The organism is Photobacterium sp. S4TG1, from assembly GCF_036040035.1.
In the GTDB taxonomy this organism is placed as follows: Bacteria; Pseudomonadota; Gammaproteobacteria; order Enterobacterales; family Vibrionaceae; genus Photobacterium.
On record NZ_JAYXUH010000023.1, the window covers coordinates 1 to 54924 of the forward strand.

The 54924-nt window shown below is 39.6% G+C and carries 41 protein-coding genes, 5 tRNA genes and 1 pseudogene; 28 read left to right on the plus strand and 19 right to left on the minus strand.

What is annotated here, in order from left to right; genetic code table 11:
- Nucleotides 1–496: 496 nt before the first annotated feature.
- Nucleotides 497–1702, minus strand: a complete 1206-nt coding sequence (locus tag VXS03_RS18605) for an NAD(P)-binding domain-containing protein (RefSeq protein WP_327765340.1) — start codon at nucleotides 1700–1702, stop codon at nucleotides 497–499.
- A 56-nt stretch (nucleotides 1703–1758) separates the two neighbouring features.
- Entirely contained in the window at nucleotides 1759–2628 is an 870-nt protein-coding gene (gene ilvY / locus VXS03_RS18610) for an HTH-type transcriptional activator IlvY (RefSeq protein ID WP_327765341.1), read from the minus strand.
- A gap of 136 nt (nucleotides 2629–2764) precedes the next feature.
- Between ilvY and ilvC the strand changes: the two genes are divergently transcribed.
- Nucleotides 2765–4249, plus strand: coding sequence for a ketol-acid reductoisomerase (gene ilvC / locus VXS03_RS18615; protein ID WP_327765342.1), 1485 nt, complete (start codon nucleotides 2765–2767; stop codon nucleotides 4247–4249).
- Between the two features lie 79 nt (nucleotides 4250–4328).
- Here ilvC and ubiK read toward each other — a convergent pair whose 3' ends face one another.
- The 6 genes from ubiK to VXS03_RS18645 all read right to left on the minus strand — a co-directional run bounded on the left by ubiK (nucleotide 4329) and on the right by VXS03_RS18645 (nucleotide 14029).
- A complete protein-coding gene (ubiK, locus tag VXS03_RS18620; RefSeq protein ID WP_080159293.1) occupies nucleotides 4329–4598 on the minus strand; it encodes a ubiquinone biosynthesis accessory factor UbiK in 270 nt (89 codons plus the stop codon).
- A gap of 105 nt (nucleotides 4599–4703) precedes the next feature.
- Complete coding sequence (locus VXS03_RS18625; RefSeq protein ID WP_327765343.1) at nucleotides 4704–7781, minus strand: multidrug efflux RND transporter permease subunit; 3078 nt, start codon at nucleotides 7779–7781, stop codon at nucleotides 4704–4706.
- A gap of 16 nt (nucleotides 7782–7797) precedes the next feature.
- Nucleotides 7798–8901 carry an efflux RND transporter periplasmic adaptor subunit gene (locus VXS03_RS18630; protein ID WP_327765344.1) on the minus strand — a complete coding sequence of 368 codons (1104 nt, stop codon included), beginning with the start codon at nucleotides 8899–8901 and terminating at the stop codon, nucleotides 7798–7800.
- Between the two features lie 28 nt (nucleotides 8902–8929).
- On the minus strand, nucleotides 8930–9496 hold the full coding sequence (locus VXS03_RS18635; RefSeq protein WP_327765345.1) for a TetR/AcrR family transcriptional regulator: 567 nt from the start codon (nucleotides 9494–9496) through the stop codon (nucleotides 8930–8932).
- 232 nt (nucleotides 9497–9728) lie between these two features.
- Nucleotides 9729–12869, minus strand: a complete 3141-nt coding sequence (locus tag VXS03_RS18640; protein ID WP_327765346.1) for an efflux RND transporter permease subunit — start codon at nucleotides 12867–12869, stop codon at nucleotides 9729–9731.
- Nucleotides 12870–12883: 14 nt separating this feature from the next.
- A complete protein-coding gene (locus VXS03_RS18645; protein WP_327765347.1) occupies nucleotides 12884–14029 on the minus strand; it encodes an efflux RND transporter periplasmic adaptor subunit in 1146 nt (381 codons plus the stop codon).
- A 309-nt stretch (nucleotides 14030–14338) separates the two neighbouring features.
- Between VXS03_RS18645 and rep the strand changes: the two genes are divergently transcribed.
- Nucleotides 14339–16354: a DNA helicase Rep gene (gene rep, locus VXS03_RS18650; RefSeq protein ID WP_327765348.1), complete on the plus strand. Its 2016-nt coding sequence runs from the start codon at nucleotides 14339–14341 to the stop codon at nucleotides 16352–16354.
- A 116-nt stretch (nucleotides 16355–16470) separates the two neighbouring features.
- On the opposite strand, the gene VXS03_RS18655 is transcribed toward rep, so the two are convergent.
- Nucleotides 16471–16881 (minus strand): c-type cytochrome, encoded by a 411-nt coding sequence (locus VXS03_RS18655; protein ID WP_327765349.1) that lies wholly within the window; start codon nucleotides 16879–16881, stop codon nucleotides 16471–16473.
- A gap of 270 nt (nucleotides 16882–17151) precedes the next feature.
- On the opposite strand from VXS03_RS18655, the gene VXS03_RS18660 reads away from it, so the two are divergent.
- The 9 genes from VXS03_RS18660 to VXS03_RS18700 all read left to right on the plus strand — a co-directional run bounded on the left by VXS03_RS18660 (nucleotide 17152) and on the right by VXS03_RS18700 (nucleotide 24154).
- Nucleotides 17152–17228: transfer RNA gene (locus tag VXS03_RS18660), tRNA-Arg, on the plus strand.
- Between the two features lie 35 nt (nucleotides 17229–17263).
- A tRNA-His gene (locus VXS03_RS18665) sits at nucleotides 17264–17339 on the plus strand.
- Nucleotides 17340–17500: 161 nt separating this feature from the next.
- A tRNA-Pro gene (locus tag VXS03_RS18670) sits at nucleotides 17501–17577 on the plus strand.
- Nucleotides 17578–17586: 9 nt separating this feature from the next.
- Nucleotides 17587–17662: transfer RNA gene (locus tag VXS03_RS18675), tRNA-His, on the plus strand.
- A gap of 52 nt (nucleotides 17663–17714) precedes the next feature.
- Nucleotides 17715–17791 (plus strand) — tRNA-Pro (locus VXS03_RS18680).
- A 1010-nt stretch (nucleotides 17792–18801) separates the two neighbouring features.
- On the plus strand, nucleotides 18802–20520 hold the full coding sequence (locus tag VXS03_RS18685) for an ABC transporter ATP-binding protein (RefSeq protein WP_327765350.1): 1719 nt from the start codon (nucleotides 18802–18804) through the stop codon (nucleotides 20518–20520).
- Between the two features lie 68 nt (nucleotides 20521–20588).
- The gene (locus tag VXS03_RS18690; protein WP_327765351.1) at nucleotides 20589–22148 is read left to right on the plus strand and encodes an ABC transporter substrate-binding protein; all 1560 of its coding nucleotides are present in this window, start codon (nucleotides 20589–20591) and stop codon (nucleotides 22146–22148) included.
- An 83-nt stretch (nucleotides 22149–22231) separates the two neighbouring features.
- The gene (locus VXS03_RS18695) at nucleotides 22232–23209 is read left to right on the plus strand and encodes an ABC transporter permease (protein ID WP_080159284.1); all 978 of its coding nucleotides are present in this window, start codon (nucleotides 22232–22234) and stop codon (nucleotides 23207–23209) included.
- Nucleotides 23210–23212: 3 nt separating this feature from the next.
- Entirely contained in the window at nucleotides 23213–24154 is a 942-nt protein-coding gene (locus VXS03_RS18700) for an ABC transporter permease (protein ID WP_327765352.1), read from the plus strand.
- A 60-nt stretch (nucleotides 24155–24214) separates the two neighbouring features.
- Here the strand turns inward: VXS03_RS18700 and VXS03_RS18705 are convergent, their stop codons facing one another.
- The gene (locus VXS03_RS18705; RefSeq protein ID WP_327765353.1) at nucleotides 24215–26149 is read right to left on the minus strand and encodes a hypothetical protein; all 1935 of its coding nucleotides are present in this window, start codon (nucleotides 26147–26149) and stop codon (nucleotides 24215–24217) included.
- A gap of 309 nt (nucleotides 26150–26458) precedes the next feature.
- Here VXS03_RS18705 and VXS03_RS18710 point away from each other — a divergent pair.
- Nucleotides 26459–26626 (plus strand): annotated as a pseudogene (locus VXS03_RS18710) (ABC transporter permease); the annotation flags it as partial.
- Nucleotides 26627–26692: 66 nt separating this feature from the next.
- On the opposite strand, the gene VXS03_RS18715 reads toward VXS03_RS18710, so the two are convergent.
- Together VXS03_RS18715 and VXS03_RS18720 are read right to left on the minus strand one after the other, a co-directional pair.
- The gene (locus VXS03_RS18715) at nucleotides 26693–28798 is read right to left on the minus strand and encodes a hypothetical protein (RefSeq protein ID WP_327765354.1); all 2106 of its coding nucleotides are present in this window, start codon (nucleotides 28796–28798) and stop codon (nucleotides 26693–26695) included.
- Nucleotides 28799–29035: 237 nt separating this feature from the next.
- Nucleotides 29036–30400 (minus strand): YjiH family protein, encoded by a 1365-nt coding sequence (locus VXS03_RS18720; protein WP_327765355.1) that lies wholly within the window; start codon nucleotides 30398–30400, stop codon nucleotides 29036–29038.
- Nucleotides 30401–30932: 532 nt separating this feature from the next.
- Here VXS03_RS18720 and VXS03_RS18725 point away from each other — a divergent pair.
- From VXS03_RS18725 to VXS03_RS18735, 3 genes are all read left to right on the plus strand, one after another.
- Nucleotides 30933–31325: a cupin domain-containing protein gene (locus VXS03_RS18725; protein ID WP_327765356.1), complete on the plus strand. Its 393-nt coding sequence runs from the start codon at nucleotides 30933–30935 to the stop codon at nucleotides 31323–31325.
- A gap of 205 nt (nucleotides 31326–31530) precedes the next feature.
- A complete protein-coding gene (locus tag VXS03_RS18730; protein WP_327765357.1) occupies nucleotides 31531–32121 on the plus strand; it encodes a hypothetical protein in 591 nt (196 codons plus the stop codon).
- 312 nt (nucleotides 32122–32433) lie between these two features.
- Complete coding sequence (locus tag VXS03_RS18735) at nucleotides 32434–33378, plus strand: GGDEF domain-containing protein (protein WP_327765358.1); 945 nt, start codon at nucleotides 32434–32436, stop codon at nucleotides 33376–33378.
- A gap of 71 nt (nucleotides 33379–33449) precedes the next feature.
- Here VXS03_RS18735 and VXS03_RS18740 read toward each other — a convergent pair whose 3' ends face one another.
- The 3 genes from VXS03_RS18740 to VXS03_RS18750 all read right to left on the minus strand — a co-directional run bounded on the left by VXS03_RS18740 (nucleotide 33450) and on the right by VXS03_RS18750 (nucleotide 37591).
- Entirely contained in the window at nucleotides 33450–34904 is a 1455-nt protein-coding gene (locus tag VXS03_RS18740; RefSeq protein WP_327765359.1) for an EAL domain-containing protein, read from the minus strand.
- Nucleotides 34905–35195: 291 nt separating this feature from the next.
- Nucleotides 35196–36554, minus strand: coding sequence for a glutathione-disulfide reductase (gene gorA, locus VXS03_RS18745; RefSeq protein WP_327765360.1), 1359 nt, complete (start codon nucleotides 36552–36554; stop codon nucleotides 35196–35198).
- Nucleotides 36555–36751: 197 nt separating this feature from the next.
- Nucleotides 36752–37591, minus strand: coding sequence for a 23S rRNA (adenine(2030)-N(6))-methyltransferase RlmJ (locus VXS03_RS18750; protein ID WP_327765361.1), 840 nt, complete (start codon nucleotides 37589–37591; stop codon nucleotides 36752–36754).
- Between the two features lie 213 nt (nucleotides 37592–37804).
- On the opposite strand from VXS03_RS18750, the gene prlC reads away from it, so the two are divergent.
- Nucleotides 37805–39847, plus strand: a complete 2043-nt coding sequence (prlC, locus tag VXS03_RS18755) for an oligopeptidase A (RefSeq protein WP_327765362.1) — start codon at nucleotides 37805–37807, stop codon at nucleotides 39845–39847.
- Between the two features lie 106 nt (nucleotides 39848–39953).
- On the opposite strand, the gene gppA is transcribed toward prlC, so the two are convergent.
- Both gppA and rhlB read right to left on the minus strand, forming a co-directional pair.
- On the minus strand, nucleotides 39954–41444 hold the full coding sequence (gppA, locus tag VXS03_RS18760) for a guanosine-5'-triphosphate,3'-diphosphate diphosphatase (protein WP_327765363.1): 1491 nt from the start codon (nucleotides 41442–41444) through the stop codon (nucleotides 39954–39956).
- Between the two features lie 19 nt (nucleotides 41445–41463).
- The gene (gene rhlB, locus VXS03_RS18765) at nucleotides 41464–42774 is read right to left on the minus strand and encodes an ATP-dependent RNA helicase RhlB (protein WP_327765364.1); all 1311 of its coding nucleotides are present in this window, start codon (nucleotides 42772–42774) and stop codon (nucleotides 41464–41466) included.
- 112 nt (nucleotides 42775–42886) lie between these two features.
- Between rhlB and trxA the strand changes: the two genes are divergently transcribed.
- The 5 genes from trxA to fre all read left to right on the plus strand — a co-directional run bounded on the left by trxA (nucleotide 42887) and on the right by fre (nucleotide 47850).
- A complete protein-coding gene (gene trxA, locus VXS03_RS18770; protein WP_036789189.1) occupies nucleotides 42887–43213 on the plus strand; it encodes a thioredoxin TrxA in 327 nt (108 codons plus the stop codon).
- A 198-nt stretch (nucleotides 43214–43411) separates the two neighbouring features.
- Entirely contained in the window at nucleotides 43412–44677 is a 1266-nt protein-coding gene (gene rho, locus VXS03_RS18775; RefSeq protein WP_080159272.1) for a transcription termination factor Rho, read from the plus strand.
- A gap of 237 nt (nucleotides 44678–44914) precedes the next feature.
- Nucleotides 44915–46780: a 4-hydroxy-3-polyprenylbenzoate decarboxylase gene (gene ubiD / locus VXS03_RS18780; protein ID WP_327765365.1), complete on the plus strand. Its 1866-nt coding sequence runs from the start codon at nucleotides 44915–44917 to the stop codon at nucleotides 46778–46780.
- 86 nt (nucleotides 46781–46866) lie between these two features.
- Nucleotides 46867–47130, plus strand: a complete 264-nt coding sequence (locus tag VXS03_RS18785) for a 2Fe-2S iron-sulfur cluster-binding protein (protein WP_327765366.1) — start codon at nucleotides 46867–46869, stop codon at nucleotides 47128–47130.
- A gap of 9 nt (nucleotides 47131–47139) precedes the next feature.
- Nucleotides 47140–47850 (plus strand): NAD(P)H-flavin reductase, encoded by a 711-nt coding sequence (fre, locus tag VXS03_RS18790; protein WP_327765367.1) that lies wholly within the window; start codon nucleotides 47140–47142, stop codon nucleotides 47848–47850.
- A gap of 47 nt (nucleotides 47851–47897) precedes the next feature.
- On the opposite strand, the gene VXS03_RS18795 is transcribed toward fre, so the two are convergent.
- Entirely contained in the window at nucleotides 47898–48785 is an 888-nt protein-coding gene (locus tag VXS03_RS18795; RefSeq protein ID WP_327765368.1) for a carboxylate/amino acid/amine transporter, read from the minus strand.
- 139 nt (nucleotides 48786–48924) lie between these two features.
- Nucleotides 48925–49347 (minus strand): universal stress protein, encoded by a 423-nt coding sequence (locus tag VXS03_RS18800; protein ID WP_327765373.1) that lies wholly within the window; start codon nucleotides 49345–49347, stop codon nucleotides 48925–48927.
- Nucleotides 49348–49601: 254 nt separating this feature from the next.
- Between VXS03_RS18800 and ftnA the strand changes: the two genes are divergently transcribed.
- The 7 genes from ftnA (at nucleotide 49602) to cspE (VXS03_RS18835) (ending at nucleotide 54699) form a co-directional block, all read left to right on the plus strand.
- A complete protein-coding gene (ftnA, locus tag VXS03_RS18805) occupies nucleotides 49602–50132 on the plus strand; it encodes a non-heme ferritin (protein WP_080159266.1) in 531 nt (176 codons plus the stop codon).
- 69 nt (nucleotides 50133–50201) lie between these two features.
- Nucleotides 50202–50540 carry a universal stress protein UspB gene (gene uspB / locus VXS03_RS18810; RefSeq protein ID WP_199190817.1) on the plus strand — a complete coding sequence of 113 codons (339 nt, stop codon included), beginning with the start codon at nucleotides 50202–50204 and terminating at the stop codon, nucleotides 50538–50540.
- Between the two features lie 145 nt (nucleotides 50541–50685).
- A complete protein-coding gene (locus tag VXS03_RS18815) occupies nucleotides 50686–51795 on the plus strand; it encodes a mechanosensitive ion channel family protein (protein WP_327765369.1) in 1110 nt (369 codons plus the stop codon).
- Nucleotides 51796–51941: 146 nt separating this feature from the next.
- Nucleotides 51942–53129 carry an NAD(P)/FAD-dependent oxidoreductase gene (locus tag VXS03_RS18820; protein ID WP_327765370.1) on the plus strand — a complete coding sequence of 396 codons (1188 nt, stop codon included), beginning with the start codon at nucleotides 51942–51944 and terminating at the stop codon, nucleotides 53127–53129.
- Between the two features lie 381 nt (nucleotides 53130–53510).
- Nucleotides 53511–53714 (plus strand): transcription antiterminator/RNA stability regulator CspE, encoded by a 204-nt coding sequence (cspE, locus tag VXS03_RS18825; protein WP_005372118.1) that lies wholly within the window; start codon nucleotides 53511–53513, stop codon nucleotides 53712–53714.
- A gap of 348 nt (nucleotides 53715–54062) precedes the next feature.
- Nucleotides 54063–54272 carry a hypothetical protein gene (locus VXS03_RS18830; protein ID WP_327765371.1) on the plus strand — a complete coding sequence of 70 codons (210 nt, stop codon included), beginning with the start codon at nucleotides 54063–54065 and terminating at the stop codon, nucleotides 54270–54272.
- A gap of 211 nt (nucleotides 54273–54483) precedes the next feature.
- Complete coding sequence (gene cspE, locus VXS03_RS18835; RefSeq protein ID WP_327765372.1) at nucleotides 54484–54699, plus strand: transcription antiterminator/RNA stability regulator CspE; 216 nt, start codon at nucleotides 54484–54486, stop codon at nucleotides 54697–54699.
- Nucleotides 54700–54924 lie beyond the last annotated feature (225 nt).

Here is a 54924-nt window from a genome sequence, read left to right on the forward strand (position 1 = left end):
TCGTCAATATAATTTAGGTGTAGCTCCAACTGGCAGAGCAGCGGATTCCGCTATGCCGAAAATCAGCGCGTGTTGTGAAGTTTGAATATCGTAACCCCCGCCATCTTCAAGAAAGCCTCGACAGTAATGTCGGGGCTTTTTTACGTTTGTAATATTATGCTCAAGTGGGTGTAGTGTTAACTGGTAGATCAACGGATTCGCTATGCCGAAAATCAGCGCGTGTTAGGCGTTTGAATCTTGTAACCACTACCATATTAAAGAGGGTTCATACCGAAAGATATGAGCCTTTCTACTATCTGTAATTTACGCTTGTAGAGTTAATTGGCAGAGCTGCAGATTTACCATATCAAAAATCAGCGCGTGTTGAGCGTCTGAACCTAATAATCCCTGTCATCTTCAAGAAAGCCTCGACAGTAATATCGGGGCTTTGTACGTTAAGCTTTACTATATGAAAGGTTTTAACCTGAGGTGTGAGGTGGTGGGATTGTTTGTTATCTTATTGGTAATTATAAAAATGGGTTAACCATTGTTGGGCAATCATTCTTTCATCATCATCTGGCAGTGCTTGAATTCCATCTGTAAACAGTTGTGGCTGATTTAATAACCGTAATCCTGCCAACATGTGTGCAGCCTCAAATAAATACAGTGTTGGGTCTCCCATCCCTGTTTTGAAAGGAGTATTCGCTGATTCACCACCGGCAAGCAGGTAAACACTAATACCATGACGAGTTTGATATTCTTTTATTAGTTGATTGCTATTTACTTGAGTTAATACTCCTTGAGTAATGAGATCTGGAAGTCTGAGCTCATCATCGGCGGATGTTACTGTTGTAATGAAAATTGGTTGAGTTAGGTGATCAAATATTTCGGCCGTTAATGCCCCATTTCCCGTACAACAAAAGATCATATTACATTGTTGTATTAGATGTTTAAGTGTACAGACTTGTACGCCATCGCGTGGAAACTGGGTGAGTCGACGAGGATCTTGATCAAAAACGTGAATATTATAAATATCTTTATTTTGTAAGTGTTTTATTATTCCTCTACCGAGATTACCAGCCCCGATGACTCCCATTCTTAAAAATCCGGCATTATTTATTTTCAGCCCAAATTCTTCTCGTAATATTTGATCAGAGTAATGAACGATACATTCCGAGGCTTCCGTATCTGCAGGTGTTTTTATACTTAAATGAGAAACGGTAACTAATGGCTTTTTTATGTTTTTATTACAATATTTATATAAACCATTTGCGGTTAACTCTGTAATACCAATTAATTGTTGTTGAAATACATGACATAAATGTTCACTGGCATTAGCAAAGTAGCCACCATGATCAAGAATCAAAAAAGGGCTATCTTGAGTAATATATTGGCGAATGAGGGCCTCACAATGCAGAGGATCTCGCAGTGATTCCTTATTGTAATCTGGGTTTACTATTTTACAGTTAGCGATTTGGTTTATGGTTTGTAATAACTCAGGATTAGCATCTACGGTTGCATTTTTGGGAATAAAAACCAGAGGGTGAGCTAATTGTGCTAATACATTAATGTACGGCAGAGAGCCTTCATAGCAATGCATGACAGAAAATATAACAAGGTTTGATGGAACGGCAGAATCTTGCGCAACGCTTTTTAAAAATTGGTAACCACGTTTAGCATAAAAATCAGAACAATATGAATGCGTTAAAATTGCGTTAGTCATAAGGATATCCTTTCAATACAATTGATTAGTGAAAGCAAGGCATAGACATAATAATGTTAAAATAATTGCAGTAGTGCTTTTAATACGTTTTCTTGGTGGCGAGATTGTTTACAGCACAACCCTAAACTTAATGGTGCAATAAACTCCGTGGGAAAACGCTGCACTTTATCACTCATTGGACTGTTATTGATAACAACATCAGGTGCTATTCCAATTCCACAGCCTAACGCGACCATGCTAACAATAGCTTCATGACCTGAAATTTGAGCATAAATAGGAGGAGTTATCTTCTTATCTTTAAACCACGTATTCGCTCGTGATCTTGCTGGCCCTGACTCCGCGAGAATGAAAGGTAGAGCTTGCCAATTGGGGCCATCATTGAGTTGATGTTGCATTGCCGAAGGGGGAATAGTGGGAGCGATCACTGACATTGGAATATGATCTAATTCAATATAGCTTAATTTCGCTGAAAGTTGTTCTGGTTTGGCGGTAATAGCGACATCGACTTCATCGTTAAGTACTTTATCAATCGCAAGAGCTGAGTCTCCGGTTAATAATTGAATTTCTATTTGTGGGTAACGTTGGCGAAATGCGGTTAATATTGACGGTAGGTGGCTATAACTTGCGGTGACGGAACAAAATATTTTCAACTTCCCTTGTAGTAATGAACTATCACTGTTTAATTCTGTTTTGAGTGATAACCAATTGGAAATAATAGCAGAAGCGACAGGAATGAGTTTTTTTCCTGCCATTGTTATTTCAACGCTACGATTATCACGACAAAATAAACTCTGCCCTAATTCTTGTTCAAGGCGCTGAATGACACGGCTCAAGGCTGAGGGACTAATGTGCATCGCCTGCGCGGTTTGATGAAAACTCAGCGAATCACTTAAGTGAAGAAAAAGTTGCAAGTTTTTAATGTTCATTGGCTTATGTTGCATGATTTGCAATTGATTGTTGTGAATATATCACTTTGCGCAACAATTTTCCTGATCTACTATCAATCTATTCGATAAATAAATATCGAACCAAGGATAAATATATTTCACGGAGTTTGTTGTTATGGCTAATTATTTCAATACCTTAAATTTGCGTCAGCAGTTAGATCAATTGGGCCGTTGTCGATTTATGGATCGTGCAGAGTTTGTTTCTGAAGCTGATTACCTCAAAGGTAAAAAAGTGGTTATCGTTGGATGTGGTGCGCAAGGTCTAAACCAGGGTCTTAATATGAGAGATTCTGGATTAAATGTTGCGTACGCTCTTCGTCAAGCGGCGATTGATGAGCAACGAGCGTCATTTAAAAATGCACGTGATAACGGTTTTGAAGTGGGAAGCTATGAACAACTGATTCCTGAAGCTGATTTAGTCGTTAACCTAACACCGGACAAACAACACACTAACGTTGTTGAAACGGTGATGCCATTAATGAAGCATGGTGCAGCACTGGGGTATTCTCACGGTTTTAATATTGTTGAAGAAGGGATGCAAATCCGTAAAGATTTAACCGTTGTTATGGTTGCACCTAAATGTCCAGGCACGGAAGTGCGTGAAGAATACAAACGTGGCTTTGGTGTACCAACGTTAATTGCGGTGCATCCTGAAAATGACCCCCAAGCTGATGGTCTTGAAATTGCTAAAGCATGGGCTGCTGCAACGGGAGGGCATCGTGCTGGAGTGCTGGAGTCATCATTTGTTGCTGAAGTGAAATCAGACTTGATGGGTGAGCAAACTATTCTTTGTGGTATGTTGCAAGCAGGTTCAATTGTCTGTTATGAAAAAATGCTGGCTGATGGTATTGCTCCTGATTATGCCGGTAAGTTATTACAATTTGGTTGGGAAACGATCACTGAAGCACTGAAGTTTGGTGGTGTGACACATATGATGGATCGTCTTTCAAATCCAGCAAAAGTAAAAGCTTTTGATCTCTCTGAGCAATTAAAAGAATTGATGCGTCCGCTATATAACAAACATATGGATGATATTATCTCAGGTCACTTCTCTAGTACGATGATGGCGGATTGGGCTAATGATGACGCTGAGCTATTAGGTTGGCGTGGTGAGACCGCTGAAACACAATTTGAAAACTACCCCGTGTCAAACCTTCATATTTCAGAGCAAGAATACTTTGATAACGGTATTTTGATGGTTGCAATGGTGCGTGCAGGGGTTGAGCTTGCTTTTGAGGCGATGACAGCCTCGGGTATTATTGATGAATCAGCTTATTATGAGTCATTGCATGAGTTACCACTGATTGCCAATACGGTTGCACGTAAGCGTTTGTATGAGATGAATGTGGTGATTTCTGATACTGCTGAATATGGTAACTATTTGTTTGCTAATGTTGCGACACCATTATTGCGTGATCATTTTATGGCAACAGTAACCACGGATGTTATCGGTAAAGGTTTGGCGGCAACAACAAATTTTGTTGATAATCAAAAGCTGATTGAAGTAAATGAAGCATTACGTAATCACCCTGTAGAAGTGATTGGTAAACAGTTACGAGGCTACATGAAAGACATGAAGCATATTGCTGTTGGTGGTTAATCTTCATTTAAAATAGTAATTAAAAAAGAAAGCCCAGTTCATGATAAGAACTGGGCTTTTTTATTGGGGTCAGCGCTAATTAAGCGTCAGTACTGCTATTTTCGGCATTAAGCTTTGCTTCAAATGTTGCCATCTTTTGCTCAAGCTCTGTCAATTTTTGGCGAGTGCGTAATAGCACTTGTGTTTGCACATCAAATTCTTCACGAGTGACAACATCAAGCTTTCCTAATTGTGATTGGATTACCTGACGTACTTTTTGTTCAACGTCGTTACCTAGATCTTTAACTGGTTTAGGCATTGCGTCTTGAATTTGTTTAGCTACTTGCTCAAGTTTCTTTGAATCGAACATGATCCGCTTACTCCGTTGCGAAAATCGTTATTAACTATTGTAATTGCGGTTGCGGTGAAAAGAAAAGGGCGCTGATGATTCAGCGCCCTTTTTTATTTCGGTGAATTAGAAGTGGTTGTCTAAACCATCGTCTTCTTCAACAAACACCGGTAGCGGTTTGTGCTCACTTGCCAAGAACGTATAAATAACGGGTAATACGAACAAGGTAAATAAGGTACCGATAGATAAACCGGCAACGATAACAATACCAATACTGAAACGCGATGCTGCACCAGCACCCGATGCATATAGTAGTGGAACTAAACCTGCAATCATTGCACATGTTGTCATTAAGATAGGGCGAAGACGGATCTTTGCGGCTTCCATAACGGCATCCATGCGGTTTTTACCATGGTAAAGCTGTTCTTCTTTGGCGACTTCACAAATCAATATACCGTGTTTGGTTATCAAGCCTATGAGGGTTATCAAACCTATTTGCGAGTAGATATTCAGAGTTGTCGCCCCCCACGCGAGGGCAATCAGTGCACCACAAATGGCTAATGGTACAGAAACTAGGATCACTAATGGATCGCGTAGTGATTCAAATTGAATCGCAAGAACCAAGAAAATAATCGCTAGTGCTAAACCAAAGGTCGCATATAGTGCATTACCTTCAGTAACATACTGACGGCTTTCGCCTAAGTAGTCATGGCCATAGCCTTTAGGTAATACTTTTGCTGACTCGGTATTTAACCAGTTTACCGCTTCACCAATTGAGGTACCAGGGGCTAATACCGCACCAATGGTTGCCGCATTTTGTTGGTTAAAGCTTGGTAAGGTTGGTGGCGCTGGTGTCACTGTAATGGTGACTAAGCTACCTAATGGAATCAAATCACCACTGCTGGTCTTAACGTAATAATTATTTAAATCTTTCGGATTGAAACGATTTTTACGCTCAACTTGTGGAATAACCTTATAAGAACGACCCAGAATATCTACACGGTTAATATCACCGCCGGCTAACATTGTGCTTAATGTATTACCAATGGCTTGCATGGTAACGCCATAAGCACCTGCTTTATCTTTGTCGATATTAATGTTCATCGTTGCAGAGTCATACTTTAAGTCTAAATCTGAGTAAACGAACATTGGGTTATTTTTCACCTTAGTCAACATTTCAGCAGCCACTTGGTAGAGGCTCTTAAAGTTGTTCGGTGTGGTAATTACAAATTGTACTGGCAAACCAGAACCTGCACCTGGAAGGCTTGGCATTTGGAAAGCAGTAATCGCCATTTGGGGAATATTTTTGATCTTTTCAGTTACGTCATTTGCCACTTCAGTTTGGCTTTGATCGCGCTGACTCCATGGTTTTAATGTTGCCAGACCAAACGCTTGGTTAGCTGATGGAATGCCTGAGAAAATCTGTGCATATTCAACACTTTTTTCTGCTGTTAATACTTTATTAACTTGATCCATGGTGTCTTGAATGAAATCAAGGTTGGCGTTTGCAGGTGCTGTACCCATAAATACCACTACACCATTATCTTCAGCAGGTGCTAATTCACTTGGAATAAATTTAAATAAGAATGGCAAGCTTGCACAAGCACATAGAGCAAATACGATCACAACTGAACGCATGTGCATGATGCCACTTAGCATTTTTTCATAACGTAACGTTAGTCGGTCAAGAAAGCCATGTACCATTAACTCAAATTTATTTGGCGCTTCATTTTCTTTAAGGAAGGTTGCACACATTACTGGTGATAATGTTAAGGCAATAATACCTGAAATAAATACAGCACCCGCTAGCGTTAATGCAAACTCTTTAAATAATGAACCTGTAAGGCCACCCATTAATGCTATTGGCGCGTATACCGCACCTAAAGCAATGGTCATTGAAATTACGGGAATTGCGATTTCACGAGTACCAATAATGGCAGCTCTAAATGGCGTTTGGCCCAGTTTGATATGGCGTTCAACGTTTTCCAAGACCACGATAGCATCATCGACCACCAAGCCGATTGCCAGTACCAGAGCCAGCAGTGTCATTAGGTTCCATGAGAAACCAAATAATTGCATGACTAACGCAACACCAATCAGTGATAGTGGAATGGTGATGATCGGAATAATTACTGAGCGTAGAGAACCGATAAACAGGGCAATAACCACTAATACAATTAATGCTGCTTCAAGAATGGTTTTAATAACTTCATGAATCGAGTCATTAATTGCAATCGTTGAGTCATACATTACCGTCATTTTGATGGTACTTGGCATGTTACGCTCAATAGTTGGTAACAGCTCACGTACGTCTTTAGCGATATTGATTGGGTTAGCACTTGGTGCCGCCTCAATCGCACCCACAACGGCTTCTTGACCATTTGCGGTTGCGCGGTAGCTATCACTGCTACGTGATAGTGTTACTTTTGCAATATCGCCTAAACGGATCACTTGGCCGTTATCACTTGAAACAACAAGTTTTTCTAATGTTTCAGGACTATTTGATTGTGTGTTAGCACTACCGTTATACAACACGAAATCATTGTTGGCTTGACCAACTGCAGATTGGTAGTTGTTCGCTTGTAATACATGAGTCACATCGCTAGCAGATAAGTTAAACGCTGCCATTTTTTGTGGATCAAGCCATACACGCAATGCAAACGGTACACCGCCGTACATATCTACTTTTGCCACACCACCTACCGTAAATAATTGCGGTTTTACTACACGTTCAATGTAGTCGGTGATTTGGCTTGAGCTTAATGTTTTACTGGTAAAGCCAAGATACAGTACCCCTGTACCACCACCAGTAGAGAGTGAAATGGTTGGATCTTGTGTATCTTGCGGTAATTGAGCTCGCACCGAGTTTACTTTGGCGAGAATATCCGCCAAGGCTGCGTTCGGGTTTGTGTTCAATTTCATCTGTACGGTGATCGTCGACATACCCATAATACTTTGAGCTGTGATGTAGTCGATGTTATCCGCTTGAGCTATCGCTTGTTCCAGTGGTTGGGTGATAAAACCTTGAATAAGGTCAGCACTGGCACCGTAGTAAGCCGTACTAATGGTTACTACGGTATTAGTCATGTCCGGATACTGCCGAACCTGCATTTTGAAAATCGCCTGTAGACCTAGCAATGCGATCATTAAACTGATCGAAATTGCTAGTACCGGGCGTCTGATGAATATATCAGTAAAGCGCATCCTGAGCGTTCTCCAGTTACAGCAATGGGATTTCAGCAGGAGCCTTCAGTGCGTCATTTTCAACGATATGCACTAATGACTTGTTGCTAAGACGAATTTGACCGCTAGTAACGATCTGCTCTCCAGCTTTTAAGCCTGAAAGAATTCGTACTTGGTTACCTTTGTTTAAGCCTGTTGTTACAACAGTTTGCATGGCGCGTAATTTGCCATCAACGGTACGTAGTACATACACGGTGTCGCCGTAAAGGGTGTAAGTAATTGCTGTTTGAGGAACAACAATTTGATCGGCAATGATAGGTTGGATCACGCGTGCACGTGCAAACATACCACTACGTAACATGCCACCGCTGTTAGGAATATCAGCTTGTACCTGAATTAAGCCTGTCTGAGCATTAACAGCAGGTTCAATCGCAGTAATTTGGCCTTTAAAATCAGTGTTTTTGTAAGCATCAATGTTGATATCAACAGTTTGGCCGATTTTAATTTTAGAAATATCCGTTTGTGGCACAGTGAAACGGAAACGCATCGTCGTTGTGTCTTCTAAGCGAATGATTTTTGTGCCTGGCTGAATGTATTGGCCTAAGTACACATTACGTAAACCAATTTCACCCGCAAAAGGTGCGCTAATATTACGACGTTGAATTGATTCTTGTAATGATTTGATTTGAGCGACTAATGCAAGGTAGTTAGCTTTTGCTTCATCAAGGCTAGATTTTGATACAGAGCCTTTACGATAAAGATCTTTATAACGTAGGTACGATGCTTCTACTGCTGGTAGTTTTGCTTCTGTACTTTGTAAACTAGATTGTTCAACGTTAGAGTTAATTGAAACAAGTAGTTGTCCTGCTTTTACTTTTTGACCAGATTCAAAATTAATCTTACTGATTACACCCGCAGCTTCCGAGGTTAAAGTAACACCTTGCATAGGTTCAATAAAACCAATAGCTTGCAGTGAAGGGTACCAGTTTTCGGCTTTGGTCGTAGTAGCAGTAACCGGATAGTTAGCTTCTGGTATATTTGCCATATACTCAGCTATTTTATGTTCTTTAAAAAGATTGAAACCAATTACGCTTCCAAATAACAGAAGGGCAATAAGTAACATCACGATCCATTTTTTCATTGTAAGGAGTGCTCCGGAATATACAATATTAATGCTGAATAATGGCGTCCCAAGAAGCATCAATAGCAGCATGAAGCTCGCTATCGGTGATCTCTAATCCACCATTTATTTGTTGACGAGCTAAATAGCAACTCGTTTCTAAGCTAAGAGTACTTAAAATTTTATTTTCAAGCGGTTTAAATAATTGACTGGCTTTACCTTCATCAAACATCTGATTGACGCAGCTAAAGAGTTGTTTTTTTATTGCTTTTTTTTCGTAAGAATTATCTCGAGGCAGGTGTTGAAATTGGCCTTGATTAATCAATGGTGCCTCACCATTAACAGACATATGCCACAGGTTTAGCCACATCGTACGGTAGCGCTGCTTGAGTGGCATGCTATCGTTAATATTACGGCTAATTCTTTTCGCGATATAACCTAAAATATGCTCGTGGAGTTGATGCAGTAAGTCATTTTTATCGTTGAAATAGAGATAAATAGTGCCGGTTGCAACTTGGGCTTCTTTGGCAACCATTTGCATGGATAGTCCATGAAAACCATGGGTTGCTAATAGCTTTTCAGTTGCGACTAATATTCGCTCTTTTTTGTCGGTCATCGTTGTTTATATTCAATACAATTAGTATGAATGAATGTTCATTCAGCGCTATTGTAGAATTTGATTATTGATTCGCAAGCCTTATTTACGGTTTTATATTATTAATTTTAATGACTAGATGTTTGAAGTGAGGTTTATTTGGTGGAGTATGATGAAGAGTAAGAAGGAAAAAACGAAAAAAAGCCCATATCAAAATAGACATGGGCTTTAATGTTAGTTGTTGCTTAGATTATTAGTGCTGCTTTGTCGGTGGCGTATCATCAGTCGTTGATTTGTCTTTGCCGCGACTAAAGATACGTTCTACTACCACGAAGAAAATCGGAATAAAGAAAATACCTAAGAATGTCGAACTCAACATACCACCAAGTACTGCGGTACCAATGGCATTTTTACCACCTGAACCTACACCAGTACTGATTGCCAAAGGCACAACACCAAGACCAAAGGCCAGTGATGTCATGATTATTGGACGCAGACGAACACGTACGGCGTGCAATGTTGCCTCTACTAAGCCTGCCCCTTTTTCGTAGTATTCTTTAGCAAATTCTACGATCAAGATGGCGTTTTTAGTCGCCAAACCTACCGTTGTTAATAGTCCTACTTGGAAGAATACATCGTTCGGCATACCACGACCATTCATCGCTAATAGTGCACCGATAATACCGAGCGGTACGACTAATACCACCGCAAAAGGTACTGACCAACTTTCATAAAGCGCTGCTAGAACTAAGAACACCACCAAGATAGATAACGTATACAGCATTGGTGCTTGGTTACCCGATAGGCGTTCTTCATAGGACAAGCCATTCCACTCAACGCCAAAGCCTGGTGGTAATTTCTTCACCATCGCTTCAATGTCGAGCATTGCTTGACCAGTACTGTAGCCCTTAACAACACCACCTTGAATGTTAACTGCAGGAGTGGCATTAAAACGCTCTAAACGTGGTGAAGCATATTGCCAGTCACCTGTTGCAAAAGCTGAGAATGGTACCATTTCTCCTTGGTTATTACGGACATACCAAGTATCAAGATCACTCGGCTTCATACGGAAGTCCGCATCGCCTTGAACGAAGACTTTTTTCACTCGTCCGCGGTCGATGAAGTCGTTAACGTATGAACTACCCCATGCTGTACTCAGTACTTGGTTTACTGATTGAATATCAATACCTAAAGCACGGATCTTAGCTTGGTCGATAGAGATTTGGTACATCGGTGCATCTTCTTGACCATTAGGACGAACTCCGACTAAGTTCGGATTTTCAGACGCTAATTTAAGTAGTTGGTTACGGGCTGCGATCAGTTTGTCATGCCCTTGACCACTACGATCTTGAAGATAAAAATCAAAGCCGCTGGCAGTACCTAATTCAACCACCGCTGGTGGCGCGAATGAGAACACCATTGCATTTTTTATATGTTGGAAGTAGGCCATCGAGCGATTTGCTATCGACTTTACATCCATGCCGGGTAGTTGACGATCTGACCAATCTTTTAGACTGATAAATGCCATACCCATGTTTTGACCACTACCCGCAAAACTAAATCCTGAGACACTAAACACACTGGCTACGGCGTCTTTTTCTTGATTTAGGTAGAAGTCAGAAACTTTATCCATCACTTCTTGGGTTTGTTCTTGGGTCGAGTTAACGGGCAATATTGCCTGACTGAACAAAATACCCTGATCTTCATCGGGTAAGAATGAAGTTGGCATACGGGTAAACATCCAACCAACCGCGACGGTTAGACCAAGGAAAATCAACATCACGCGAATTGAACGTTTGATCATTGCCGCAACGCTAGACTCATAACGGCTAGTTAACTTATCAAAAGTGCGGTTAAACCAACCAAAGAAGCCTTTTTCATTACTGCCATGCTCAACAGGTTTAAGCATGGTGGCACAGAGTGCCGGAGTGAGGATCATTGCCACCAATACCGATAGTGCCATTGCCGTTACAATGGTTATCGAGAATTGACGGTAAATAACACCAGTAGAACCTGACATAAATGCCATTGGTACAAATACTGCTGAAAGGGTTAATGCGATACCGACGAGGGCGCCAGTAATTTGATCCATCGATTTTCGTGTCGCTTCAACAGCATTTAAGCCCTCTTCATGCATGACACGTTCGACGTTTTCCACCACCACTATCGCATCATCAACCAGCAAGCCGATGGCTAGTACCATGGCAAACATGGTTAGGGTGTTGATGGAAAAGCCTGCTAATGACAGCACCGCAAAAGTACCAAGTAATACCACTGGTACGGCGATGGTTGGAATCAAGGTTGCTCTAAAGTTCTGTAAGAAGAGGTACATGATGATAAACACCAATGCTACCGCTTCAAATAACGTATGTACTACACCTTCAATTGATTTCTCAACAAATGGTGTGGTGTCATAAGGGTAAACTGCAGTTAATCCTTCAGGGAAGAATGGTTTTAATTCTTCAACTTTGGCTTTTACTGCTTCAGCGGTTGCAAGTGCGTTCGCACCCGTCGCCAGTTTAATACCTAGACCACTGGCTTGTTTGCCGTTATAAAATACCTGTACCGAATAATCTTCAGCGCCAAGTTCAACCCGTGCAACATCACTTAAATGTACTTTTGCACCGGAAGAATCCGACTTAACAATAATGTTTTTAAATTGCTCTGGCGTTTTTAAACGACTTTGCGCTGATACCGTTGCGTTAAGCTCTTGACCTGGTAGCGACGGCGATGCACCAAGCTGACCTGCAGAGACTTGCGCATTTTGTTCTTTGATTGCCGCAATGACATCAATACTTGTGAGGTTGTATTTTGTTAGCTTGAGCGGATCGAGCCAAATACGCATCGCATATTGCGCACCAAAGGCTTGGATTTCACCTACACCGGGAACACGACTCATTGGATCTGACACATTGGAACTGATGTAGTCCGAAATGTCATTTTTATCCATTGAACCATCTTCTGAATAGAATCCGACCACCATCAGAAAGCTTGAGCTTGATTTGTTAACCTTAACACCTTGTTGCTGTACTTCCATTGGAAGTAAAGGTAGTGCTGATTGTAATTTATTTTGAACCTGTACTTGAGCAATATCAGGATCAGCTTCAGCATTAAAGGTCAGGGTTATTTGAGTATTACCAAAACTGTCACTGGTTGATGACAAGTAGCGCAGGTGATCAATACCTGTCATACGTTGTTCGATAACCTGCGTTACCGTATCTTCCATGGTTTTGGCGTTAGCACCTGGGTAGAATGCACTGATTACAACCGTTGGTGGTGCAATGCTAGGGTATTGCGATACTGGTAGTTTGAGAATGGACAAGACACCAGCTAGCATTACAATTATAGCGATCACCCATGCAAAAATAGGGCGATCGATAAAGAAACGAGCCATAGTTTATTCCCTATTTATTGTGACTGATTGACTGTTATTGGTGTCGGTTCAACTACAGCCCCCGGACGAATTTTTTGTAAGCCATCAACAACTACTTGGTCGCCATCTTTAAGTCCATTGGTAATGCGCCATTGATTACCAATTGCTTCTGCTGTGGTCACCATGCGTGATTCAACTTTATTTTCTGCACCAACAACCATCGTAGTGGCTTGGCCTTTACTGTTACGTGTAATGGCTTTTTGTGGAACCAAAATGGCTTTAGGGTCTGTTCCTGTGTTTAGGACTGCGCGAACATACATTCCTGGCAATAACACGCCATCTGGATTGGGGAATTCAGCTCGTAGCGTAACTGAGCCTGTGTTGGGGTCGACATTCACCTCAGCAAACTGTAGCTTGCCGTGATGAGAGTAAACGGTACCATCTTCAAGGATTAACTCGACATCAGCATTATCGCTGGCCTTTAGTTCGCCTTGCTTTAACGCAGACTTTAAACGTAATAGCTGAGTACTTGATTGTGCGATATCAACATTGATGGGATCGAGTTGTTGAATAGTGGCTAATACTTGCGCTTGGCCTGCACTGACTAATGCACCCGGTGTTACTGATGATTGGCCAATACGACCCGCAATTGGTGCTCTAACTTTGGTATAATTAAGATCTATCTTAGCTTTGTTAACACTGGCCTTGGCAACTTCAATGCCAGCAAGAGCGACTTTGTATTTTGCTTTGTTATCATCATAGGTTTGTTTACTGATCGCACCACGGTTAACCAATGTTTGGCTACGTTTAGCAAGTGCTTGAGCTGAATCGAGGTTAGCTTGTGCTTGGGCTAGACTTGCTTTAGCACTGAGATAAGCAGCGTTATAAGGGGCTGAATCAATGCTATACAATGATTCCCCTTTACGAACATCGCCGCCTTCGGTAAAGCTACGCTCTGTAATAATACCTGAGACTTGCGGACGAACCTCTGCTTCAAGATAGGCTTTACTACGACCAGGGAGTTCGATGTGGATAGCTTGAGGATGAGAGCTAACAATAATTGTATCTACAGGTACACTTTTTGCTGCTTGCTGAGTTTGTTCTTTGGATGTGTTTTGGTCACAAGCTGATATCCCTAGCGTTAAGCTGATAATGGTAGCAATAGCTGCGATTTTCCGCATGAAATCTCCTAAAATTAAGCAATATAATTACTGTTAAATATAAATTTAATTATTTAACAGTAATGTAACGGTTATTTGCTGTTTTGTAATCAACATTTAATCTGATTTAGAATTGAGTTCTATTTGCTCTGATTTATTTTAGACCTTATTTAATATATTAATTCTAAATCTACTATTTAAGTTGTTTTAAATAATGAAATTGCAACAAATGTCGATGAATGGTGAACGCACTATTCCACGTAAAGTGAATAGATGTGTAATTAAAGCGCGTCAACATGCGCCCAATTTTTAATGACGTCAGGATAACTAATGAAACTGAACCCAAGGCAAACAGAAGCAGTTAAATACGTTTCCGGGCCATGCTTAGTCTTGGCTGGAGCTGGTTCTGGTAAAACACGTGTGATTACCAATAAAATCGCTTACTTAGTTCAGAAGTGTGACTATAAGGCGCGTAATATTGCTGCTTTAACCTTTACCAATAAAGCCGCACGTGAAATGAAAGAACGTGTTGGTCAAACATTAGGTCGTCAAGAATCCAAAGGGTTGATGGTGTCAACTTTCCATACTTTGGGACTTAATATTGTGCGTCGAGAGTGTAAATATTTAGGTTTAAAGGCCAATTTTTCATTATTTGACGATCAAGATCAGATGGCGTTATTGAAAGAATTGACCGAAGAAGAGCTCGACGGTGATAAAGATTTATTAAAGCAACTGCAGTCAACTATTTCTAATTGGAAAAATGACATGCTATCGCCAGTAGAAGCTGCTGGTAGAGCACAATCTGAACGTGATCAATTGTTTGCCCATTGCTATGAAATGTATCAACGTCAAATGAAAGCTTATAACGCCCTTGATTTTGATGATCTTATTTTAATGCCAGTGTTGTTGCTTCGGGATAATCAAGATGTACGTCAGCGGTGGCAAAATCGCATTCGTTATTTGCTGGTGGATGAGTATCAAGATACCAATACCAGCCAATATTTATTTGTGAAGTTATTGGTTGGCGAACGGGCACGATTTACTGTGGTCGGTGATGATGATCAGTCTATCTATTCATGGCGTGGTGCTCAGCCCGAAAATTTAGCCTTACTTAATAAAGATTTCCCTAATCTTAAAGTGGTTAAGCTTGAGCAAAATTACCGTTCGACCAGTCGTATTCTGCGAACCGCCAATATTCTTATTGCAAATAATCCGCACTTATTTGAAAAAGCCCTTTTTTCTGCGATACCAGATGGTGCAATGCTGAAAGTGCTCACGGCTAAAAATGAAGAACATGAAGCCGAAAAAGTCGTTGGTGAATTGATCGCACATCGATTTATGAATAATACCGCTTATAAAGATTATGCGATTTTATATCGCGGTAATCATCAGTCGCGATTATTTGAAAAAGCACTGATGCAAAACCGTATACCATATAAAATTTCTGGTGGAACATCGTTTTTCTCGCGGGTTGAAATCAAAGATATGATGGCATATTTGCGAGTACTAACTAACCCCGATGACGATAATGCTTTTCTACGAATAGTGAATACACCTCGACGTGAAATTGGTCCAGTTACGCTCGAAAAGTTGGGAACGTACGCCAATATGCGTGGTAAAAGCTTATTTGCTGCCAGTTTTGAAATAGGGCTTGAGCAGCATCTGTCGGGGCGCGGTTTAGAATCGTTACAACGTTTTACGCATTGGATTAATCAGCTGACTGATAATGTTGAACGTGGTGATACCGTTGCTGCTGTGCGCCAACTCGTACGTGATATTCACTATGAAGATTGGCTATACGAAACATCAGCCAGCCCTAAAGCTGCTGAAATGCGTATGAAAAACGTTTCTGATTTATACAGCTGGATCACTGCTGACTTAGAAGGCGATAACTACGATAACGAAGTTAAAACACTTAAAGAAGTCGTACAACGGTTAACACTGCGTGACATGATGGAGCGTGGAGAAGATGACAGTGATGCAGATCAAGTGCAGTTAATGACATTACATGCATCCAAAGGATTGGAGTTTCCTTATGTGTTTTTAATTGGTACTGAAGAAGGTATTTTGCCGCATCAAACTAGTATTGATGAAGATAACGTTGATGAAGAACGTCGACTTGCTTATGTAGGGATCACGCGTGCTCAACGGGAACTCACATTTACACTGTGTAAAGAACGTCGTCAGTATGGTGAGTTAATCAAACCAGAGCCAAGCCGTTTCTTATACGAGTTACCCCAAGATGACTTAGAGTGGGAAAGTGAACGTAAACCTGTTACGGCAGAAGAGCGCATGCAAAAAGGCCAAGCTCATATTGCTAATATTCGAAATCTTTTTAAGAAGTAACGATTAACGCCAGTGTGTTTTGTTCTCGCTGTTTATATTAAAAAGGGGAGAAAGTCCCCCCCTTTTTATTATCAAATACTCGGTAATACGCTAAGTTGAGTAAGACCGATATCATTTTAGTTAGGTTCAATCATATAGTTGATGGCTGCAATAATTTCATCATCACTACAATCCATACAGGTACCTTTTGCTGGCATGGCGTTAAAGCCTTGAATAGCGTGTTTAGCGAGTACGGCATCACCTTGGCTCACACGAGCCGCCCAATCGTCAGCATCGCCTTTTTTTGGTGCGCCCATCAAGCCTGAATTATGACAAGAAGCGCAATATTGGTCATATACCACTTGACCTGTTCGTGCCGGATTTGCCGCAGCAACAATTGTGGGAGCCGTCCCTTCAAGGTGTATATTGCCTGTGGGTTTGGTTCGATCATTGATTGCTGAAGCTGACATGTCAGCAGCAGTGGTGGTGGTTGAGAAAAAGAGCAGAGTACAAAGAGCGATTAACCATAGTCGTAACGATAAATCCATTTTTTCACCTTTTTCTACGTCCTGTTATTTAGGGAAAGGTCATTTGTAATGACGATGTGTTATTTTTTATGTGCAATTGTGGATACATATAGATGTTACTCATTTGTAAGTATAGCAACTGTAAGCAGTAATAAAGCTTAATCTAGTGCTAGTCATGATACGAATCAGCATCGATTTGCTGATAAAATCAGCGAGCAGAAGAAAAATAAAAAAAAACACTTGCCGAGTTGCGTTCTGATCCGTAATATTCACCTCCGTCGATAGGGCAAGGCGCCCGTAGCTCAGCTGGATAGAGCGTTGGCCTCCGGAGCCAAAGGCCGAAGGTTCGAATCCTTTCGGGCGCACCATATCCGGTCGTATTGGCAAAGGTAATAAAACATTGGTGGCTATAGCTCAGTTGGTAGAGTCCCGGATTGTGATTCCGGTTGTCGCGAGTTCAAGCCTCGTTAGCCACCCCATATTATAATATGTTGATCTCCCAGTCAGCATATTGGCTTTTTAAAGCCCGCTTGTTTTACAAGCTCACAGAATTTAGTCAGTGATAACGTAGTTTTATAGCGTATCTCAGGCTTCTAGGATTAGCGGACCAGAGGGTTTGTTTTCTTAGTAACGATTTAGTCGGTGAATAGCGCAGTTTGGTAGCGCATCTGGTTTGGGACCAGAGGGTCGGGGGTTCGAATCCCTCTTCACCGACCACTTACAATGGTGGCTATAGCTCAGTTGGTAGAGTCCCGGATTGTGATTCCGGTTGTCGCGAGTTCAAGCCTCGTTAGCCACCCCATTTTCAGGTTATCTTTTATTAGATACCTTGGCCTTGTAAGCCTAAACATTGTCGGTGAATAGCGCAGTTTGGTAGCGCATCTGGTTTGGGACCAGAGGGTCGGGGGTTCGAATCCCTCTTCACCGACCACCATTAAGAAAACCTGAATCGAAAGATTCAGGTTTTTTTTCGTTTAAAGAAAAGTATCATGGGTTTAAAGCCAGAGGGTCGGGGGTTCATTGATATTAGAATCTAGCTCTTCACCGACCACTATTAAGAAAATCGTATCGAAAGATACGGTTTTTTTTCGTCGGTATAAAAGTATCGTTAATCTTTGTGTAGAAATGCCGAGGGTCGGGGGTTCACTGATATTAGAATCTAGCTCTTCACCGACCATCATTAAGAAAACCTGAATCGAAAGATTCAGGTTTTTTTTCGTTTAAAGAAAAGTATCATGGGTTTAAAGCCTGAGGGTGAGGGTTCAGTGATATTAGAACCTAGCTCTTCACCGACCACCATTAAGAAACTTGGATCGAAAGATTCAGGTTTTTTTTCGTCTGAATAAAATGGTTAAAGAGTGCAATTTGGTAGCGTATCTCTGGTGTTAGAAATAGCGGACCAGAGGGTGAGGGTCACTGATATTTGAATTGTACGATCCTCTTATTTATCAAATGATGAGAAAACAGGGCGAATATGCTGCGAAGTGGTGTGCTGTAAATTATGCAATCTTGAGTTGTGGTAGGGATATCCACTGATGTTTATGTTTTTAATGGTTATTGTCGCTAGTTATTTTAATGAAAGCGATATTTTGTTTAATTAATGTTAATTTAATCTTTTTGTTGTTCTTGAAAGTTTATTCATAAATGTGTTTTTTAATGGTTATGACTGTTTGGATTGTTATATTGATAATGTAGCTGTATTAGTTGTTATTCAGTAAGTTATGATTAATTTATTGTTTAGTGTTCTATTGTTTTAATATTCATTTGTACAAGATAAATATGCGATATATATAAATAGTGATAGTTTTTTACTTTGCGTTGTTGCTTTTTTGTAATATTTTTGACAAATTGAAGTAAGGCATGCAATCAGACAATAGTATTGGCATGGAAAGGAATCAATTGTTCAGATAGGCAGGATGCTGCCAGTAGTGGAGTCTGATAATGGCATTATTAGAAGTAAAAAATCTGCGTATAGAATACCCCTCGCGTCATGGCACGCATGCGGCGGTAAAATCACTGTCATTTACCATTGAACGTGGTGAAATTGTTGGCGTTGTTGGTGAATCTGGAGCGGGAAAATCGACGGTTGGTAATGCCGTGATTGATCTATTAAGTCCTCCTGGCCAAATAGCTAGTGGTGAGGTGTTTTTAGATGGTACTAAAATATCAGGTTTAAGCGCCGATAAAATGCGCCAAGTTCGAGGATCGAAAATTGGTTTCATTTTTCAAGATCCAATGACCTCACTAAACCCGTTATTTACGGTTGAGCAGCAATTAACTGAAACTATAGTGACTAATTTACATGTTTCTCCACCTGATGCACTTAAGCGGGCGTTAGTATTGATGGAACAAGTGGGCATTCCTGAGCCTCAGTTACGAATTAAACAATATCCTCATCAATTTTCTGGTGGTATGCGTCAACGTGTCGTGATTGCGATTGCGCTGGCAGGCGAACCCGATTTAATTATTGCCGATGAACCGACCACTGCACTTGATGTATCAATTCAAGATCAAATTCTAACCTTGATTCGTGATTTATGTGTGCAGAAAAATGTTGGTTGTATGTTGGTGACCCATGATATGGGGGTGGTTTCAAATGTTACTGATCGCGTGGCTGTGATGTATCGTGGTGACTTAGTTGAAATGGGGACTACTGAACAAGTATTGCAACGGCCGCAACATCCTTATACACAAAGTTTAATTTCTGCTGTTCCACGTTCTGATATTAAGTTAAAACGGTTTCCGTTAGTAACGTATATCGAAGATGTTAAACAAACGCCGACGCTAGATGTTAAGCATCATTGGCTCGGGCAAAGCCAAGATCAACGCACCTATCAAGGCGCGTTGCTTGAGATTGAGAATGTTAACTTACGTTTTATCACTAAAGATTCATTATTTGAAAGTCGACGTGAATATGTGCAAGCCAATAATGATGTCAGCTTTCATATTGCAGAAGGTGAGACCTTTGGTTTAGTGGGAGAATCCGGTTCGGGTAAATCTACTATTGCGCGTGTTATTGCTGGTTTATATCCACCAAATAGTGGCACGGTACGGTTTGAAGGCATTGATCTTACCGCATTAAAAAGTGAATCTGAACGGCGTCCTCTGCGTCGTCAAATGCAAATGGTATTCCAAAACCCTTATACATCGATGAATCCTAGAATGCGTATTTTTGACATTATTGCAGAGCCAATTCGATTCCATAAGTTAACTAAAAATGAATTGCAAACACGACAAATTGTGAATGACCTTTTAGATTATGTTGGCCTTGGTCGAGCTGCCGGCATTAAATATCCCCATGAATTTTCCGGTGGTCAGCGGCAGCGGATCTCAATTGCGCGCGCCCTAGCCACTCGACCTCGATTATTAATTTGTGATGAACCAACATCAGCACTGGATGTTTCAGTACAAGCGCAAATTCTAAACCTCTTAAAAGATCTTCAAGATGAGCTTAATTTGACGATGTTATTTATCAGTCATGATTTACCCGTGATCCGTCAAATGTGTGATCGTATTGGTGTGATGCAACAAGGAACCTTATTAGAAGTTGCACCAACAGAACAATTATTTACTGCACCACAACATCAATATAGTCAGCATTTGATTTCATTAATGCCTGAATTTAAAGGACTAGAAATTAAACCTCTGCAACGCGCTTAATTTGTTGTTATGAGTGATAAATAAAATAAATACTGAGCGAAGGCGCTTGGGCATAAAGGAGTTATGCAATGAAAACCATCAAGAATAAATTAGCGCTAGCATTGGTTGCTGCAGGGTTAAGTTTCAGTGTGACAGCCGCAGATCTAAAGCTCGGTTACGCATCTGATCCTGTTTCACTCGATCCTCATGAGCAATTGTCTGGCGGCACTCTGCAATTATCGCATATGGTATTTGATCCACTGGTTCGTTTTACCCAGAAAATGGACTTTGAGCCTCGTCTAGCACAAAGCTGGCAGCGTATTGATACAAATACGTTTCGATTTACATTGCGTCAAGGGGTGAAATTTCATTCAGGTAATTCACTGACTGCAGATGATGTGATTTGGACTTTTAATCGCCTGCAAGCATCACCTGATTTTAAAGCTATTTTCGAACCTTATTCTGAGATGAAAAAAGTTGATGACTATACCGTCGATATTATCTCTAAAGGTGCTTATCCATTGGTACTTCAAACTGCAACCTACATTTTCCCAATGGACAGTAAATTTTACAGCGGTAAGACCGCTGACGGTAAAGATAAAGCAGAAGTGTCTAAACACGGTAATTCATTTGCTTCAACCCATATGTCGGGCACGGGTCCATTTATAGTGACGGATCGTGAGCAAGGTGTGAAGGTTGAATTTACTCGCTTTACCGATTATTGGGATACGGCATCAAAAGGCAACGTTGATACTATTTCTCTCTTGCCGATCAAAGAAGATGCTACCCGTGTTGCCGCATTGCTTTCTGGTGGGGTCGATATGATTGATCATGTTGCACCTAATGATCATAAGCGTTTAAAAAGTGCTGAAGGGGTGGATTTAGTTACTCTGCCAGGCACGCGTTTGATTTCATTTCAAATGAATCAGACCAGTAACGAAGCACTAAAAGATGTTCGTGTTCGTCAAGCGATTGTGCATGCGATTAATAATGAAGGCATTGTTAAAAAGATCATGAAAGGGTTTGCGACCGCAGCAGGGCAACAAAGTCCTGCGGGTTACCAAGGCCATGATAGCGAGTTAGTGCCTCGTTATGATGTTAAAAAAGCCAAGCAATTAATGAAACAAGCGGGATATGAGAATGGCTTTACACTCACTATGTTGGCACCGAATAACCGTTATGTTAATGATGCAAAAATTGCGCAAGCAGCGGCAGCAATGTTAGCCAAAATTGGTATTAAGGTAGATTTAAAAACGTTACCTAAAGCGCAATATTGGCCAGAGTTTGATAAATGTGCTGCCGATATGATGATGATTGGCTGGCATGCTGACACTGAAGACTCCGCTAACTTGACTGAATTTTTAACCATGACTCGTAATGAAAAAACGGGGCAAGGCCAATATAACTGTGGCTTCTATTCTAATCCTGAAGTGGATAAGTTAGTGACAGCAGCTAACGTAGAAACTGATTCTACGAAGCGGATTACGATGCTTAAACAAGTTGAAGTTACGCTTTATAACGACGCGGCATTTGTGCCATTACATTGGCAGAGTACGGCATGGGGCGCACGCAGTAATGTTCATGCTAGTGCCATCGTTAACTCAATGGAAATGCCATACTTTGGCGACCTTGTGGTTGATGAAAAATAATGATGAATTAGCTATATAGCTAATGATAACTGCCGAGGCTTGCTTCGGCATTTTTTTCAGGATGAAATTAAAAGGGGCAGGGAATGTTTTCGTTTCTGGTCAAACGCCTGTTTCAGGCACTGATAGTGATGTTTGTGATCAGTCTGGTGGCTTTTGCCATTCAGGATAACCTTGGCGATCCGTTACGAGAGCTGGTTGGACAGTCGGTATCAGAAGCTGAACGGCAGCAATTGCGTGATGATTTGGGGCTTAATGATCCGTTTGTTACTAAATATAGTCGCTTTCTGGGTAATGCCGTTCAAGGTGATTTAGGTACTTCATATACTTTTAAGCGGCCTGCGATTGAGGTGATTTTAGATAAATTAGTCGCAACTTTTGAACTTGTATTTGGCGCGACGGTGATCATTATTTTAGTTTCGATTCCACTTGGCGTGTATTCCGCAATTCATCCACGTAGTGTTTTTACTAAAGCTGTTATGGCATTCAGTAGTATTGGTATTTCAATACCGGTGTTCTTAACTGCCATTATGTTGATGTATGTTTTTTCGATTGAATTAGGCTGGTTACCCTCATTTGGTCGTGGCGAAACCGCGAATTATCTGGGTTGGGAATCAGGTTTTTTTACTATTGATGGTTTAAAACACTTAGTGCTGCCATGTGTGGCGTTAGCATCAATTATGTTGCCGCTGTTTATTCGTTTAGTACGTTCTGAAATGCTGGAAGTTTTAAGTTCAGAATACATCAAATTTGCTAAGGCAAAGGGATTGCCGATGAACAAGGTTTATTACCAACATGCACTAAAAAATACCATGTTGCCAGTATTAACCGTGGGTGGCGTGCAGATTGGAACCATGATCGCTTACACCATTTTGACTGAAAGTGTATTTCAGTGGCCGGGAACTGGACTGTTATTTTTAGATGCTATTAATCGAGTTGATACTCCACTTATTACCGCGTATGTGATTTTTGTAGGACTTATTTTTGTGGTCACTAATACTATTGTTGACCTGCTTTATGGGTTGGTTAATCCAACAGTAGATTTGACGGGCAAGGGAGCATAAGTCATGGAGAGTATTAGCACCGTTGCACCAAGTCGTTGGCAGCGCTTTAAAGATTCCGATATTGTGTATTATTTTCTTAAAGATAAAGTGGCGATGGTCTGTTTTGCCATTTTTTTAAGCTTTGCTACTGCGGCTTTATTTGCGCCGTTTATTGCACCGACAAATCCTTATGATTTATCGACCATTGATATTATGGACTCTGAATTACCACCTGCGTGGATGGCAGATGGTGATGCTAATTTTAGCCTTGGTACTGATAATCAAGGCCGTGATATTTATTCGACTATTTTATATGGGATGCGTTTATCACTGACGATCGGCTTATTAGCAGTAGCGTTACAGCTCGTGCTGGGGGTGATTATTGGTTTAACTGCGGGTTATTTTGGTGGACGAATTGATAGTTTATTAATGCGTATTGCTGATGTGCAATTATCGTTTTCCACCATGATGGTAGCGATTATTGTATCTGCTATTTTTCGTACTGCATTAGGGGCTGAAACATACGCCCAATATGCGGTGATTATGTTAGTGGTGATTATCGGTTTTGCGGAATGGCCACAGTATGCACGAACGGTACGCGCCTCTGTTTTGGCAGAGAAAAGAAAAGAGTATGTTGAAGCGGCTAAGGTGATGGGCTTTCGAGCACCACGGATCATGTTTCGTCATATTCTTCCCAACTGCTTATCACCGATTTTAGTGATCTCTACGGTACAGGTTGCTAATGCAATTATGTCGGAAGCGGCGCTATCATTTTTAGGTTTAGGTTTACCGGTGGATCAGCCATCGCTAGGCTCACTGATCAGTATTGGCTTTAACTATATTTTCTCAGGTTCATGGTGGATCACCGCGTTCCCTGGAATTGTATTAATTACCTTAGTATTAGTGATTAATTTACTGGGTGATTGGTTACGGGATGTGTTTAACCCTAAGATTTATAAAGGCTAGATTAGGTTTGCTATCTTGAGAATCAATGAATAAAGGCGACCGTGTGGTCGCCTTTGTTATTTAATCTACTATTTGCCCTTGGCTGTGGGAGAAATCAATCCCCCCTTGAATCACACCGTTTTTAAGAGTAACTGACGTGCAATAGCCCATAAAGGACCCATTTTCATTGCTTTTTGACGCACCAAAAGCTTTATATTGTCCAGTTAAACTACCAAACTTAGAATATATTATTTGGCTGTTGCTAATAGATAAATCGTCATCAGTAAGAGGTTCATTTGGATCCTTTTTAGCAATTACTAATGATGTAATATCAGTATGTGAGCCCAAAAAAATAGGTATGATACAGTGTCCATTTTTGCAGTTAGTTGATGAATCGCCGCTTGGTGTAACTGGCTTAACGGGTTCTAGTTTTACACCTTCAGCAATATTGAACGTAATAGTCGCTTTCGCACTTTGAGCATTGATACCATCATTTGCTGAAATAGTTAACGTCATTTCGTCTGCATTGATTGGTGTGCCAGATAAGATCAGGTCGCCATTTTGCTGTGTTACAGTAATACCGTTGCTCGTATTTGTCTTTGTCGATTTAAATGTAGGAGTAATTGTTAATTGATCACCATCAGCATCGTTGAATAAATCGGAAATAGCATAAGTCACATCATCTCCGATCGGCATACCTTGTGTTAGCTGTAAGCTATCAGTATTACTTTGAAGTTCTGTTTGTCCGTCTTTGATCAGTGTTGGTACAGCATTAGGCGTAACAGCGGTAACTTTCAATTTAATAGTGGCTATTGCACTTTGTTTATTAACACCATCATTTGCTGAAATGGTTAACGTCATTTCGTCTGCTTTGGCTGGTGTGCCTGATAATACAAGCTGCTCACCTTTTCTTGTTACTGTAATACCGTTGCTCGTGTTTGTCTTTGTAGATTTAAATGTAGGAGTAATTGTTAATTGATCACCATCAACATCGTTGAATAAATCGGAAATAGCATAAGTCACATCATCACCGATCGACTCACCTTGGGTTAGCTTCAAGCTATTAGTATCATTTTGAAGTTCTGTTTGTCCTGCTTTGATAACTGTTGGTGGTGTATTAGGTACAATAGGAATAACTTTAAATTTTAGTATTACTGGCTGACTTAAAGCTCCGTTATTATTAGCTACAACGTTGATAGAGAATGTCCCAGCTAGAGTAATTGCACCTTCAATTGTATTGTCTTTATTAGTTAAACTTTGTGGCATACCTTCTACATCGTATGTTAATGCAGAGTTATCACCATCAAGGATAAATAGAGTCTTAAGACCAATGGGTTGGATTTGATCTTCAATCTTTAAAGTTTGTGGTTTGATTGTTTTTGCAACTTGACTTAGTTGCGGTTGTTCGATGTTTTCAGTTGAACCATTTTTTTGAATTACAGGCACAGATGTAGATGTCTCTGATTCATCCATTGCTTTATTTACTAAGTCTGCAATATCAATACTATTGTAATTAACTGATGTATCTTCTAGCGCATTAACAATTTTATTTAATACCACGCTTTGAGCTGAATTTCCAAAAATATCGATTTTAGGGTTTTTAGTCGTGAAGTCAGCAAATTTTTCTTTAATTGCCGCTTGAGCATCCGCAACAGTCATATTTTTGTTTGCTTTCATTTCATTAACAACTAGTGTTGTTATTGGTGTAACAAATATTGATGTCGCTGGCGCGGAAAAAGTATGTTTATCTGCTGTGACAAGAATAGTTTTATCTTTATCTTGCTCAGTAATAACGAGTTGACCAATACCATCTTTATTTGTGATAACGCCATCGTTATCACATGCAATAGGATTGCTTGTTAGACACATTTTTACATAAGGAAAGCTACTATTAATTGCTGTTGTAGATGTTGTTGTGTCACTACTACTACTACTACTACTACTACCACTATTACAACCAGAAAGAGCCAAGACTGAAAGAAGTGCGGTTGCGAGGATCGATTTCTTGAATTGCATTTTTATACCTATTTAGTATATATGTAAGCGTTGAATTTTAGATATTTCCGCAGATAAAACAAACCTATTGCATACTAAATTTGATTTATATCAAGCTATATATTTCATGGGTGAATGAGTTGTGTTGGTAGTATTAAAATGTGTTCAATTTATATCGATGTAATGATAATAATTATATAAATTAATTGCTTACTAATAGATGTTGATAGGACTGCGGATGTACAGTTATGATTTTTAATCATAATGATTGCTCTTATTGGCTCTGTAGAGTATTGGCTGTGATCTCTAACAGCACGTGCTTCTATTTATCAGCCATCGCTAGGCTCACTGATCAGTATTGGCTTTAATTATATTTTCTCAGGTTCATGGTGGATCACCGCCTTTCCTGGCATTGTACTGATTACGTTAGTGTTAGTGATTAACTTGCTCGGTGATTGGCTACGGGATGTGTTTAATCCCAAGATTTATAAAGGCTAATAGGCTGATGTTTAGATAGTAAAAAGGCGACCGTATGGTCGCCTTTTGTTTTAGAACGTAAAGGTATTACTCTTGGTTAGCTTCACCTTTCCAAATTAGATTTAGCTTAATGTGTTCTAATAACGCATTATCACTATCATTTACATAACCGATAAGGCTATAGTTTTCATCTAATTTAAAATCGGATGGAATGGTAAAATTAATAACGGCATTAGTCATTTCATCTTCTGTAACGTTATTACACATACCAGGGATGCCATTTGAGTCATTAAATGTTGCCGAGGATAGTACAAAGTTGCGATAGAATTCATTTGCGTTATCACAGCTAAATCCAGTGTCACTATCTAACCATAATGCCACTTTATTCATTTGACCATCATTAGACATTTGTACGCTATACATAGCACGCTGATAACGGTCCTCATTCATTGCTGGAAGGATAGCTGGAATATCACGTACTTCTGGAGCACCATTAGAAGCGATATTTAAACGTTTTTCGGCATCACTTTGCTTTTCAAAATAAGTGTAACGTTCTGTATCTTCACCTTCAGTTAGCGTGACTACCTGTGTATTTGGCAATGAAATATTCATGTCTGAAACAACATTATATGCTAGCGCACTATCGTCAAATTGAACTTCAATTGTGCCCTCGACTATTTCATAGCTACCACCGATAGTTGCAGCATCTGAACATTTATTACGGTTAGCAATGGTTCGATCATTAAAGTAGATAGAACCGTTATCAAACCGAACTGAATCACACCATGTTTGTGAGAATTGATCGCCATTCGTGCCTTCTTCAATTACATACCATGTTCTGCCTACTAATGGGTGAGTTACCTCTGGCGGTGGTGGTGTGATTGCTTCTAATACCGTTGTGACGAATGTTGCTGTAGCTGCTTGATCATTAATGCCATCTGTAGCGGTTAGAGTTAATGTTAGCTCACCTTGTTTGGTTGGTGTGCCAGTTAACACGAGTTCATTGTTGGTATTAATTTTTGCAACAATGCCATTATCAGTTGTTGTTGCAGTGATAGTTAATTCATCACCATCAACATCATTAAATAAATCAGTAATAGCAATATTTGCATTGGTGATATTTTCACCTTGCGTTAGCATTAAATCTTTTAATTGCTGTTGCAGTGTTGCTTCAACTTCGTTATTAACTGTTGGTGCAGTATTCGGTGTTGTTACTGTTAAGCTTGATGTTAGAGCGTGACTATTTACTTTGCTGTCATTTGCGGAGATGTATAAAGTAAAAATACCAGCAATTTTAGCGGTACCAGAAAGGATACTGTTTGTTTGTGTCAGACCTAAATTATCTAAATCAATCGTTTCATTTTTAGCGTTTTTAACCTTAATATCATATGTTAAAGCGTCGCTATCTTTATCCTTGAAATAGGTGTTTAAATCAATATCTGTAATCACTGCATTAAGTTCTACATCAGCAATTTTAAGTGGTTTTGTGATAGTTGGGCGATGGTTTGGTTTAACCGTTACTTCATTACCTGTGATTGTGATTTCTGGTGAGAAGTCTTCTAAAGTGCTGTCATCTTTATCTTTGATTTGGCTCGTGACTTTGCTGGTGATTTCTAGCTGCTGCACTAGTGTTTTATCATTATTGTCTGTTAACGATTCAGCAATAATACTAATTTTTTTAGCTTCAATTGATGGGTCTTTAATAAAGTCACCAAAAGCTTGTTCTGCAGTAATTGTTAACCCGCTATCAGTTAGAGTTTTAATTACTTCAGCTTGGGCTGTTTCTGCTGTTAGCTCATTATTTGCAGCCATTACTTCTACTACAAGGTTTGTCATAGGAGTAACAACAGACGAGCCTGCAGGTGCGGCAAGATCAAACGCTGTTGCTACAATACCGCGATCTTCATCAATGGTTTTATCTTCAATTGCCGCAATACAAACTTGATTATTTTGATATTTAATTGGAAGGTTAAATTCACCGCCTGCAGTTGTGGTTCCAAGTGGTAATTCACAGCCATTGCTAGCGTCACCATCCGCATCAACTTTTACTTCGGCATTTACTAAATAACCATCAATAGCTTTAATGGTAAATGTTTCTGATGGCGTAACACTTGAAGATGAATCATTGCCACAACCTGTTAAGGCTAGTGCTGCTAATAAAGAACCGGTTAGAAGAGAAAGCTTGAATTGCATTGATAAACCCTTAATGACGTATTTTTATAAAATTTTAACTCGATGATTTTATTGATATTTAAGATAATGACAATGCTAAAAAGCGCTTTCATTCTTGTGGTGAATATAAAACTTTTGGAACTGTGATCACACTTATATAATTGGCGTTTTAGTTATTCCTTGGCGGGATGCTGCGTGTGAAAATGAACAAAAAAAAGCGACCATAAGGTCGCTTTTTTAGATATTTAACTATTATATTTAGAAAATTAAATGTGCCATTAGCGCAATTACTGGCAGAGTGACTAAAGTACGTAGAATAAAGATCACAAATAACTCCCATGCTTTAACCGGTACTTTACTACCAATTAATAGCGCGCCAATTTCAGACATGTAAATTAGCTGAGTAACTGACATCGCTGCAATGATAAAGCGAGTCATGTCACTTTGAATGGTTGATGCCAAAATCGATGGCAAGAACATATCGGCAAATCCAACCACGATGGTTTTTGATGCTGCTTCTGCTTCAGGAATATGCAGTAATTCTAGAAATGGAATAAATGGCATTCCGAGGTAATCAAAAATTGGTGTGTTCTCTGCAATTACTAACGCCATAGTACCAATTGCCATTACAACGGGCAGTACACCAAATACCATATCAATTGCATTTTTAATACCATCAAGCACCATCGCGGGTAAGCTTTTTACTTCCGCTGCTTTTTTAAGTGCTTGCTCAAGCCCATAAGAGAAAATGTTATGGCCTTCAGGAACAGTTTCATCATGTGATGATTCAGTGGTGCCATTAATATAGATATTTTTCTTACGTGATAACGGTGGTAAGCGCGGCACGATAATCGCGGCGACTAACCCTGCCAAACATACGGTTAAGTAAAACGGGGCAAACATATGCTCTAAATTAACTTGAGCGATAACAACTAAACTAAAAGTGATGGATACCGCAGAGAATGTAGTACCAATAACAGCGGCTTCACGCTGAGTGTACATACCTGATTCATATTGCTTGCTGGTCAGTAATACGCCAACAGAACCATCACCTAACCACGACGCAATACAGTTAACAGATGAACGTCCCGGCAGGCCAAAAATAGGGCGCATGATACGGGTAAATAGAGTGCCAAAGAATTCTAATAAGCCAAAATTAAGCAGTAATGGCAGCAGTAAACCTGCAAAAATAAATACTGAAAATAAAACGGGTAATAAATTATTTAAGACTAAGCCGCCAGTTGCATCGTTACGCAACATCACCGGACCAATATTAAAGTAGGTCATTACAGCAAAAATAGCGCCAAGCTGTTGCACAATAAACCACATTAAAGATGGGTTTAGTAAGCCATTGATAAAGCTGTTACGAGTAATAAACCCAGGCTTAAAGAGCTTAGTAATAATAGACATGATGGCAGTAAAACTGATCACGCCAGTAACAATCGATGTCAGTGAATTTTCAAAATGGCTTTGGATTGTTTTGGCTAATACGGCGATAGGGATCGTAATGTCACCGTCAAAGTTGATCGGTGCCATAAAGAGAAACACGCCAATTAATGATGGAATGATAAACATTAACCAATTATTAAGATTCTTAGGTGGAGCGACTGCTTGTTGATGCATATTTGTCTATAACCTACTGGTAGAAACGGCCGAATTAATGGGGGTATCCCCGAGGTCTTGTAAGAATAACTATTCATTGTTATTCCATAAATAAGAAAGCGAAGATTACCGTTTTTATCTAATAGATGGAATAGTCAGTAACTAAAAAAATGGTTATTTATGCGATTATTTAGATTTTTTATTCTGACTGGTTATGTTTAGACTTTAGGTGTGTGGAATTGATTTACTATTTCAAAAAGATGTATTTATCACGTTGCATAATAATTTTGAGTTAATTGTTACTGGATGGTAATAGTCTTTATATTTTTAAGCTATTGTTGATTTTAAGTGTTCAGTTAAACTTGATTCCACCAGAAAGCATCACTAAAGATGATGCTCAGTTAAATAAATAGTCGGCTGAATTTAGTCAATAATTTCAGATACGACTGCCATTAATTTTTGTGACATCCAAATCCAATAATAAATTGATTATCTGTACTCAATAAGATCACAGTATCGATTTTGGTCTTACTATAAAAATAAGGCTCTACCAATGACAACATTAACAACGAAGCCAGGCATCACACTGATCAAATCAGGCTCTTTTAAATTAAACGATCTCAGTAAGTTACTTGAGGTTGAAGGTTTAAAAAGTGATATGGCAGAGGTTGCTGTAACCACGAACAACAACGTATTAACTATGGGTCATTTCACTATGTCTCCAGGGGTTGAATTTGAATACTTTTACGATTCTGTTGAGTATAAAGTGATCACCAAAGGTAAAATTGTTGTTCGTGATGAAGACGGCACTAAATATGTTGCTGAAGTTGGTGACGTTATTTTATTTAGTCCTGATGCTAGGGTTATCTTTGATGCTGAGAGTGATGGTGAAGCTATCTACACAGCCCATCGAGCCGCTGCCGCTGATTTTGCTCCGGCACAATAGAAATAGTATAAATTTAACCCCTAATATGTTGTTAGGGGTTGTTTTGATGGATATCGATGTTTAACCATTACTATTTGGTAACAGTGTTTTTGATTTTCATAGTATTGTTAATCAGAAGGTAATGGTTAAAATAGATCACATTATAACGGCTTGTTAATTTCGTATAGACTGAAATGATTGAGCTAAAATAACGATGAGGTACACCATGGCAGCACATTCAAATCAGCAATTTCATGTCGGTCAGATCATTGATGAACACCCATTTGTTGCTGGTGATGGCGCAGTGATTGAGATATTCCGTAATGATATGAGTAATATCGTTTTTATTGGTTTAACGGGCATTACAGCAGAAGAGCAGCAAATGATGGCAGAAGCGACCGCAGAATTTGGTTTAATGAAAACTGAAAATGGTGGTTGCTTGGTGGTATTTAAGTTGGCTGAACTTGCGTTTGATATTCAATTTAATGCTGCAGCTATTCCAAATGAGTATTTTCAACAGCCAACAACATCAACATTAGCTTTATCGATGATGGCGTTAGATACCAACAATAATGAGCTTAAAGTGATCCGTGAATTATCATTACCTGAAGCGGTTACCCAACAAATTATTGAAGTAATGACGATTCAACGTGCGATTGAAGATCCAATGGCCGTTAATGCAGAAAACATGCATCTATTGAATACGGTTAGTACTGAAGAGTTATTAGAAAAAATCACTTTAACACCAATTCAGACGGTAATTGCGCCAAGCTGCAGTTGTGGTCATCGCCATGATGATGGGTATCACCATCATTAAGCTATCATTTTTGATGTTAGAGATTAGATAAAATAAAGATATAGTTTTGAAGTTAATACTATTCAGTAAAGCCTAAAATTCATACTAAAAAAGTCTTTTTAAATAAACGAACCTAGCCATTGCTAGGTTTTTTTATATTTGAGATATTCAGCTGTTTATAAAACAACCAATTCTCACGTAAGGGTTATCTCTACGTTAATACCGTATTTTTATCTATTAATAAAAACATGGAAATTAAGTTACCAATGTTAACTGTGTTTCATATGATTTTTTGATATAATATATTATTGGGTAATACATTTTAGGATCGCTGTGCAATATAAAGGATGTTTTAAAAAGATGTTTAGTTTGAAGCAATTGCTAAAGAAGCATAAAAAGAAATATAATGAGTCTAATAAGATAAAGAAAACCTTTATTATTACATTATTTTTATGTGTTTTTTTTAGTTCCTGTATCAGTATAATCTTCTTTTCTAAGATATCTATTCCTCATGAAAATAATATTTTTTATAAGTTTTTATTTGATACTTTTAATTTATTGTTCATTTTGGTTTCTTTTATTTTACTTCAATGGGGTAAAATATTGGTTAAAGATGCATACATAATATTGAGCTGTGGTGTTTTTTTGTGGGGGGGATCTTTATTTTTCAGCCTATATAATGATGTTAATATATTACCAGGGTGGTTTTCATTATGGGTGTATAATATATTTAAGACTATTGGTATATTACTTTTATTAATTGGCGTTTTTATTTCAATAAAAAAAACCAATAAAAGATGTGATTATTTTAAGTTGCTTGCCACAATTGATGACTTAACTGAACTTCCTAATCGTAGATATTTCCAAGAAGAGCTCAGAAAATATGAAAATAAGATGCTTTTATTTATTATGATTGATATTGATAATTTTAAAAAAATAAATGATAAATATGGGCATGAAGAAGGTGATAGAATTTTACATAGTTTTGGTATGGTTTTATTAAATTATAAAAATAGTAATATTTTTTCTGCTAGATTGGGTGGAGATGAGTTTGCAGCATTTATAATTAGTAATGATAAACAAAAAGCTATTATCTTTGCTGAATACCTTTTAAATGAAATAAAAAACATTATGGTTAAAGATGAATATCATATGACTCTAAGTATTGGTATAGCATGTAAATTTCCATTTGAATCAAATAAGATAGGATTGCAGCGAGCAGATAAAGCCTTATATAAAGCTAAAGGGAATAATAGAAATAGATTTGAATGGGAATAAATGAGTTATATATTTTGATTAGAGATAGCAATATAGTAAGATGTATAATATACATCTTACTATGAATATTATTAGTTATATAAGTGTGGCTCACTGATTGTTCTATGTGTGAATTCACTTGAATTACAAGGTATTGAGTAGTAAAACCCTTGGCATAAATCAATATTTAATCGATTTATTTTATTTAACTCTGCGGCTGTTTCAATACCTTCTGCAACAATCATTAAATTTAATGAATCACCTAAAATTGCCAATGTTTCAAGCATATTACTTTGTGAAACTGCAAAGTTATCTGATATGAAACATCTATCTATTTTCATTATATCAAAAGGTAATTCTTGTATTGTTATCAAATTTGAATACCCAGTACCTACATCATCAATAGAGAGTAATACTGATTCTTTTTTTAGTTGATACATTACTTCTTTTATTTCATTTAAATAGATGAAATTATTTTCACTTTCAGTTAGCTCAATGATAATGCGATTTTTTATCATTGGATTTTCCTTGATAAAATGAATAATTTTTTTCATGAAATCTTTATCAAGAAGCATAGTGACGGTAAAGTTGAAACTTAGCATGAAATCTTTATTGATATTCGCTCTTTTTATAGTATCAAATGATTTTTTGATTAAGCTAAAAGTTACTTCTTTTATTTCATCTGTTTTTTCTAGATCGGCAATGAATTCTGATGGAGGAATAATTATACCATTTGAGTACCATCGGCATAATACTTCTGCAGCAATAAATTTATTTTGTTTTTTAGAGTATATAGATTGATAAAAAGGTATGAACTCATTGTTGGTTACCGCTTTTTTCATTTTTCTATTTAAAACTCTTTTACTATCAAAGTATGTAGTTAATATAAATGAAACCATATATATAAATAGTAATGACATAATAAAACTACTAAATAGTAATGCAATAAATTTATTAAATTTCAACCCGCTAGTAATCATTAAATGTAAGTGTTTTACATTGTTAGTTAAACTATAGTATAAGTAGGAGGTAGATGATTTGTCATTATGATCTTTAACTTGATAATTTGTTATTGCATTATGACTAAAATCATTTAATAATTTAGAATAGAAATTTATAATATAATAGCCATTATCATATTTGAATATATAAATTAAATTATTTTTATTGTATGGGTCAGTAAAGAATTTGACAGGAATATTTTTATTTATTACTTCTTTTATATAATTAGGTACATTATTACTAATGCTTCCATTATTCCCATAATAATATTTGCCATTTTTTATGTATGATATTCCCATTATTTCTGGATGTTTTTTATCAATTAAATCTAAAATTCTTTTGTTTTCTTCATTATTATTAGTTTGTAAGTTATCTAGATGCTCGATGTGTTGTTGTGGTTTATATATGACATTGTCTAATAATGTTTCAATTGTCGCTATTTGTTTCTGTTCTATATAACGAATAGTTACATGGCTTATTAATAAAGATAATAAAACGCTTAATAAAATAGCGATCATAAATGGAAATAGTTTTTTCAATTTCATCTTTTAATTCTACATTTATATAACATTCTTAAATAAAAAATCATTTATATTTATAACTATTATTGGATCTAATTTTGTGGGTATATTTACCACAAGTGCATTGTTGTTACAAATTTTTATTTCAAATGAAATAAAGTCAGTATTGAAATTTATATAATCTATGGTTGATTTTTAATTAAGTTATAGATTTGTTGTTTTAATATAAATGTATAGAATAAAAAAGCTGGCAATCAATATTGAAATAACCAGCCTAGTTTAAACCATGGATGTTGACTACATTTTATAGTATTACTAACCCCTCATGGTAACAAATTCTTCCGAACCTGTTGGGTGGATAGCCACAACACTATCAAAATCAGCTTTAGTTGCGCCCATCTTCATCGCGACACCAAAGCCTTGAATCATTTCATCAACGGTATAGCCAATACCGTGTAGACCAACGACTTTTTCATCATCACCAGCACAAACAAGCTTCATTTTACATGGCTGGCGGTGGGTTGTGACCGCGGTGTACATTGCAGTAAAGCCTGATTGATAGACTTTTACATTATCCTCACCGTATTGATCAATGGCTTCTTGTGTTGTTAGACCAATAGTGCCGATTGGTGGATGGCTAAATACCACTGTTGGTACCAGTTTGTAATCCATCTTGGCTTCTGGTTTGTTGTTAAACAGACGCTCAGATAATTGACGGCCGGCTTTAACTGCAATCGGCGTTAGTTCGATACCGCCTTCCATGATGTCGCCAACACAGTAAATACCTTCAATATTGGTTGCTTGGTATTGATCAACCTTGATGTAGCCACGCTCATTGGTTTCAACCCCTGTTGCTTCCAGGTTGATTTTGTTTGTGGTTGGATGACGACCAATCGCCCAAATCAATAAATCGGTGTTATGTGATTCGTCATTTTCAAAATGCAGCGTGATTGAACCATCAGCTTCTTTGATCACTTCTTTAGGAATTGAGTGGGTGTGCAGGGTTGGACCTTCAGCAGCCATAACTTCAACTAAAGTGTCGACAATCATTGGATCAAAACTACGTAGTGGCGATTGTTTACGAACAAATAGGTGAGTATCTGTACCTAGTGCACTTAATACACCTGCGATTTCAACAGCGATATAACCCGCACCCACAATTGCAGTACGTTTTGGTTGTGCCGTTAATTCAAAGAAACCGTTTGAGTCGATACCCAGTTCTGCACCTGGTACATTAGGGATCGTTGGCTCACCACCGACTGCAATCAAAATATGATCGGCAGTGTAGTGCTCACCGTTAACAGCAATAGTTTTAGCATCAACAAATGTGGCAAAACCATTGATGACTTCAACGTTATTATTGCCAAGTACATTGTCATATGAAGTGTGAATGCGGCTGATGTAAGCTTCACGGTTTTCAACCAGTTTGGCCCAGTTGAAATCTTTCACATCAACATTAAAGCCATAGTCTTTAGCATAAAGATGGATAGCTTCAGCGATTTGAGCGCCGTGCCACATTACTTTTTTGGGTACACAACCGACGTTAACGCAGGTGCCACCAAGGGCTTTTGCTTCAATTATTGCAACTTTAGCACCATACATTGCAGCACGGTTTGCTGATGCAATACCGCCGCTACCACCACCGATACAGATGTAATCAAAATGCTTTGCCATGACTTTACTCCAATAGATGTTATGAATATTCATTGTCACCTAGTGTAATCAAGATTGGGCTGAGTGACGAGGATTTAAAATCGGAAAAATCGATTAGTAAAATGTTTTACCATCGAAAATGATGATTGTAACGTGTGGAATGTGGCAGCTACACCGTAATGTAGCTGCTTTTTTAGTAAAAATATTATTGGTGATATTTACTCAGGTACAATCCACTCAATTTTATGATGGCCATGATTTGGAGCAATAGCTTGTTGTAACCACGGCAGGATTTGCTCCATTTGGTGAGCTAATTTCCATGGTGGATTGATAACAATCATGCCAGAGGCTGTCATGCCACGTTCTTCAGTGTCTGGTTCTACGCCCAACTCAATTTGCAGAATATTGCGAATGTCTAAATCTTTTAGACCTTGAAGCATGTTATCAATTGTTTCACGGTAAACCACTGGGTACCAAATTGCATAAGTACCTGTTGCCCAACGTTTATGGCTTTGCTTGATCGCTTTCACTACATCTTGGTATTCGTGTTTCAGTTCATAAGGAGGATCAATCAACACCACGCCTCGGCGTTCTTTAGGCGGTAAGCTCGCTTTTAAACGTGCGAAGCCATCTTCTTGGTACATTTTAACGCGACGATCACCACGAAACTCTTGCAGCAATAATGGAAAATCGCTCGGGTGTAACTCGGTTAATACCATGCGGTCTTGGTCACGAATTTGTGCGCGCGCCACCTTGGGGGAGCCTGGGTAGTAACGTAACTCATCGCTGTCATTAAGAGCTTTAATTGCATCGATATACGCAGTAATTTCGGTCGGAATATCATCGCGAGACCAAATACGGGCGATACCTTGCTTAAACTCACCGGTTTTTTCGCTGCGTTCATCTTGCAGATCGTAACGACCAACACCTGAGTGAGTATCGTGATACACGAACGGTTTATCTTTTTGCTTGAGTGCATCCAGAATTAGGCTTTGAACAATGTGTTTAACCACATCTGCGTGGTTGCCAGCGTGAAAGCTGTGGCGATAACTCAGCATGAAATTAGTCTCTATCGGTATCTAAAGCAGGGGTGCTAGTGGCTATTATCGTCAATTATTCAGCAATATCCAACTATGGTGCCAACCTTTGCTATTCTCAAGATTGAGGAACTGCGCTATTTCGGCCTTTTTAGACGCTAAACCGAACAAGGGATTGAAATTTATCTATCGCGGGCGCATGTTAATAAGAAGATAAAAATAAAGGAAAAACGTATGTCTAACCCATTATTGACAATGACTGATTTGCCTCCATTTGCTCATATTAAACCTGAGCACATTAAACCTGCGGTTGAACAAGCGATCACTGACTGTCGAAATAACGTTGAATCCGTACTGTCTCAATTTCAAATGCCAACATGGGAAACGATTTGTCGTCCATTGGCCGAATTAGATGATCGTCTAGGGCGCATTTGGTCACCAGTAGGGCATCTTAATGGGGTTAAAAATAGCCCTGAATTGCGCCAAGCATATGAAAGTTGCCTACCGTTATTATCTGATTATGCGACGTGGGTTGGACAGCATAAAGGCCTTTATGATGCATATAAGATGATTAGAGACAGCGATGATTTCGCTGATTTAAGTCAAGCTCAACAAAAAGCGGTGACAGATGCCCTAAAAGCTTTTGAACTGTCAGGTATTGGGTTACCAACTGAGCAACAACAACGTTTTGGTGATATCAGTAAGCGTTTGTCTGAACTTGCTTCAACCTTTAGCAATAATGTTCTAGATGCGACTATGGCATGGAGCAAGGTGATCACTGATGTTGAGCAACTGCGTGGCTTGCCTGAATCTGCATTGCAAGCGGCACAAGCGAATGCAGAAGCTAAAGGTGAGCAAGGTTACTTATTTACGCTTGATATTCCATCGTATTTGCCGGTGATGACTTATTGTGAGAACCGTGAGCTACGGGCTGAAATGTATCAAGCATTTAGTACTCGCGCGTCAGATCGTGGTCCTAATGCGGGTGAGTTTGATAATACTGATATCATTGCTGAAAAACTAAAATTAAGTCATGAAATGGCGCGTTTATTGGGCTTTAGTAACTATGGTGAGAAATCACTGGCAACTAAGATGGCACAATCGACCGATCAAGTGTTGGGCTTTTTAAATGATTTGGCTGATCGTGCTAAGCCACAAGGTGAGCGTGAAGTCGCTAAACTACGTGATTATGCTCGTGATGAATTTGGTATTGAGCAGTTAGAACCGTGGGATTTTGCTTTTTATTCTGAAAAATTAAAGCAACATCGTTACAGTATTTCTGATGAAGAATTACGCCCATATTTCCCAGAGCAAAAAGTGGTTGCGGGTTTATTTGAAGTGTTAAACCGTGTGTTTGGGCTTGAGATAAAACAGCGCCACGGGGTGGAAGTGTGGCATGAATCTGTGACTTTCTATGACATCTTTGATGCTCAAGGCACGTTGCGCGGTAGCTTCTATTTGGATTTATATGCCCGTGAACACAAACGTGGTGGCGCATGGATGGATGAGTGCATGGTTCGCCGTACTCGCATCGATGGTAGCTTACAAACGCCAGTGGCATATTTAACCTGTAACTTTAATCGTCCTGTTGGCGATCAACCTGCGCTGTTTACTCATAACGAAGTAACGACCTTGTTCCATGAAACTGGGCATGGCATTCACCATATGCTGACTCAAATTGATGTAGCTGCAGTGTCTGGTATTAATGGCGTGCCGTGGGATGCAGTTGAACTACCAAGTCAGTTCCTTGAGAACTGGTGTTGGCAGGAAGAGGCGTTAGCTTTTATTTCTGGTCATTATGAGACGGGTGAGCCATTACCAAAGATGATGCTTGATAAAATGCTGGCGGCTAAAAACTTCCAGTCAGCGATGTTTATTTTGCGTCAGCTTGAATTTGGTCTGTTTGATTTTAGTTTATACACTAACTACGATCCTGAAATTGGCGCACAAGTGCTAGCAACGTTATTTGAAGTTAAAGATAAAGTGTCTGTCGTTCCAAGCCCTGAATGGGGTCGATTCCCGCATAGCTTTAGTCATATTTTTGCAGGTGGCTATAGTGCGGGGTATTACAGCTACTTATGGGCAGAATTATTATCGGCTGATGCGTTTTCTCGTTTTGAAGAAGAAGGTATTTTTAATACTCAAACTGGCCGTGACTTCCTAACCTGTGTGTTAGAAAAAGGCGGCAGTGAAGAGCCTATGGAGCTGTTTAAGCGCTTCCGTGGCCGCGAGCCACAATTAGATGCAATGCTGCGTCATAGCGGTATTACAGGCTAAGGCTTGCTTATCATAAAACGATAGCAAATAAAAAAGGCTCCTTGGGGAGCCTTTTTTGATCATAGCGTTAAGAGGGGTGTCCACTTAACTTAATTGTTTGATGTTATTAGTCTTGTGCCGTTACTACCATTGGCCAGCCCATATCAGTTTGACGGGTGGCTTCTTGGGTAAGTTCACTACGGGTTAAGGGGTTATTGATAAGCCATTTTGCCGATAATAGTAATGTCAGTTTGTTCTCTTCCATGCGTAAGCTAAACGGAGGTAAACAAGTTTGATCGCGACGATGACATAAAATAATCGCTAGTCGTAGTAAGCGTAATAAACGGGCTGCACTGGGTGCCGATAGCGCATATTGCTCTGGTAAGCTGGTTAATGGGCCGTTGTGACGACGCAGTAATTCAGCTATGAGATTTTTTTGGGCACGAGTAAAGCCAGGTAAATCCATGTGCTTAATTAAGTAAGCTGCATGTTCCCCACTTTTTTTAAATTCAATGCTAGCGCCAATCTCATGTAATTTGGCTGCTGCTTGAAGTAAATTTTCAGCAGGTGGCTCTAATTGCCAGTTAGGACATTGAGCTAATAACGCCAATGCCATATCGCTAACATTATCGGCATGGGTATGATCTAATTGAAACCGCTGCTGCATGCTGCTGATCGTACGCGAGCACACATCATGGTGACGCATTTGATCCATCATTTCGTAAACCAATCCTTCACGTAGCGCACCGCCAGCAAGGGTCATTGATTCAATCTGTAATGATTCAAATAGCGCAATTAGGATTGATAATCCACTTGGGAAAACCAGCGCACGTTCTAATGTTAAACCTTCAATATCAAGGTCTTCTAAACGTTCATATTGCATTGCTTGGCGCTGAAGGCGTTTCAGTTTTGGCAGGGTGATAATTTCATCCATGCCTTGTGCTAGCATTATTTCTTGCAGTGCTTGCACGGTACCACTGGCGCCAACACAGGTTTCCCAGCCTTGGTGCGTGTAGCGTTCAATTATGGTTTCAATCGCTTCTTTTGCGCCGTTAATGGCAGCATCAAAGTTAACTGAGGTTAGGTAGCGATCTTTAAAGTAGCGCTCTAGCCAAGTGACACAACCAATTTTTAGGCTTGTGAGAGCACTGGCATCAAAACCTTCACCAATAATGACTTCGGTACTGGCGCCGCCAATATCGACCACCAGGCGTTTATCGCTGCCCCCAGAGGTATGTGCGACCCCTTGATAGATAATGCGTGCTTCTTCTTCACCCGCAATCACACTCACAGGATACCCAAGTATACTGTGAGCTTGGGAAAGAAATTCGTTAGCATTGACCGCTGTACGCAAGGCGGCAGTACCGACAATGCGAATATGATCAGGTTTGATGTCCTGCAAACGTTCGGCAAAGATGGCCAAACAGTCAAGACCCCGCTGAATGGCGTCTTGGCTGAGTTCGTTTTGATTATTCAAACCTGCAGCTAAACGAACTTTTCGTTTAATTTTAGCCAGTGTTTGAACACTGCCATTGACTTCACGAACAACCCACATATGAAAGCTGTTCGAGCCTAAATCAATCGCTGCATAAAGCGGTGATACTGAATTTCTTTCCATAGAGATACTTTAACTTATTTTATGCTGGTTTGTTTTGTGGCGGACGACGGCGATTATTACGCTGACGAGATTGCCCCTGGCCTTGACCTTGACGCTGGTTATTACGACGACCACCTTGGCGAGGAGTACGCTGTAAGCGAATCGGCGCAGGTAAATCATCTAAAAGAGCATCGGAGTCATATTTTGATTGTGGAATACCATGCTCGATGTAGGTCTCGATTGCAGGCAAGTTAATCGCGTATTCTTCACAAGCAAAGCTGATTGAATGACCACTTTCACCAGCACGACCAGTACGACCGATACGGTGAACATAGTCTTCTGCGTCATCTGGAAGGTCAAAGTTAAATACGTGGGTAACCATTGGAATATGCAGACCACGAGCAGCGACATCCGTTGCTACTAGGATATCAATATCACCTTTGGTAAATTCTTCTAGAATACGTTCACGTTTTTTCTGTGGTACATCACCGTTAAGTAGACCTACGCGATGACCATCAGCGGCTAAATGACCCCAAACATCTTCACAGCGATGTTTAGTGTTGGCAAAAATAATCGCACGATCAGGCCATTCTTCTTCAATTAACGTTTGTAATAAACGCATTTTTTCTTGGTTTGATGGATAGAATAACTCTTCTTTAATGCGGTGACCTGTTTTTTGCTCAGGTTCAACTACAACACTTTCTGGGCTATTCATGTGCTCAAATGCAAGTTCTTTAACACGGTATGATAACGTCGCTGAAAATAGCATGTTTAAACGTGCTTTCGGCTCAGGCATACGACGGAACAAGAAACGGATATCTTTAATAAAACCTAAATCGAACATACGATCGGCTTCATCCAATACCACCACTTGAATGCTAGCAAGGTCGATAACACGCTGCTTGTAGAAGTCGATAATACGGCCACAAGTACCGATTAAAATATCAACGCCTTCGTCAAACACTTGTTTTTGTTTTTCATAAGGTTCACCACCGTAAGCTAGACCAGCTTTTAAGCCGGTACTTGCTAATAGCGATGAAGCATCATTGAAAATTTGGATCGCCAACTCACGCGTTGGCGCCATAATGATCGCTCGCGGTTGGTTGGTTTTACGCTCTGCTGGTGCAGGTGTCTCCAATAGATGGTTAAAAGTAGCGGTCAGAAAGGCAAGGGTCTTACCCGTACCTGTTTGAGCCTGTCCCGCGATATCATGGCCAGTGAGCACAACTGGCAATGCCAAGGCCTGGATCGGGGTACAATTATGAAACCCTTTCTCTTCCAATCCTTTTAGTACTAGGGGGTTTAACCCTAGTTCGGCAAATTTCTGCTCTGTGATATGTGTCGTCTTCATTGCTATAGAATATCAGCTTAGGGTTGCAATACGAAACGTATTCCATTCAAATAGGATAACGATTTGCTGGTTAATTCAATATCAGCTAACAAAATCACTGTTGGAGTGGAAGATGAGCGATAAGATTGTGCAGCTTACCGATGAAAGTTTTGATACTGATGTTGTCAATGCTGCGGGTCCTGTACTGGTTGATTTCTGGGCTGAATGGTGTGGACCTTGTAAAATGATTGCCCCTATTCTTGACGAAATCGCTGATGAATACGAAGGTAAATTAACGATTGGTAAATTAAATATCGACCAAAATGCGGCGACACCGCCAAAGTTTGGTATTCGTGGTATTCCAACGTTATTACTGTTCAAAGATGGTGCAGTAGCAGCAACTAAAGTCGGCGCGTTGTCAAAAACACAGCTGAAAGAGTTCCTTGACGCGAACTTATAAGTGACATAATTGCGAGCCATGCACAATTTCTAAGTTGTGCATGGTTTGTCTAGCGACTATGCTAGACTGATAGAACGTTTAGTGTTAACGTAACGCACAGAAATTACATTTCCGTTCATTTCTTGACCAGGCCCTATTGGTCATCCTTATCTCAACTAATATAGAACCCCGATTTTGACAGACAAGAAACCCACCACTATGAATCTTACAGAACTCAAGAGCCAACCTATCCCTAAGTTGGTATCACTTAGCGAAAGTTTAGGATTGGAAAACCTGGCCCGCCTACGTAAGCAGGACATCATCTTCTCCATTCTTAAGCAACATGCTAAAAGTGGTGAGGATATTTTTGGCGACGGTGTTCTAGAGATTTTGCAAGACGGCTTCGGCTTTCTGCGTAGCGCAGACAGTTCTTACCTTGCAGGCCCTGATGATATTTATGTATCACCAAGCCAAATTCGTCGTTTTAATCTTCGTACTGGCGACACCATAGCTGGAAAGATTCGTCCACCTAAAGACGGTGAACGTTACTTCGCGCTACTAAAAGTAAACGAAGTAAACTACGACAAACCCGACAACGCCCGCAATAAAATCCTTTTTGAAAACCTAACTCCACTGCACGCAAACGATCGTATGCGTATGGAACGTGGTAATGGTTCAACAGAAGATATTACAGCGCGTGTTCTAGATTTAGCTTCTCCTATCGGTAAAGGCCAACGTGGTCTGATTGTTGCTCCGCCAAAAGCGGGTAAAACAATGTTACTGCAAAATATCGCTCAAAGTATTTCTTACAACCACCCTGAGTGTGTGTTGATGGTATTGCTTATCGATGAGCGTCCGGAAGAAGTAACTGAGATGCAACGTCTTGTTAAAGGCGAAGTGATTGCATCAACATTTGATGAACCAGCATCTCGTCACGTACAAGTGGCAGAAATGGTTATCGAAAAAGCAAAACGCCTAGTCGAGCATAAGAAAGATGTGGTTATCCTTCTTGACTCAATTACGCGTCTAGCACGTGCTTACAACACCGTTATTCCTTCTTCAGGTAAAGTATTAACTGGTGGTGTAGATGCCAACGCCCTTCACCGTCCTAAGCGTTTCTTTGGTGCGGCACGTAACGTAGAAGAAGGCGGTAGCTTAACTATCATCGCAACAGCGCTAGTAGATACTGGCTCTAAGATGGATGAAGTTATTTACGAAGAATTTAAAGGTACAGGTAACATGGAACTTCACCTTTCTCGCAAGATTGCTGAGAAACGTGTTTTCCCTGCGATTGATATCAATCGTTCAGGTACCCGTCGTGAAGAACTATTGGCGAAAGCTGATGAACTACAGAAAATGTGGATCCTGCGTAAGATCGTTCACCCAATGAGTGAAACTGATAGCATGGAATTCTTGATCGACAAACTATCAATGACCAAGACAAATGAAGAGTTCTTTGACGCAATGCGTCGTCAAAAATCATAAGTAATTTAAGCGGTTATTGAATTAAAAACGTCACTTTCATGTGGCGTTTTTTTTTGGCTAAAATTCAAACCATAAGGTTAGCTTGTTTTGGTTAACCCACAGAATTTTAAAGGGTATTTTCTTTTTGGGAGCGGCGGGTGTTTTCCGTCGCACAACTGGTTATACTAGCAAAAATCATTCTCATTAGGTCAATGGTAGTAATGTCCATTTGACTTAGTTTAGCTACAGGTAGTCGCTATGAAATACAAGGATCTGCGTGACTTTATTGCCTATTTAGAGCAGCAAGGGCAATTACAACGCATTCAACAGCCCGTCGATCCTAATCAGGAAATGACGGAAATTTGCGATCGTACTCTGCGCGCTGGGGGCCCGGCATTGCTGTTTGAAAATCCTGTAGGTTATAACATGCCAGTGCTGGCAAACTTGTTTGGTACGCCTGAGCGCGTTGCAATGGGAATGGGACGTGACAATGTTAAGCAATTACGCGAAGTTGGAGAATGGCTGGCGTATTTAAAAGAACCTGAACCACCTCAAGGTTTACGTGACGCAATCAATAAAATTCCGGTATTTAAGCAAGTGCTTAATATGCCCACCAAAGTACTCCGTAAAGCGCCTTGCCAACAAATTATTTGGCAAGGTGACGAGGTTGATCTCGATAAAATCCCTGTCATGAGTTGCTGGCCTGATGATGTTGCACCGTTACTGACATGGGGATTAACCATTACTCGTGGTCCGAATAAAAAACGCCCAAATTTAGGTATTTATCGCCAACAAAAAATTGCCAAAAATAAAGTGATTATGCGCTGGCTTGCTCATCGTGGTGGCGCGTTAGATATGCGTGAATGGTGTGAAGCCCATCCTGGTGAGAAATTTCCAGTAACAGTTGCTTTTGGCGCCGATCCTGCCACGGTACTAGGTGCTGTAACGCCAGTGCCTGACACGTTATCTGAATATGCATTTGCTGGCTTATTGCGTGGTAGTCGCACAGAGGTGGTTAAAAGTATCAGTAATGATCTACAAGTGCCTGCTAGTGCAGAAATCGTGATGGAAGGCTATATCGACCCTGAAGAATATGCCGATGAAGGACCTTATGGCGATCATACCGGCTATTACAATGAAGTTGAGCGTCATCATGTGTTTACCATTACTCATATCACGATGCGTAATGATCCGATTTATCACAGTACCTATACCGGTCGTCCACCGGATGAACCTGCGGTGCTTGGCGTGGCGTTAAACGAAGTATTTGTGCCTATTTTGCATAAACAATTTCCTGAGATTGTTGATTTCTATTTGCCGCCAGAAGGGTGCTCTTATCGCATGGCGGTGGTGACAATGAAGAAGCAATACCCTGGACATGCTAAACGGGTCATGATGGGAGTGTGGTCGTTTTTACGTCAGTTTATGTACACTAAATTTGTGATTGTATGTGATGATGATGTTAATGCGCGCGATTGGCAGAGTGTGATCAATATGATGACCACGCGTATGGATCCGGTTCGAGATACATTACTGATTGATAATACGCCAATTGATTCATTGGATTTTGCGTCGCCAGTGGTGGGCTTAGGCTCAAAAATGGGGATTGATGCCACCATTAAATGGCCAGCAGAGTTAGCGAATACTGCAGCAACATCGGTCGGATTAAAGTCTGCTGAGTATGATATTGAGGCTGGATTACTCGCTTTACGCCAGCAATTTCCTGCGATCATCGATTGTTATTTACCGCCACAAGCGGCTGATCACAGTATGGCAATCGTGAGTATTAATAAAACTGTTGTGGGTGAAGGTCTACAGGTTATGAGCGCAGTCTCTGCCTTTTTGAATCAATTCACCGATGCAAAATTTGTGATTATCTGTGATGGCGACGTCAATGTGCGCGATTGGAATGATGTTATTTGGGCGGTTACAACCCGCATGGATCCAAGTCGTGATACGGTATTAACTGCTGCGACTACAGAGCGTTGCTCAAAGATCGGTTTTGACGCTACCAATAAAATTGGCGCTGAAACCCAACGAGAATGGGGCACGCCGATTATTAAAGATCCTCAAATTGTGGCACAAGTAGATGCAATGTGGGCGCAATTAGCAATCAATCACTAGCTGTTAAATATGGGCTTGAGTAACAATCAAGTGCCTAATCTTTTTATACTTCAATGATAATACCTATCATTGAATTGAGAGTTTTTATGTATCAAGTACGCCTGTTGCCCAATAACATTACGTTTACTGCCGATGTGCAGCAAACCGTATTACAAGCAGCGCTCAACGCAGGCATCGCTTTTCCTAATCGCTGCCAAGTGGGTGCTTGTGCAATGTGTATGTGTCGTAAACATCAAGGTGAGGTAAGTTATCAGCTTGAGCCGATGTTGACGCCACAAGAGCAAGCACAAGGCTGGATTTTTGCTTGTCAGGCGAGAGTGGAAAGTGACTTGGTGTTATCGTTAGACTAGAGGAAAACCATGTCTATCCAATGTGAAGTAAAGTCAGTTGAACCGTTGGCATGTAATACATACCGTATTTTGTTAACGCCATTACAAGCCCTCGATTTTAAAGCAGGGCAATACTTATTAGCAGTAATGGGAGAACAAGATAAACGCCCGTTTTCGATTGCTAGTAGCCCTTGTCGTCAAGGTGAGCTTGAGCTTCATATTGGCGCTGCTGAACATAATGCTTATGCACTAGAAGTGGTTGAGACGATGAAGAATGCATTAACGGCTCACCAACCTGTGACGATTGAAGCGGCGCATGGTGAAGCTTGGCTACGTCATGAAAGTCAACGTCCATTGCTAATGATTGCTGGTGGAACGGGGTTCTCTTATATTCGAAGTATGGTTGACAATTGTATTAGTCGTGGCTTAACTCAGCCGATTTTTATTTATTGGGGTGGACGTGATTTGTGTCAGCTGTATGCGAATGATGAAATGCAAGCACTAACACAGCAATACGCCAATATTAGCTATGTACCTGTTGTAGAAACAGCGCCTGAAGGTTGGCAGGGTAAAATTGGTAATGTATTGGACGCAGTTGCTGACGATTTTGTAAGCTTATCTGCCTATGATATTTATGTGTGTGGCCGCTTTGAAATGGCAGGTGCTGCGCGTGAACGTTTTTGTACAGAAAAAGGTGCATTACGGGAGCATATGTTTGCCGATGCTTTTGCGTTTATCTAGTTACTCTAAAGCTGAAACAAGGCGCGATTATCGCGCCTTTTTTGTGGCTATTTTTTGAGGGCTAATGCGCGTTGGGTGGCAACCTTTTGTTTAATCCATGTTTCGTTAAACCACAGTGATAATAGAATAATTCCACCGCCAATAATAAGCCGTGGATAATCGACATCATGGTTCCAAATCATTAAGTTAACGATTAACCCCGCGGGTACTAAAGCATTATTCATGATCGCTAATGCACCAGCATTGACCATGGTGGTACCTTTGTTCCAAATGAAATACCCCAGTCCAGAAGCAATCACACCGAGGTAGGTTAAAATTCCCCACTGCAATGATGTTGTGGGGAATTTGGCACTATTACCAAACAATAAATACATTGGCACAGCGACACACACAGCGCCTAAATAAAACCAGCCAAACACGGTATGTTGTGGTATATCCGTTTGTTCTTGTTCAATAATGCGTTTATAACCAACTTGGCCAATCGCAAAGCACAGGTTTGCGCCTTGAACAATGAAAAAGCCAATAATAAAGTGTTGATTAATTCCCTCAAATTTAATTACCGCCGCTCCAATCACTGCGATCACCGCACTCAGTAAATACCACGGCGAAAATTGTTTATGTAATGCGTCATAAATGAGGGTGACGTAAATAGGCGTAAAAATCGTAAACAGTAGCACTTCTGGAACGGTTAAGTACAAGAACGATTGATAATAAAAGCAATACATTAGCCCAAGCTGAAATGCGCCAACGACCATTAATTTGATAGCAAGTTTAGGGTGTAGGTGTTGGGTACGTAAAAAAGGTAAAAAAACGAGTGCTGCGAGACAAACGCGGGTTAAAACTGAAAACCAAGCATCAACTTGACCTGCGAGATAAACGCCAATTAGGCTAAACGAAAATGCCCATAATAGGGTTATTAGTGATAAGTATTTCATCGTTGCAACTGGGTGTATTAAGAGGGGATAGCAGCAGTGTAACCAAATTGTGCGATGAAGAATATGATAATGACAGCGTACCATCGTTATCATGATTAGCAGTCGTTATGATAACGACTGCTATATTTATAGTGAGTTATTATTTTAGCGGGACGATCAATAAATCAACCGGAGTGCGGCTAATTAGCTGACGAGTTGATGATAAAATCTTACTCCAGAAATCTTGATGATGACCGCAAATTACTAAATCAACATTAAGATCTTTGATGGCGCTACAAATTTCTTCACTTAAATCACCGCTGCCGACTAAGGTGTGAGCAACAGGGTAACCTGCATTATTGGCAAGCTCATGTAATCTATTTTGAGCATCGCTTTCAGCACGTTCGTGCATTTCTGCTAAGTTAATATCAATTAAGCCCGTATAGAGATCAGCATAGTCAACATCGATGTGGACCAGTGATAGTTTAGCATTCAATGATTGTGCTAATTTCGCGGCTTTATTGACGAGATAGGCGCTATCTTCAGAAAGATCGATAGCTGCGATAATATGTTTATAAACCATCACTTATATTCCATAGCCATATAATAATAGTCTATGTTAGCACTGGTCTACACTTAAAAATATCGATTAGATCGCATCTATAGATTACGAAATGGTTAATTATTTTTCGTAATCGTTGAGCCATTTTTATTGTTATTTTAGTGGTTTATACTAATAGTTGTTCTCTTATTTAGGACGTTTTGTTCATTTGTTGCATTCTTAACAATGCACAGTGACAATGTCTTGATTACACTTAAACAAACAGGAGTAGTGCAATGTTAGCCAAGGCAATGGTTGAAAATCTTAACGAGCAAATTAATTTAGAGTTCTTTTCTTCAAATTTGTACTTACAAATGAGTGCATGGTGTGAAGATAAAGGGTTTGAAGGTGCCGCTGCGTTCTTACGCGTGCATGCTGCTGAAGAGATGGAGCATATGCAACGTTTGTTTACTTATGTGAGTGAAACGGGTGCGTTACCTATTTTAGGTACCATCGAAGCTCCTAAGCATGAGTTTGCTTCTCTTGGAAATGTGTTTCGTGAAACTTACGAACATGAACAACTTATCACTAAAAAAATTAACGAATTAGCACACGTTGCTTTTTCTACTCAGGATTACTCAACATTTAATTTCTTACAGTGGTATGTGTCAGAGCAGCACGAAGAAGAAAAACTATTTAAAGGCATTTTAGATAAAATTGAGTTAGTTGGTGAAGATGGCAAAGCATTATTCTTTATTGATAAAGATTTAGCTGCAATGGCTAAAGGCGAGTCAGCACCAACATCAGTCATGGACTCACAAGCTTAAAGTGGTTCTAGGGGGGTGATACATCGCCCCTTTATCCCTATAAGCGCGTGATATAAAGAGGGGATAACTATGATCAGTGGTGATGCACTTTTGGTTGCGATTTTTTTGGTGGCAACCGTTAATACTTGTCGGTATATCAGTACATTACGTTCTTTGTTAGTGGTAATGCGAGACTGCGATCCGTTGTTATATCAACAAGTTGACGGGCGTGGTTTCTTTTCGTCACAAGGTAATGTCAGTAAACAAATTCGCTTATTTCATTATATTCGTAGCCAACAGTATAAAAAACATCACGATCCGCTATTTATGGCGAAATGCATGAAAGTCAGAAAATTGTTCGTATTGGCTAGTACTTTTATGATCACTTTCTTTGTGGCTATTTTTGCAGTGGCTTTTCTCGGGCTTTAAAGATCACTCTCTGTTTAGGTGTCACTTCCTCAGTGACACTCTCTTTGCGATCCCCTTCTTCAGTGTTATATCATGTGCTTGGTATGGCTAAACTTTATTAATACCACTTCATTTATTACTTTTCAGTATTGGAAACAACGTCGCTATGGATCAATTTGTCATCTGGTGGTCATCACTTGAAAAGGGTGCCTCTGTTAATTGGATGTATAACATCGGCTTGTTGCTGCTGTTGAGTACATTACTGTGGGGCGGATGGTTATTACTTTCACGCCGACTAGCAACCATAGCGAACAAAACGCATTTTATTTGGGATGATGCATTAATTGATGCCGTTCGAGCTCCTGTTTCGTTGTGTATTTGGGTGTGGCCTGGATTGATGTCATTAGGAATAATGGTTGATAACATCACCTCTTATTCAAGTGGCTTCTTGGCTTTATTGCGTCACTTATTATTGGTCGGGGTCTTTATTTGGATTCTGATGCGGTTGATTACCAATATTGAACAAACCATTTTAGATAATCGCCCACATCGAGATGCCACTACCGTCACCGCTATTTCAAAAATATTACGCTTAATTGTAATGGTATTGAGTAGCTTAATTGTGATGCAAAACTTCGGTTTAAGTTTGTCGGGGTTGCTGACCTTTGGTGGTGTCGGTGGTTTAGTTGTTGGTATGGCAGCCAAAGATTTATTAGCCAATTTCTTTGGTGGAATGATGATTTATTTTGATCGTCCCTTTAAAGTGGGTGATTGGATTCGCAGCCCTGATCGCCAAATTGAAGGAACGATTGAGCGAATAGGGTTTCGTATGACGGTGATTCGCACTTTTGATAAACGGCCGTTGTATGTCCCTAATTCAGTTTTTAGCTCGGTAGTGGTAGAAAATGCGTCACGAATGCAGAATCGTCGTATTAAACAAAGTGTTGGTTTACGTTATTGCGATGCGGCGGTTGTGGGGCTGGTGGTTGATGATATAAAAACAATGCTTCAAAACCATGCTGATATTGAAACGCGCCAAACCTTGATTGTGAGTTTTGATACTTATGGGCCATCATCATTGAATATTTTGGTGTACACCTTTACTAAAACCGTTGATTGGGTCAAATACAAAGCAGTACAGCAAGATGTGATGCTGAAAATTGTTGAAATTGTTCATGCGCATGGCGCTGACTTTGCGTTCCCAACTACAACGCTAGACATGCCAGCGGCTGCGGTGACAGCATTAGCTGCTATTGAACGTCATCAACAAGCTTGATTTTTATCGAATAAATTCTTGTGGTGGGATAGCTGTTGGTATTGGGCTGAGAGGCAGGTAAAATAGCCGTAACAATAGAAAAAGGATGCTAACTGTTAGCATCCTTTTTGCGTTTATTTAGTGACATTAAAGGCTGATTGAAATCCATGGCGAACAAATATGATGTAGTAATTATTGGTGCAGGTGCTGCCGGCTTAATGTGCGCAGCTACAGCAGGCAAGCGCGGACGCTCAGTGCTTGTGCTGGATCACGGCAAGAAACCTGGTCGTAAAATTTTAATTTCAGGTGGTGGTCGCTGTAATTTTACCAATAATGATGTTGCCGCTAATAATTATGTTTGCCGTAATCCCCATTTTGTTAAATCAGCATTGTCACAATATAGCCAATGGGATTTTATTGGTTTGGTTTGTCAGCATGAGATTGATTATGAAGAGCGTGAGCATGGACAATTATTTTGTCTCGATTCCGCAAAAGACATTGTCAAAATGTTGGTGGCTGAATGTGATATGCCTAATATCAGTTTACGTTATCAAACCGACATCAGTGCTGTTACCCAATTAGATACTGGGTTTAGTTTGAATGTTAACGGTGAAACGATCTGCTGTGAATCGCTGGTGGTGGCGACAGGAGGCTTGTCGATGCCTAAATTAGGTGCAACGCCATTTGGTTATCAAATTGCAGAACAGTTTGGCTTGAAAATGGTGCCGACGACTGCTGGTTTAGTGCCGTTTACTCTGCATAAACAAGATAAAGATGCTTTTGAAGAACTTTCGGGCATCGCTGTACCTGCTGTGATTACGACAGACAACGGTACTAGCTTTAAAGAGAATCTACTATTTACCCACCGTGGCCTTTCTGGTCCTGTGGTGCTGCAAATTTCATCTTATTGGTTACCAGGACAAAAGGTGAGTATTGATTTATTACCGATGCTTAATTTGGCTGAAACATTGCTTGAATTACGTGAACAACACCCAAATCAAAGTATAAAGAACACCTTATCTCGATTGTTACCTAAGCGTTTAATTGAAGTATTAATCACTCGTGGCGATATTACTGATAAACCGTTAAAGCAACTTAATCATAAAGAATTTGAGCAGTTAGCGACGTATTTCCATCACTGGAATATTGCGCCTAATGGGACTGAAGGTTACCGCACTGCTGAAGTGACCCTTGGTGGGGTTGATACTGATGAATTATCATCAAAAACCATGGAATCTAAGCAGATTAAAGGGCTCTTTTTTGCTGGTGAAGTGATGGATGTCAGTGGTTGGTTGGGGGGATATAACTTCCAATGGGCGTGGAGTTCAGGTTATGTAGCGGGTCAAAATGCATAATATTTGAGCGAATATTTGAGTGTTTTCGTTCTGAAAAGATTCAAATTTTATCCAAAGTGGTGTTTTTTTATTGATATTACTTGGTGGTGAGTAAATATTTACCAAGTAATATCATATTGTTAGGGGTTGTTTTGATGGTTTTCAAAAAATAAATCTTTACAATAATTGCGAACCACATAATAATGTCGGTGCTCTGTTGTTCAGAGTTATTAATGAAAACATCAAGTAAAAGAAAAACCCTCAGAATATCTTCGTTATTGTTGCATTCCTTAGTGTTTCCCTTAGCTTCATCGTCACATTCAATAATTCAAGCTTTCAGCGCATCGCGATTTATTCGCGTTTAATTTTTTATGAATTTTAATCAAAATTAAGGGACACATTATGTCTACTGGTATCGTTAAGTGGTTCAACGAAGAGAAAGGTTTCGGCTTCATTACTCAAGATAATGGCGGCGCTGACGTATTCGTTCACTTCCGTGCAATCGCATCTGAAGGTTTCAAAACTCTTGCTGAAGGCCAAAAAGTGTCTTTTGAAGTAGAGCAAGGCCAAAAAGGTCTTCAAGCTGCAAACGTTGTAGCTTTATAATATTTTAAGTCGACGCAAATGGTCGCAGTACCGTTTGCGTCACTTTTGATAACACCCATTTTAATTTAAAAATTATTTATACAATATCATCGAAATATAAAACACTTCCAACATCTGCTTCTGTATTTGTCGTTACGTTCATATTTACTTCGTTACTTTATTATAAATAAAAACTCAAAAACTTAATTAGCATGAATAATGTTAGATGCCTTTTATCATCTGAATATTTTTCTGCTAGTAAAAAACTAAGGATACTTATGTCTCGTTCATTAGGCCGTAAGCGATTTTGGTTCCAACAGAATCGTCAAGAAAACCCTGTAAATACAAATGAAAATCAAGAGGTTAATAATGATAGTAAACTTTAATTTAGTAAAAAACCAACGCACTTGGAGTGCCAATATTCATCAGTTAAACAGTGATGTATTAAAGCGTCATGTTCTTATTAACGGTAATGTTGATAATCTTGATATCTCATTTAGTTACTGTGAAAAAACATCAGCAGGTAACATTACAAATAGCAGCAATAAAGTAATTGGTAATTTCTACATTTCTTATTAATACCTCAGGGGATTTAATTAAGAAATGATTTTAATTAAATGTCTTATCTCGCCAAATGACATTATTTAATAACAATATAAATATAGTACACCTTCATAACAATTCGGTATGGTTATGAGTATAAGGATAGTGCAGTGATTTATATGAATATTATCATTTCAGATTATTGCAGTGTGCGATAATTTAATCGGATTCAAACTAGGGAACACACATGTCACTATCAAAAACAATGGGCACTGTTAAGTGGTTTAACGAAGAGAAAGGTTTTGGTTTCATTACTCAAGACAATGGCGGCGCTGACGTATTCGTTCACTTTCGTGCTATCGTTTCTGAAGGCTTTAAAACATTAGCTGAAGGTCAGAAAGTATCATTTGACGTTGAGCAAGGCCAGAAAGGTCTACAAGCAGCGAACGTTATCGCGTTATAATTCGACACGTTACTTGCTAATAAAATGCTGGCTAAGGCCGGCATTTTTTATATCTATGCATTGTTATTAGGAACCTTTCCTCTAAGAATATCCTGCACATCCTGCACATCCTGCACATCCTGCACATCCTGCACATCCTGCACATCCTGCACATCCTGCACATCCTGCACATCCTGCACATCCTGCACATCCTGCACATCCTGCACATCCTGCACATTTGATAGT

Bases quoted from the DNA above. Each gene is read 5' to 3' on its own strand.
- cspE (WP_327765372.1), top strand. From the start codon at position 54,484: ATGTCACTATCAAAAACAATGGGCACTGTTAAGTGGTTTAACGAAGAG.
- fre (WP_327765367.1), top strand. From the start codon at position 47,140: ATGTCTATCCAATGTGAAGTAAAGTCAGTTGAACCGTTGGCATGTAAT.
- VXS03_RS18820 (WP_327765370.1), top strand. From the start codon at position 51,942: ATGGCGAACAAATATGATGTAGTAATTATTGGTGCAGGTGCTGCCGGC.
- VXS03_RS18750 (WP_327765361.1), bottom strand. From the start codon at position 37,591: ATGCTGAGTTATCGCCACAGCTTTCACGCTGGCAACCACGCAGATGTG.
- ilvY (WP_327765341.1), bottom strand. From the start codon at position 2,628: ATGAACATTAAAAACTTGCAACTTTTTCTTCACTTAAGTGATTCGCTG.
- prlC (WP_327765362.1), top strand. From the start codon at position 37,805: ATGTCTAACCCATTATTGACAATGACTGATTTGCCTCCATTTGCTCAT.
- cspE (WP_005372118.1), top strand. From the start codon at position 53,511: ATGTCTACTGGTATCGTTAAGTGGTTCAACGAAGAGAAAGGTTTCGGC.
- ubiD (WP_327765365.1), top strand. From the start codon at position 44,915: ATGAAATACAAGGATCTGCGTGACTTTATTGCCTATTTAGAGCAGCAA.
- VXS03_RS18695 (WP_080159284.1), top strand. From the start codon at position 22,232: ATGTTTTCGTTTCTGGTCAAACGCCTGTTTCAGGCACTGATAGTGATG.
- ilvC (WP_327765342.1), top strand. From the start codon at position 2,765: ATGGCTAATTATTTCAATACCTTAAATTTGCGTCAGCAGTTAGATCAA.
- VXS03_RS18700 (WP_327765352.1), top strand. From the start codon at position 23,213: ATGGAGAGTATTAGCACCGTTGCACCAAGTCGTTGGCAGCGCTTTAAA.
- VXS03_RS18640 (WP_327765346.1), bottom strand. From the start codon at position 12,869: ATGGCTCGTTTCTTTATCGATCGCCCTATTTTTGCATGGGTGATCGCT.
- VXS03_RS18635 (WP_327765345.1), bottom strand. From the start codon at position 9,496: ATGACCGACAAAAAAGAGCGAATATTAGTCGCAACTGAAAAGCTATTA.
- VXS03_RS18690 (WP_327765351.1), top strand. From the start codon at position 20,589: ATGAAAACCATCAAGAATAAATTAGCGCTAGCATTGGTTGCTGCAGGG.
- VXS03_RS18725 (WP_327765356.1), top strand. From the start codon at position 30,933: ATGACAACATTAACAACGAAGCCAGGCATCACACTGATCAAATCAGGC.
- VXS03_RS18720 (WP_327765355.1), bottom strand. From the start codon at position 30,400: ATGCATCAACAAGCAGTCGCTCCACCTAAGAATCTTAATAATTGGTTA.
- VXS03_RS18685 (WP_327765350.1), top strand. From the start codon at position 18,802: ATGGCATTATTAGAAGTAAAAAATCTGCGTATAGAATACCCCTCGCGT.
- VXS03_RS18625 (WP_327765343.1), bottom strand. From the start codon at position 7,781: ATGCGCTTTACTGATATATTCATCAGACGCCCGGTACTAGCAATTTCG.
- VXS03_RS18630 (WP_327765344.1), bottom strand. From the start codon at position 8,901: ATGAAAAAATGGATCGTGATGTTACTTATTGCCCTTCTGTTATTTGGA.
- rho (WP_080159272.1), top strand. From the start codon at position 43,412: ATGAATCTTACAGAACTCAAGAGCCAACCTATCCCTAAGTTGGTATCA.
- VXS03_RS18795 (WP_327765368.1), bottom strand. From the start codon at position 48,785: ATGAAATACTTATCACTAATAACCCTATTATGGGCATTTTCGTTTAGC.
- gorA (WP_327765360.1), bottom strand. From the start codon at position 36,554: ATGGCAAAGCATTTTGATTACATCTGTATCGGTGGTGGTAGCGGCGGT.
- VXS03_RS18645 (WP_327765347.1), bottom strand. From the start codon at position 14,029: ATGCGGAAAATCGCAGCTATTGCTACCATTATCAGCTTAACGCTAGGG.
- VXS03_RS18730 (WP_327765357.1), top strand. From the start codon at position 31,531: ATGGCAGCACATTCAAATCAGCAATTTCATGTCGGTCAGATCATTGAT.
- uspB (WP_199190817.1), top strand. From the start codon at position 50,202: ATGATCAGTGGTGATGCACTTTTGGTTGCGATTTTTTTGGTGGCAACC.
- VXS03_RS18605 (WP_327765340.1), bottom strand. From the start codon at position 1,702: ATGACTAACGCAATTTTAACGCATTCATATTGTTCTGATTTTTATGCT.
- VXS03_RS18800 (WP_327765373.1), bottom strand. From the start codon at position 49,347: ATGGTTTATAAACATATTATCGCAGCTATCGATCTTTCTGAAGATAGC.
- VXS03_RS18830 (WP_327765371.1), top strand. From the start codon at position 54,063: ATGATAGTAAACTTTAATTTAGTAAAAAACCAACGCACTTGGAGTGCC.
- ftnA (WP_080159266.1), top strand. From the start codon at position 49,602: ATGTTAGCCAAGGCAATGGTTGAAAATCTTAACGAGCAAATTAATTTA.
- gppA (WP_327765363.1), bottom strand. From the start codon at position 41,444: ATGGAAAGAAATTCAGTATCACCGCTTTATGCAGCGATTGATTTAGGC.
- VXS03_RS18715 (WP_327765354.1), bottom strand. From the start codon at position 28,798: ATGCAATTCAAGCTTTCTCTTCTAACCGGTTCTTTATTAGCAGCACTA.
- trxA (WP_036789189.1), top strand. From the start codon at position 42,887: ATGAGCGATAAGATTGTGCAGCTTACCGATGAAAGTTTTGATACTGAT.
- VXS03_RS18740 (WP_327765359.1), bottom strand. From the start codon at position 34,904: ATGAAATTGAAAAAACTATTTCCATTTATGATCGCTATTTTATTAAGC.
- VXS03_RS18785 (WP_327765366.1), top strand. From the start codon at position 46,867: ATGTATCAAGTACGCCTGTTGCCCAATAACATTACGTTTACTGCCGAT.
- rhlB (WP_327765364.1), bottom strand. From the start codon at position 42,774: ATGAAGACGACACATATCACAGAGCAGAAATTTGCCGAACTAGGGTTA.
- ubiK (WP_080159293.1), bottom strand. From the start codon at position 4,598: ATGTTCGATTCAAAGAAACTTGAGCAAGTAGCTAAACAAATTCAAGAC.
- VXS03_RS18655 (WP_327765349.1), bottom strand. From the start codon at position 16,881: ATGGATTTATCGTTACGACTATGGTTAATCGCTCTTTGTACTCTGCTC.
- rep (WP_327765348.1), top strand. From the start codon at position 14,339: ATGAAACTGAACCCAAGGCAAACAGAAGCAGTTAAATACGTTTCCGGG.
- VXS03_RS18705 (WP_327765353.1), bottom strand. From the start codon at position 26,149: ATGCAATTCAAGAAATCGATCCTCGCAACCGCACTTCTTTCAGTCTTG.
- VXS03_RS18815 (WP_327765369.1), top strand. From the start codon at position 50,686: ATGGATCAATTTGTCATCTGGTGGTCATCACTTGAAAAGGGTGCCTCT.